The sequence below is a fragment of the Marinimicrobium sp. ARAG 43.8 genome, assembly GCF_050113635.1.
GTDB lineage: Bacteria > Pseudomonadota > Gammaproteobacteria > Pseudomonadales > Cellvibrionaceae > Marinimicrobium.
In genome coordinates, this window is sequence record NZ_JBNJLT010000003.1 from 57,672 (window position 1) to 115,342 (window position 57,671).

Genomic DNA, 57,671 nt, shown 5'->3' on the forward strand with positions numbered 1-57,671 from the left:
GGATCTGCTCTGCGTCAGCGGGAATGCACAGTAAATGCTCCGCGTTCTCCCGCGAAAGTCTTTCTCCTTTCTCTGTGGTCGCCAACACCACGAGCTGAGTGCGCTCAGATTTACCCTCATTGAAGGAGGCTCGAATCTCGAGGGCGGTCAGATAGCCAGACCGCCCAATATAGGGCTTGAGAGCGGCGTACTGGCCATCCAGAGCGTCGTAATGAAACGCCAGGTGAGCGGGTTCTAGCCGGTAGGCTTTCGCCCGGCGCACGAGATCCCAGGCCAAATAGTGTTCGGTCGCCTGCAGGCGGAAGAACTCGGAATCGTGCTCCTGCGCCAACGGCCAGGTTAGGTCGTAACGATGGCCCTGATGGTAGAAGTGATTCTGATTGAACTCAGCATTAGGGAGTTCTGCCCGCGCCAGGCTCAGCAGGACTCGCTCGTACTCTCTGAGAAAGTCGTTGCTCTGATCTCTGCAGTTCTTCAGGTTGGCAACGACATCGATATCAAAATGCTCCATTAAGGTTTGGCGGGCAGCCGCCTCTCGAACTTCTAACTTCTCCTTGAGCTCTTCCTGTAACCGATCGAACTCATATTCGATAGCACTGTCCGATCGGCATTTTTGATAAATTTCGTAAATTCGCCTTTCAATATCGATATTACCTTCAATGGCGCCCAACACCTGGTCCGATGCGCCAAATACACCTTCAAACAATTTGAGTTTTTCACTCAGCAACTGAAATACACGCTTGTCAGCCAGATTCTTACGATTGACAAAATTGACCACGACCACATCGTTTTTTTGGCCATAGCGGTGAACGCGACCAATGCGCTGCTCAACTTTCTGCGGGTTCCAAGGCAGATCGTAGTTGATCAGCAGGGAGCAGAATTGAAGGTTGATGCCCTCGCCACCAGCTTCTGTGGATATTAAAATATCGGCCTTATCACTGCGAAAGTAATCTACAAGAGCCGCTTTCATGTCGGCGGTTTTGGAGTTGCTAACACGAGAGGAGCCTTCGTGCTCTTCCAGCCAAGCTTGATAGATGGCTCTGGACGATGTATCACTGTTGGAGCCATTGAGCAATACAGTACGACCACTATAGCCGTTGTCTTGTAACAAGTTATTCAAATATTCCTGAGTTCTGCGAGATTCGGTAAACACCACTGCTTTCCGTTGGCCGCCGAGGCGTTCGGTAAAATCCATGGCTTTGCCAAGCACCGTCAACAACGCTTTTCCCTTAGCGTTGAACGTAATACTTTGAGCCAGATGTTGGTACTCGCTGAGAAGCTCTATTTCCTCCTGCAGCTTGCTAGTTCCTGCCTTTTTGGTGCATTCGGTCCCTTCGCCGTCATCACTCCAGTCGTGATCAAGCCAATCGTCGGCGGACTCGATGTCATTCAACTCGTCTTCATCCACCAACTGTTGCTTCTTCAGGCGCTCGACCATGCCTTTTAGAGTGTCTGCAACAGCGAACGATGAGGAGGCCAAAGTCTTGCGCAACCCAATACTCACCAGATGAAGCGCCTGAGGGCTGATGGCTTGTATATCCTCAGATTTAAGATAGTGAGACAGTTTTTTGTATAGCTCCCACTCCTCTGGCTCAGGGGTGAAGTCCTGAGTCAAGGAGTAACGGTTGGTGAAGTTGATTCCACCTTCCTGCTGAACCTGACGACGCAAAGTGCGATGGCACAGGGGCTGGATTCGCTGCTTCAGATCCTCCAGGGCTTCTTTATCTTTCTGGCGATTGACGTAAAGCGTACGAAACGATTTGGCGTCCCCAAAGAAATGAGGATCAATCACCTGGCTCAGGCCATAAAGCTCCATCAGGCTGTTCTGAATGGGCGTGGCGGACAGCAATACTCGGCTGTCCGCATGACCGGTCGCTTTTTCAATGGCCTTGGCTCGCTTACTGCCATTTTTCTGGTAAATATTTCTAAGCTTGTGGGCCTCATCAAAGACCACCAGATTCCAGGAAACCAGCATGACCTTATCTTTCTGACTGGCGAGGTATTCGTAGGAACAAATCACAACCTTCTCGTCCTGTAAGAACGGGTTGGCATGTCCGCCTCTCGCCAGCTGGCTCGCAATCTTGCTGTCAATAATGACAGAAGGCAGCTCAAACTTGTCAATAAGCTCTTGGCTCCACTGTTTGCGCAGGGAGGCCGGAACGACCAGCAGGATATTCCGCTTGTGCTCCGCCCATTTCTGGGCCATCACCAAGCTAGCCTCAATGGTTTTACCCAGACCCACTTCATCCGCCAGCAATACCCCTTTTTCAAGCGGGGACTTCAGCGCAAACCGGGCTGCGTAAATCTGGTGAGGATTCATATCCACACGGGCCGAGGCCATGGCTTTGGAGACTTGGTTTTCAACCTTCCCGGACTGAGTGAGCCAGTGGGCGAAATAATGGCTTTGGTGGGGTGTAAACATGCTTAGAGCTTCCCCTCCGGCGGTGTTTGGCGGTTTAGCCACTCATCCACGGCGCTTTTACTGAAACGCCACTGCTTGCCCAACTTCTGCCCAGGAATACGCCCCTCTTGGACGAGCTTGTAGAGGGTCGACTTCGAGACCTTGAGGTATAGGGCCAGCTCATCTAAGGTCATAACGGCGTTTTGGGAGTCGTTGGTCATAGAAATTAACAGTTTTTAGCGAATATTTGGGAATTTACAGAGAAAAGGGCATGAATTCAAGATCGCCCACACGGGGGAGCGATTATAAGAAGCGAGAGTTTTTGAGTTATAGGCCAGTTTGAGGGCAACGGCCATTTAGAGGTCGCCCCCAAGCCAATAAATATTTCAAAGAGCTGAGTTGGATACCTGTTTAATTATCTATAAAAGTTCAGATCTTTCATTTTCGTAACAACAAGGCCCCGAGCCCGAGAGTGAACAACACCCAACTGGTGGTCGGGACCTGTTCCCAGTCCAGTTGATTGATCCATTCCGCCATCGGGCTGCCCAGATGTGGCCAGGCGGTGAGCGCTGCCCCGGCGATGGCGAGCACACCGATCACGGTGCGTCGGCGGCTGCGGCGGTTGAGCATTTGCTGCCGCTCCATTTCCGTGCGCTGGGCGGCCAGTTGTTCCGCCACCTGGCCCAGGTTTTGTGCCTGCTGTAATCCTCCGAACACCAGCTCCGGTATCTGCGGGAATTTCTCCAGCCATTCGGGGGCATGGCGCTGCATTTTCTTCCACAGGGTTTTCGGGTGGAAGCGCTCTTTGAGCCAGCGCTCCAGAAAGGGGTGCGCGGTAATCCACAGGTCGAGGTCCGGGTACAGCTGGCGGCCCAGCCCTTCGATATTGAGCAGGGTTTTTTGCAGGAGCACCAGTTGCGGTTGCACTTCCATATCAAAACGGCGTGCGGTCCGGAACAGGCTCATCAGCAAATGTCCGAAGGAAATATCCTTTAGCGGTTTTTCGAAGATGGGTTCGCATACGGTGCGTACCGCCGCTTCCAGCTCTTCCACCCGGGTGCCCTCCGGAACCCAGCCGCTTTGTACGTGCAGCTCTGCCACCTGCCGGTAGTCGCGGCGGAACATGGCCAGCAGATTGCGCGCGAGGTAGTACTGATCTTCCTGGGTGAGCGAGCCGACAATGGCCATGTCCACCGCAATGTACTTGGGATATTGGGGGTTCTCCCTCGCGACAAAAATATTGCCAGGGTGCATATCGGCATGGAAAAAATTGTGTTCGAACACCTGTTTGAAAAAGATCTCCACGCCGCGCTCGGCCAGCGCTTTCATATCGGTGCCCTGGGCGTTCAGTTCATCGATATGGGTGACGGGAATGCCTTCGATGCGCTCCATGACCAGCACGTTGTTGCGGGTGTAGTCCCAGTACACTTCAGGGATGTAGAGCAACGGTGAATGATCGAAGTTGCGCCGCAGCTGTGACGCGTTGGCGGCTTCGCGCTGCAGGTCCAGCTCGTCGAAAATGGTATTGCGATAATCGCGCACCACATCCACTGGATGCAGCCGCCGCCCGTCGCTGCTGTAGCGTTCCACCAGGCGAGCGATTTGCATCAAAAGGCGCACGTCCTGTTCAATCACTTTCCCAATGCCCGGCCGCACGACTTTGATGACCACCTTTTGGCCGTCGTGCAACGTGGCGCCGTGTACCTGTGCCACGGAGGCGGAGGCCAGGGGTTCCTGTTCGTAGCTGGCGAAAATATTGTCCACCCGTTCGCCCAGACCGCGCTCAACCAGCGCCCGGAAATTGTCTTTGTCGAAGGGCGGCACTTTGTCTTGCAGACGGTTGAGATCGTCCATCATATCCGCCGGCACCAGATCCGGACGGGTGGACAATAACTGGCCGAATTTTATAAAGATAGGACCGAGGTCTTCCAGGGCACGCCGCAGGCGCTCTCCGCGGCTCATTCGTCCGGCGGGCCGCAGTTTGCAGGGCAGCAGCAGTAGGCGCACATACCAGGGCAGTTCGCCGGGTGGAAACAACAGATCCAGCCGATAGCGCCAGATAACAAACGTAATGGTGATCAGACGACGCAGAACAATCAGCACGGCTATTCCTGAGTAGGGCTTGAAGGGGACGGGGCGGTTGAGCGAGCGCGCAGTCGTTCAAGCCGGGCCGCGGCCCGCTCGACGGCCAGCGTCACATCGTCCACGGCGTGGTAAAAGTCTTCCAGCTCCGGTCGGCTGGCGACCAGAGCGGCTTCGTGAGTAATAAATTCGCCCAGCAGCCGACGGGCCTCCGTTTCGCGAGCCTGTAGCCATTGCCCACCCGTGCGCAGCCATTCGGCGCTTTGATGGGCCACGACATCGCCGACCTGTTCGCTCAGGGCTTCTTCCCAGTCGATGTCCAACTGCCGGGCGATGCGCTGGAATTCCTGCAGTAAGTGGGTGCTGCCCTCAAGCTGTATGCCCGACCCTGCCAGCGAGGTCTGGTGGCCTTGCGCCAGACGGATGAAATCCTTCAGCGGACCCGTGAGGCGACCGTGTACGTCGCCTTCCCAGTGTTCCTTTAACGCGAGCCCATCGGTCTGCGGCAACACGAAAACGGTCCAGGATGGCTGGGTAAAGTGCAGGGCCAGCACCTGACCTTCGAGTGTCGCGAGCGCCTGACGGCTGGCCGGGTCGTAGCGCAGGGCACGCCGGATGAGTGCTTCGAAAGACGACAGGGCGGCGGTGCTCAGGGTGTTGGCCATATCAGGGCTTAATACCTTTGTGCAGGGCGACCACACCACCGGTCATATTGTGGTATTCGGTATTCACAAAGCCGGCGTTGTCCATCATGCCTTTCAGGGTTTCCTGGTCGGGGTGCATGCGGATGGATTCGGCCAGGTAGCGATAGCTGTCGGCGTCGTCGGCCACGAGCTTGCCCATCAAGGGCAGCAATTTGAACGAATAGGCGTCGTAGGCTTGTTCCAATAACGGATTGAGCGGCTTGGAAAATTCCAACACGAGCAGTCGTCCGCCCGGTTTGAGTACCCGCAGCATGGAGGCCAGCGCGAGGTCTTTGTCGGTGACATTGCGCAGCCCGAACGCGATGGTGATGCAATCGAAGGTGTTGTCCGGGAATGGCAGATACTGGGCATCGGCCTGGGTGTATTGAAGGTTGCCCGCCATGCCGCGATCAATCAGGCGGTCGCGGCCCACGTTAAGCATGGAGGCGTTGATATCCGCCAGCACTACCAGCCCCTCGGGGCCAACCCGCTTGGCAAACGCGTAGCTGAGATCCCCGGTGCCACCGGCAATATCCAGTACGGTGTGCCCGGGGCGGACGGCGGCCCGCTCGATCGTGAAGCGCTTCCACAGGCGGTGGACCCCGCCCGACATCAGGTCGTTCATCAGGTCGTAACGGCTGGCTACCGAGTGGAATACATCCGCCACTCGGCTGGCTTTTTCCTCGACGGCCACTTTTTCATAGCCAAAGTCAGTGGTTCGTTTCTCGGTCATGGGAGCGGGTCCGTTGCGGAGAATGTCTGGCGGCTATTGTACACGCTCCCCGCCCGGGCGGGCACCGATGGTTCCTGTGCAAAGTCAGTCGGCAGGTGCCGTTGGCGATACTATCGGGGCTGCAACAGCAAACGGTGGGCGTCCTGATCCACTTCAAACCGGAATTGGCTCAGCACGTTCATGCCCAGAAGGCCGTCAATATTGTCAGGCGCGTCAAAATCCAGCACGGCTACGGGCACATTGTTCAACTGGTGCTCCCCGAGGCGTAATTGCGCCACCCGATACACCATCCCCCGGGAGGGGCCGTTGGCGGTGTTGAATAACTGAGGGCCGACTTCGGTAAAGCGAATATCCTGGGCCAGCGCCTCAAAGCTGCGTTGCGTCAGTGTGGTGAGGCTGGCTCCGGTGTCGATGACCAGACGAATAGCCGACTGATCATCCAGTGTGACCGGCAGCGAATAATGATGGCCGAGCGATTCGAGCGGCACACTGCCTTCCATGGCGGGTGCAGGCAGCCGGGAGGGACGTGCGACGTGCTCGCGGTTATCCAGCAGCGCTGTGGCCCGTTGGCCGAGCGCGGGATGACGGGTGAGCGCCTGTAGCAGTTGCCGACCGTAATCGGCAGAGCCGTAATGCAGATGCAGCTCCGCCAGCCTCAGGCGCTCTTCGGCGCGATCAAGATCCAGCTGTTCGAGCATGTTGTAGAACCCGAGCAGTGCGGTCCACTGGTCCTGTTCGGCCAGTTGTCGGTCGACCTGATGGACAAAACTCTCAAACGCCCGATCCACCCGCGAGCGCTGCCCGGGCTGCGTGGCGCTGTACGCATAAATCAGCTGGAACGTTCGGGCGGCCTCGGCCCGGTAATCGGATTGTTGCTGGTGGCGGGCGAGTATCAGCAGTACATCAATATCATCGTAATGCACTGAGAGAAAACGGTCGGCAAGCGCGGTGAGTGCGCCGTCATCGCCACTTCGCAAGTAACCCTTCAGGTAGTCCAGAATAACGTCCCGCAAGGGCATGGCACGGCGCGAGGAACGCCGCTCCACCTCCTGATAAATCCCCATGGCGGCGCTGAATTGTTGTTGATCAAGCTGTTGCCGTAGCCGTTGTACTGGATCGATGGTGGACGTCGGCGCCTCGACCGGGGCCTCGCGCACGTATTGTGGGGCGGGGCGGGGTGAGGGCGGCGTAAACGTCTGCGCCTCGCTCTGGGACGTCGCCGCTCTCAGCGGAGTTGCCTGTTGGGCGTGAGGCAAGGCGCGAACGGGTGTTTCGGCGACAGGCTCGGACCGATCTTCGGGACCGGGAGCGAGCCAGCCCCGCAACCCCCAGCCAGCGGCGACACCGAGGCAAAGCAGGAGCAGGGCGGATAGAAAAGACCGGGCCGCGGCGCGGGGCATAACCGTTCCTCTTGGTGGAAAAGCAAGCGTACCGCAAAACGGTGAGCGAGAGCTATTGTGCTTTTATCAATAATGAGTATGATTATCATTAATGGTTAGGATGAATGCTCAGGAGGCTTTATGGAACCCCGTGTGTGCACTCCCCCGTCGGTCCGAGTCTTGTGGGTGGGCGCTGACGACGCCCTGTTCTCGGGGGTTCGGGCGGCGTTGCGCCCGCAAGGCTGGTCGATGGTGGCCTGCCGTCCCGGTGTGGAGGTCATGGACTGTGTGTTGCGGGTGGAGGTGGATCTAATGTTACTGGACGCTGACACGAACGGTCTGCCGGTGTGGGAACTGCTGGCCGAGTTGCGTCACTGGCGGGACACGCCGCTGATTTTGCTCTCTCGCGATACGCGATTGTGCATTGAGGCCTTTCGGCAGGGTGCCGATGACTTTGTACCGAAACCTGTCGATCCGCTGGAGTTACTGGTGCGTGGGCAGGCGCTGCTGCGTCGAACGGGGCGTGTGGTGTCGACGGATGTCGAACGGGATCGGCTCTCTGTGGGTCCCCTGAGCCTGCAGCGTCGTGAGCGACGCGTCCTGTTTGACGAACACCCTCTGAACCTGACCGCCCTTCAGTTCAGTTTGCTCTGGTGTTTGTTGTCGCACCACAATGCGTTGCTGAAAAAAGCTGAACTGCACCGCTGGGTGCTGAATAAATCCTACAGCCGGGATGACCGCAGTATCGATATGCACATGAGTCGAATCCGCAAGAAACTGGCTTCAGCGGGCATGAACCCGGATGCCATTCAGACGGTGCGAGGTCAGGGGTACCGCCTCTCCCTGAGCCATTCTCCCCTGAGCTATCCTTCCGGGCCGCCTCGAAACGCCCATCCGTGGGGCTACCGCGTCCATTCGTCTTAAAAGCGCAGAGCCAGGCTCAAGCGAACATCCCGACCCGGTGCGGGGTAACCGACGACACCCTCATAGCCAGCAAGGTGAGTGAAGTTTTCGATACTGCCGTGATCAAGGTACTGTTTGTCAAAGGCATTTTTCACGGTCAGGGTAGCGGTCAGCTTGGGTACCGCACTGGGTTCCCAATGCAGATAAAAGTCGTGCACGCCGTAGCCCGGCTTGTCGATGGTGGCGCCGGCGGAGACCACAAAAATATCATCCACGCCTTCCACCAGTGTGGCGATCCATCCCGCGTCCAGGCCATTCATGATTTGATAGGAGGTGTCGATGGACAGCGTATCGCCTGTGGTGGTGCCCAGATAACCGTAGGCATAACGAGTGACTTCCTCGCCATTGATTTTGGCACTGGTATCGAGGAAGGTCCACTTGGAGTAGAGTCGCTGTCCATTGTATGTGAGACCGAGGGTGTAGCCCTCGGATTCAAGGTCACCAAGATTTTCGTAGTGGCGCGACCAGGGTAAGGCATTGCCAATCGCATTTTCGATGGTGACGTCGTGTATACCCGCGTCGAACAGGAAGCGCCCTATTTCGTAATCCACGCCAAACTCAATGTTCTTGGCGCGCTCGGCTTCCAGATCCGGGTCGTTGGTAGTGCCGAACAGTTTGAAGCCGTCGTTAGTTTCCACTCCGCGCAACGCCTCCGCATAACCGCCACTAAAAGTCAGGCGACGGGTGGCGGAGTAGGCGAAGCCGACGTTGGGGCTGAAACCTTCGTCAGTGAAGCGTTCGTTTTCCTTGTCTTCTGCGGAAAATCGGTCATAGCGGGTGCCGAGGCTCAGCAGCAGCTTATCGGTGGCCTGGTAGTGGTCCTGAACGAATACGCCCACGACATCGCTGGTTTCGCGGAAGGGGGCGGCATCGTCGGCTTCATCAGCGGTGACTTCATCGTCCCGGTAATCCACGCCGTACTCAAGTTTGTGCTGGCCGACTTCACTGAGGTTGCTCAGCGTCAGGCCCTGGGTTTCTACCGCACTGGTGTAGTTGTCGAATGCGCGGTAGATGTCGAAATCGGTTTGGTAGAGGTTGGCTTCCAGTAAAACCGCTTTATTACCGGGGGCGTCCCACTGGTAATTCAAGGTGCTGGTTTTGCGTTCGAACTCCAACTCCCGCAACGGGTTGTTCGGCCCTTCTCCCCATTCCGGGCGCATCAATTTTTCACCTTCCTCGTTCAGCCGTTCGTGGCTCAGGCTGACGCGATGGCCAGCGCCCAAATCGCCTACCACTTTGGCAAAGCCGAGCGTCTGCTCCGAGTTGGTGCCGGTCAGGTCATTGCCTTCGGCGTCTTCCATATTGTCCTGGTCGGAAATGACATAGCTGGCCATGGCACTGAAGGTGTTATTCAAGCGGCCATAGGCCGTTACGCTGTTCTTGGTGCCGCCCGTGTTGGAAAAATAGCCGGTTTTCAGCATGGCTCCGAAATCTCGGGAGCCCAGGAGGTCTTCCGGGTCCTTGGTTTCGAATCGAATAGCGCCTCCCAGTGCGCCGGGTCCGTTAGTGGCATCGCCTGCGCCGACCTGAACCCGGACTTGCTTGAGCAACTCCGGCTCAATGGTGACTCGCCCTGTATGGTGATAGGTCACCCCGGATTGGGTGGCGCCGTCGACCATAATATTCAGCGTGTCTTCCCCCAGGTTGCGGACATAGATTTTCTGGGCCGCACCGACAGAACCGCCCACCAGCACGGAGGACAGCCCGGAGAAGATGTCGTCGAGGTCGTTGGCCTGCTTGCGCTCTAGGTCGTCGCTGTTGAGTAAACTGTCCAAAGACTGGCCGACGACCAGCAGCTCCTCTGTAGCGGTGGCGCGTTCGCGCTTGGACGGCTGGGAGGTTTCTTCCTGAGCGTTCGCCAAGGCTGGGAGTATAGCCACTGTCAAGGCTAGAAGACTGACGACCGAGTCGGGTTTGTTCGGACCTTTCATGAGAGCTTCTCTTTTAATCTAAAAAAGAAGCATTATCATCTTCGGAGGGTGCCGCTGTAAACGATCGTTACACTTGTTACGCGGGTGGGGCATAGTTATAGCCCAAGTTTTCGGGAGCAGATAGTGATTAATGCTGGCGGCGTAGTGAACTCCGGGAGTGGGATAGACGTCTGGGATTATAGCGGGGCGTTCGGCTAAACTGACTGTTCCAAACTTTTAAACACGTGGTAAAACAACAGGGATTTCCTCCATGCAAACGCGCACTCAATTGATCCGGCGAGCGCTGTGGCTGCTCGTGCCCTGCCTTTTGTGGCTTGCCGGTTGTGAGCGGGACAGTGGCTCCGCCGAGACAGCGGCGGGTGAGACTGTCGCTGAGGCCCCTCTGGCGGCGGACGCACCGCAGACGCTCGGTACTTTTGACCTGGCATTGGGCGCACTGACGCCGGTGCAGGACGATCCCGAGCGCATGAGGTTGGCCGGGGAACTCACGCTTCCCGATGGGGCCGAGCTGGATCAGGTGCGCTCACTGATTGACGTGGAAATGGATGGCACGCTGCTGCCGGTTGAGTGGAACGTGGTGAGCAAGCCGGTTCATTTCCGTTTTGAAGTGAATGACATTGAACGGACCGACGCCGCCCGGACACTTCAGGTCCGTTGGAATGGTGAGGCCGTCGGTTCCGCTCAGAAAGGTGCGCGGGATATCGCGGTACCGGCGCTGGGGACGCTGACCGTCACGGGTGTCCAGGTCGTGCCCCAGCCCCGGCTGATGGTGGAGGTCAGTTTTTCCCAGCCGCTTAACCGGGAACAAAACCTCAGTGGGCTGGTGCAGCTCGATGGTGAGGAAATACGCCCCCAGGTGGACGGCCACCGCTTGCGTATCTATCCGGAGAGTGAGGCCGAAGAGCCGGTGCGCTTGCAGATCAGTGATCTGGTGCGCGATGCAACGGGGCGTACGCTGGGCAAACCCTACGAGGAATCCGTGGTGCTCAGCCTGGTGACACCCGGTGTTCGCTTTAACGGCAGCAGCAGTATCTTACCGCCCGCCGAGCAGCTATCGGTTCCCTTTGAGGCCGCTCGGGTCGATTCGGTTCAGGTGACGGCTTTCAAGACTTTCGAAGGCAATATGGGTCAGTACCTGCAATACCGCAGCCTCAACGACGCCACGATGGACAATGCCACCGGCCGTTATTTGTGGCGTAAAACCTATCGGCTGCCCGAGCCCGCCACGGGTGGCTGGCAGCAGTACCATCTGGACCTGACCGAGTTGATGGCGCAGCACCCCGATGGCCTGGTGCAATTAAAACTGAGCGTGGATCGCAGCAATTCATTGTACAGCTGTGGCGAAACACGCCCGGATGAGCCGATGGATGTGCCCCCGGAAAGCTCCGATGGAGACTGGTCCTACAACCAGTCGCCGAAGCCCTCCTGGTATCAGCAGTACTATGAATCCCGTGGCTACTGGGATTACAGCGAGCGCAATAACCCCTGTCATGAGAGCTACTACCGCTACAGCAATAACACGGAAGCCAGCCGGGCGTTTCAGGTGTCCAGCATCGGGTTGCTGGCCAAACAGGGGGGAGACGACGAACTTCTGGTCATTGCCACCAGCCTGCTTGACGCCGCCCCTTTGCCCGGCACCACAGTGCGGGCCTACAACTTTCAGCAGCAACCCATTGGCGACGGGGAGACCGATGAATATGGCATGGCGCGTATTGCCGTGGAAGGCCGCCCTTTCTTTCTGACGGCCGAGCGCAACGGAAAAACTGGTTATCTGCGGCTGGCTCGCGCCGAAGCGCTGCCCACCAACCAGTTTGATGTGGGCGGGGAGTCAGTGCGCGACGGACTGAAAGGGTTTCTCTATGGTGAGCGGGATGTCTGGCGGCCGGGAGACGATATCCACCTCACCTTCATGCTCAATGACCCGGATGGTGTCTGGCCGGATGATCACCCGGTCACGCTTGACCTGTTCGATCCGCGCGGCAACAAAGTGCTCAGCCAGGTGGCTCGCGAACCGCTCAATGGCTTCTATACCTACACCCTGCGCACTGACGAGAGCGCCCCTACCGGCAACTGGCGGGCGGTAGTGCATCTTGGGAATCGTTACTTCGACAAGGTCGTCAAGGTCGAGAGCATCATGCCCAACCGCCTGAAGCTGGATCTGGCGTTTGCGGAGACTCCCTTGCGCCAGTCGGCGATGCCCGCTGCTGCGACACTGTCCGCGCGCTGGTTGCACGGGGCGAATGCCGGAGGCCTTAAAGCCGATAGCGAGGTGCGTCTGACGCCAGCACCGACCCGGTTTGAGGGCTATAGCCAATTTGTGTTCGACGACCCGGCGCGGTCGTTCGCCAGTGCCACGCAAACCGTATTTGAAGGCAACCTGAACACCGAAGGCGAAGCTCGGTTCGAAATGAACCTGCCCGTGGAATCGCCGCCCCCCGGCCGCTTGTCGGCCACCTTTATCAACCGCGTCTTCGAGCCCGGTGGCGCCTTCAGCACCGCGCTGCGCCGCTTTGATTATCTGCCCTTTGAGCACTGGGTTGGCGTGAATATTCCCGAAGGCGAGGGGTACAACGGCGCCATCGCCCGGGATCAGGATCAAACCGTGACCCTGCAAAGCCTCACGGCGGAAGGCAAGCCGGAAGCCGGCCGCGAATTGCGCCTGACACTCTACCGGGTGGATTGGCGGTGGTGGTGGGATCGCAGTGGCGAGGATTTGGCCAGTTTTGTGGCCAGTAACAACCACACCCCTTTGGTCGAGGAGGTATTAACCGCGAACGGCGAAGGCCGTGCCCAGTGGACGCTGGCGGCCAACACCTACGACTGGGGCCGCTATTTATTGCGTGTGTGTGACACTCAGGGCAATCACTGCAGCGGCGACCTGGTGTATTTGGGGTGGAGCGCCGGTAATGCGGTCAGCCCCGCGTCGGCCACGCAACTGATGCTGTCCACTGACAAGGACGCGTACACCGTGGGCGAGACCGCCCAAATCCGCCTGCCGGATATTGATCAGGGGCGGGCCCTGCTCAGTGTGGAAAATGGTCGACGCGTGCTGGAGAGCCGCTGGCTTGATCTCGATTCGGGACAAACCACCATTGAGCTGCCGGTGACAGAATCGATGGCGCCGAACATTTATGCGCATATTACCTTGCTGTTGCCGCATCAGGAGCGTTCCAGCGATTCTCCCATGCGGTTGTACGGTGTCGTTCCCATTCGCGTGAACGACCCCGATACGCGATTGACGCCCGATCTGACCGCGCCCGAGCAGGTGCGGCCGGAATCCCGTTTTGACGTCACCGTGTCCGAGTCGGACGGCAAACCCATGACCTACACCCTGGCGCTGGTGGACGAAGGGCTGTTGGGGATTACCGGCTACCGCACCCCGAACCCGCACGACCACTTCTATCAGCGCGAGGCGTTGGGGGTGTACACCTGGGACTTGTTCGATCAAGTGGTGGGCGCCTACGGCGCTTCGCTGCAACGAGTGTTGGCCATTGGCGGGAGTGACGCCGAGGACGAAGACACGGCAAACCCCCGTGAGCGTCGTTTCCCACCCGTAGTGCAATTTCTGGGGCCGTTTGAGCTGGAGGCCGGCACGGAGCGTCAGCACAGTATCGAGTTGCCACCCTATCTGGGCGAGGTGCGCCTAATGGTGGTGGCCGGTGAAAACGGTGCCTATGGCAGCGCGGAGAACAGTGTCACAGTGAGTCAGCCCCTGAGCCTGCTGGCCACATTGCCCCGTGTGGTTGGGCCGGGAGAAACCATTTCGCTGCCGGTACAACTGTTCGCCAGTGACGAGAGTATTGAGGAAGTGACGCTGAGTGCCGAGGCCGAAGCCCCCTTCACGCTGTCCCGCGCAGAAACCAAGGTAGACCTGGCTGGTGAGGCGGAGGCTTTGGTGGAGCTGGGGCTGACGGTGGATGACCGGATCGGCACCGGCACCGTGACCGTAACGGCCCGCAGTGGCGACGAAGTCGCGACCCAGAGCATCACGTTGACCTCGCGTGCGCCCAACCCCCCGAGTGTGCGCCGCGAGCAATACCTGTTACCGCCGGGCGAAACCTGGACGCCGAGTCTGATGCCACACGGGATGGCGGGCACGAACCAGGCCAGCCTGGAAGTGGGGCGGTTGCCAACGCTCAACCTCGAACAGCGCCTTGGCTACCTGATTCGCTATCCCCACGGTTGCCTGGAGCAAGTGGTGTCGGCAGCGTTCCCGCAACTGTATCTGGATAAGCTCGTGACGCTGAACGATGAACAAGCGGCCGAACGGGAAGATAACATCCGCGCCACCATTGATCGTCTGGCCGGTTTTCAGTCCGGTAGTGGTGGCTTCCAGTACTGGCCGGGGGGAGGCTACGTGAATGAATGGGCCTCAGTGTACGCCGGTCACTTCCTCACCGAAGCGCGCCGACTTGGGTACGGTGTGCCCGACGGTCTGTTTACCCAGTGGTTGAACCAGGAGCGTACTCTGGCGCGCCGCACTCGGGACGACGCTGATCGATGGGTGGTGCAAGCCTATCGTCTGTACGTACTGACGCTGGCGGATGCGGCTGAGACTCCGGCCATGAATCGACTGCGTGAACGGCTGCGCAATAACGACGAGAGCGCCACCGCCCGACGTCTGTTGGCAAGTGCCTACTATCACCTTGGGCTGGATGACGCCGGCCGTGAACTGGTCAGTGGCGTCACGACAGTACCTGATTACAATGCACCGGGTTACACCTACGGCTCGTCGCTGCGCGACCGGGCCGTTTGGTTGCAGTTACTGGTGCGTGCGGACGATACCGAGGCGGCCTGGGATCAGGCTGAGCGGGTGGCCGAACGGTTGTCCTCATCCGATTGGTACAGCACCCAGTCCGTGGCCTGGGCGCTGTTGGCCATGGCCGATTTTGCCGGTGAGCAAACCCCGGACGCTGCCATGGATTTCGCGCTCGAAACCCCGGGTGTCTCCGACTGGCAACCCCTGCAAAGTCGGCAGCACTGGTATCGGCAGGAATTGGGCAGTACCGATGTTCGGGTTCGCAACGACAGCGACTATCCGCTGCGGGTGACGCTCAGCAATCGCGGTACACCGGTGGCCGAAGACGAGCAGGCCGAACGCGAAGGGCTGAATCTATCGATGGAATTTACCACGGTGGATGGCGAGTCGTTGACGATTGACCAGTTGCCACAGGGCACAGATTTTAAAGCGCGCATTACGGTAGCGGCGGACTTTGCTGACCTGGGGCGCGACTATCTGGAGAACCTGGCCATGACGCTGGGTATGCCCAGCGGCTGGGAGATTCGCAACGAGCGCCTGGAAGGCGGCGACATGCCCGACGGATTTGATTACATCGACATTCGCGATGATCGGGTGACGAGTTATTTCAGCCTGTGGAAAAATCATCGCTGGAGCTGGCGCTATAGTGATACCCGGCAGGAGCGGGTAACGCTGGAACTGTTGCTCAACGCCGCCTATACCGGTGAGTTCTACCTGCCGGGCTGGCGTGCCGAGGCGATGTACGATGGCCGCGTCCATGCCAGTACGGCAGGCCGTTGGGTGCGGGTGGTCAAGCCGGAGTAAGCGTTGCGACGACGTTCTAAAAAAACCGGAGAGCGGCGCGCACGAAGCGCATGGCGGGCGGTCGCGCTGGGGGTGCCGCTGCTGTTCATTCTTTTGTGTCTGGCGGCACTGTCGTGGTGGCCGCTGCCCCCGGCGCTGCAACAGCGTGATTACGCCCGAGTACTCTTCGCCGACGATGGCGAGTTACTTGGGGCGCGCATCGCCACAGACCAGCAATGGCGTTTCGAGCCGGTGGCCACCGTTCCGGAGAAGTATCGTCGCGCGTTGCTGACGTTTGAAGACCGCCGTTTCCACTGGCATCCGGGCGTTGACCCCGTTGCCATACTGCGTGCGGCCTGGGGTAACCTCAGAGCCGGGCGGGTCACCAGCGGGGGCAGCACGCTGACCATGCAGCTGGCTCGCCTGTTGCGCGATGACCCGCCGCGCACGCTCGGGAACAAGGCGCTTGAAGCGTTAAGTGCCCTGCATCTGGAATGGCATTTTACGAAAGACGAACTGCTGGGTTTGTACGCCAGTTATGCACCCTACGGTGGTAACGTGGTGGGGTTGCGCGCCGCCGCCTGGCGTTATTTTGGGCGCGAACCCCAGGCTCTCTCCTGGGCCGAGGCGGCAACGCTGGCCGTGCTGCCCAACAGCCCGGCGTTGATTCACCCCGGTCGACATCGCGAGCAATTGCAGTCGCGGCGCAACGCGCTGTTGCGTCAATTGGCCGCCCAGAACGCCATGAGTCCTCTGGATCTGGAGCTGGCGTTGCGCGAACCGCTGCCCGATCAACCGCGTGCCTTGCCCCGGCTGGCTCCGCATATGCTGACCTCACTGGAAAGTGAATTCCCCGAACAGGCCGTTTTTTACAGCACCCTGGATGCGGATTTGCAAAGAGCGACTCAGCGTATTGCCGAGCAGCACGGCGAGCGGCTGGCGCGCGATGGCGTACACAATCTGTCGCTGATCGTGATCGACCACCGTACCATGACCACTCGCGCTTACCTGGGTAATCGAGCGGCCAGCCGTGATGTACAGTATGCCCCGGCGCTGGATATCGCGCAGCGCCCCCGCTCCACCGGCAGTATTCTCAAGCCGCTGCTGTATGCGTCTATGCTCGACAGCGGAGCGCTTTTACCGACCACCCTGGTGCCGGATATTCCCGCGTATTTTGGCGGCTATCGACCGGAAAATTACGACCGTCAGTATCGGGGCGCTGTGCCAGCCCACTATGCGCTGGCGCGCTCGTTAAATGTTCCCGCTGTGCACATGCTCAAGGCGCACGGCATCGAGCGCTTCCACCACCAGCTGCAAGATCTGGGATTAACCAAGCTGTTTCGGCCGGCGAACGATTACGGGTTGAGCCTGATTCTCGGCGGCGCTGAAGGCACCTTGTGGGAACTGACCAACCTCTATGCGCGGTTGACCGCCAATGCCCGGGATGGGGAATGGCGGGACAATGCCCGTCGTTTCGAAGGCGAGCGACCGCCGGTACTGCCCACACCCAATCTCGGCCAGGGGGCGTCGTGGCTGACGCTGCAGGCACTGATCAATGTAGTTCGGCCCGGCGCTGACAGTCTGTGGCGGGATTTCAGTGGCAGCCAGGCCATTGCCTGGAAAACCGGTACCAGTTACGGATTGCGAGATGCATGGGCCATCGGCAGTAATGGTCGCTACACCGTGGGCGTGTGGGCGGGCAATGCGGGCGGTGAAGCGGCGCCCACGCTCAGTGGTCAACACAGTGCCGCACCCGTATTGTTCGATGTCTTTGAGCAGTTGGGGCGCCACCGCTGGTTTCCCAAACCGCAACAAGCTCTGAAAACCGTTTCGGTGTGCAAGACCGATGGTTACCTGGCCGGTGGTCAGTGTGAAGCGCACAGGATTGATATACCGCGGACCAGTCACTTTCAAACAGTAACGCCGCACTATCAACGCCTGCACCTCGATGCGTCCGGTCGGTTTCGGGTGCATGCCGGGTGCGAGCGTGTGTCCGCCATGCGCTCCGAAGACCGCTTCGTGCTGCCGCCGTTACAGGCACACTTCTGGCGGCAATACCACAGTGACTACGCGGCCATACCACCGTGGCGATCCGACTGCATTGGCGACGTTGCGCGTTATGCGGATGATCAGCCCATGGACTTGTTGTACCCGAGGGAGGGCAGTCAGGTATTTATTCCGATCGAGCTGAGTGGCCGCCGGGGGCGGGTGGTGTTACAGGCGGTACATCGGCAGAGAGATACCTCGTTGTTCTGGCACCTGGACGACCGTTTCCTCGGGCGTACGCGAACCTTTCATGAGCAGTCTGTTTTTCTTCAACCGGGTTGGCACAAACTCCGGCTGGTCGACGGCGAGGGTTATGTATTGGAACGCTGGTTCAAGGTGCTGGGGGAGTGAGGGCGTTCATCGTCACTCATCATCACTCCCCCGGTTTCTGATCGCAGTCGGGCTTCTTATCATTCTCGTCACAGGGAGTTCAAAAAAGCCAGTAGCGATTGCCGCTCTTCACCGCTTAAGTCGATAAAACGATTTTTAATAACTTCGGCTTCGCCGCCGTGCCAGAGAATCGCTTCGGTGAGCGTGCGGGCGCGACCATCGTGCAAATAGCCGACGGGAATGTCACCGGCCACGTAGCGGGTGTAGCCGATACCCCATAGCGCTGGGGTACGCCACATGCGACCATTGGCCAGGCCTTCGGTAAAGTTATCCGCCAGGCCTTCGCCCATATCGTGCAACAGCATGTCGGTGTAGGGCCGGATGGCCTGGTTGCGGGCTTCGGCAAAGCGGGAGCGCGCACTGGTTTGCACGTTGCTAACGTGGCACGCGGTGCAGCGAATGTCTTTAAACACTTGTTCGCCTTGCGCGATCTGATCTGGATTCACCGCTAAGTAGGCGAGTGGCGCCACGCCCTCCGGAAAACCGCTACTGACGCTGCGCTGTGCCGGCACCGCCAGCAAGTGCAAGTAGTCTGTCATGAGCTCCAGGGCATCATCGGGCAGGCCCGCTTCTGTGCCGCTGCTCGGGTCGCAGTACTGAGGCCCGGCCAGACATTGGCGATTGGGGTAAATCGAAGACGTCACCGACATATCCAGCAATGCCGCATTGGCCACTTGATGACGCAGACTCGCTTTGCCGGCTTTCCAGCCATATCGGCCTAAACGCACCTCACCCGTTTCAGGGTCGTACACATAGTTGGCCGTTCCCAGCACTCCGTCCGCATCGGGTGTGCTGCGAACGCGCGCCAGGATAGTTTCATCGGCGATAGCTTCCAGTAATCCCATTCCAATTAATGGCTGGGCCGAACGCAAAGAATACGCGTCGGGCTCGGGACCTTCAAAAGCGATGTCGGGCTGGCGCAATTCCACTTGTGTGCCATCGCCAAGAGTGGCCCGGCGGCTCTCAAAGCCGGAGACATAAGCGGCATTGCCCCAGTTTTCGGTGGCACCGGTCTGGCCGGCTTGGTTGGTATGGATGGAACGTGCGTTCATTTGCAGGCTTTGCCCGTAAAGCGGGTGCGGTAAATAGTCGCCATTAGCCGGTTCACGCTCGGCACCAACGCGCACCACCATCGTGTCCAGCCGCTGATTCACCGCGACTGGTGCGACGCTGCGACCATTATTGATGTGGCAGCCGACACAGGTGGACTGGTTAAAGTGCTGCCCCTGCAGGCCTCGACCGGCGTCATTGCGGTCGTTGCCAGCCTCGTTGTGCACGCCGTTCCACAAATTCGTGTGCAGCCAGCGACGGCCCTCCATAAAACGCTGAATATTCTGCATGCCGATGTTGTTGTGAGGCTGCTGGAAAATAAAGTGGGCATTGTCGGCGTAATCGTAAGACACCGAGCCCAGCCCACCCTGCAAGGTGCGTTTGGGCAGCGGTTCGTTCATCAAGCGCGGTTGCACCCCGTACCAGGGGCGTAAGCCTTCACCCATCACGTATGTCAGTTCGTTGGTGTAGTAGCGAACGGCGCCGTCATCTCCGATGGCATCCATCGCTTCCCGCGTGGAAAAGAACGAGCTGGTAAACTCGATAATGTCGCCTTTTTTAAGCGGGCGCGCCGCGACAGATTCGTCAGTTGGCACTAAAACATTATGGGCATTCGCCGCCATGGCCCGGTGGCCGGGATAGGTATCGAACACCACGCTGCAGCCGTCGTTGGCACCGATAATGCCGTCATAGCCGCTGTCGGGATGCAACAGCCGGTTGTTCGCTGGCTTAGGCACGACCGGGCACGGGGCGCCGTCACTCAGGTACGTAGAGTCATCGAGCAAATCGCCGGGGCTCATCCAGCCAAAGCCGGTGACATTCGGGTCATCGAAGCGGCGAACGAAGGCATGTCCACCGCCCTTCGCGCTCGGTAGTGGCCTGATGTCGGTACCCGACGGCGGCTCAAATTCCGGTTCCGGCCGATCAATGGGGGGTAAATCGGTTGGAGGTGTATCGTTAGTCGGTGGTGTGGTGTCGTTGTCCGTCTCGGTACCGCCACTGCCACCGCCACCACACGCCGGGATCGTCAACGCCAGGAGCGGGATCAGTAGCCATTGCCTAGCCCTGCATTTTTCCACTGCTGTTTTAGAAAAAAAGCAAAGCGTCATCATTACGTACTCCAAAATAAACGTTATAGCCACCGGGGAGCGGCGGTCAACGGATCGGCGTGCTTCGGGTTTTCATTATCCGGTAAGCAGATGTTCTTCAAAAATAATTATTGTTGACAGTGAATCAGAATGTGACCGAATTCACCATGAAATCGTGATCCAGCAGTTACCGTTTTGACCTCCTCGACGAAAAGCGCCGCATGTTGCACCAAGGCCGCATCGGTTTCACCCGCAGCTGTTTTGCAGAACAAACGCTACGCTGAGATTCACCGGCCGGACGGCAAGCCCGATCATTAACCCAGCAACCCCTTTCTTTTATCCGGCTTTGGATGATCTGGAACACTCACTGATGGGTACACAGGGCCTGTCGGGAGAAGAAATTCTCTGGATTTGTCCGCAACCTGCTTTGAGACACGAGGTCAAACCGTTAAAGTAGCCCCCTCACTGGATGATCCCTCGACTGATCGGATTGAGATTTTGCTGATATTGTGTTCCTTAATTCGCCCCTCCAAAGATCGGCTTCGGTGCTTAAGTTGCTCCTTAAGTCGGCGTTTTGGTGGGCTTCTGAGCCTGGGCGTACTGGCAGGGATTGCTTCCACCGCGCAGGCAGCCACACCGAGCATCGACATAGAAGGCGGTTCGGATCGGTTGCGGGATAACGTTCGCAGCTTTATTTCTCTGGCAGATGAGCCGTGCGACACGCCGCTTTGGCGTCTCAGGGCACGAATGCGGGAGTTGGATCGTCAGGTTCAGTCTGCGGCCGAAGCGCTGGGATACTATCAGCTCACCTCAGAGCGCGAGCTGAACCAGGGCGATGATTGCTGGTCGCTGACATTGACGCTCAACCCGGGCGAGCCTGTGCGGCTCACCAAGGCCGATATTGTGATTAACGGCGAGGGCGGTGAGGATGGCGCGTTTAATTCGATCAAGAGCAACCCCGGCCTGGACGTGGGCGACCCGCTGGATCATGGTCGCTATGAGTCGCTGAAGAGCCGATTCGGCATGCTGGCTTCAGCGCGAGGTTATTTTGAGGGGCAGTTTGAACGCTCTCGCGTCGTCGTAGACCGGGAGGCCAATACGGCCGAAATGGAGCTGATTTACAACACGGGGCCTCGTTATCATTTTGGCGAGATTCGGTTGCAGCACGATATTCTGGATGAAGATTTCCTGCGCCGGTACCTCACCTTTGAGTCGGGCGAACCTTACGATACCGATCCTCTGCTTGAATTAAAAAGCCGCCTGAATGCCAGCGATTATTTTCGTTCGGTACGTGTCAGCCCGCGGCTGCAAGAGCTGGAGGAAGAAGCCGTGCCGGTTCTGGTCGAGCTGGAAGGCCGCAAACGACACGGTTACTCCATTGGTGCCGGTTATGCGACGGACACCGGCCCCAGGGTGCTGCTGGGCTATGAGAATCGCTACGTTAACAATCGCGGACACTCCTTCCGGGCTGATGCCAAGGTCTCAGAGATTGGTGCGGATCTGGAGGCGGCCTACAGCATTCCAATGAGCCGACCGGCGCATGAGACGGTGCGCTTGTACACTGGGTATCGCAATGAGGAAACAGAAGACACCAACAGTGCGGTTACCACGCTCGGTACCAGTTATACCCGGTCCGAAGAGGGCAGTGAATGGTTACAAACCTACTCGCTGAACTTCGAGCGTGAATACTTCGAAGTGGGGGATCAGCCCGAGCAGCGCTCAGACCTGCTGGTGCCAGCGTTCAGTCTTTCCCGTACCCGCAGCGATGGAAGCACCTACCCCATGTCTGGATGGAACGTCCTCGGGCGTCTTTCCGGGTCACCCTCCAGTCTCGGTTCCGACACCAGTTTTGTGCAACTTTATGTGCGGGCCAAAGGTATTTACGGCCTGGGGGAGCGGAGTCGAATCATCGTACGCGGTGAAGTAGGGCGCACAGAGGTGGATGAGTTCAACGAATTGCCGGTTTCCCAGCGCTTCTTTGCCGGTGGTGATTCCAGCGTACGCGGTTATGACTATAAATCGATCGGTCCGACCGAGATCAGTCCGGAAACCGGAGAGCCCGTGGTGGTGGGTGGCAATAATCTGTTAACCACCAGTGTGGAGTTGGATTACCGGTTTCTGGACAACTGGGCCGTGGCCGCGTTTATGGACCAGGGGAATGCCTTTAACAATGGTGATGTGGATATGATGCGGGGCGTGGGTCTGGGCATCCGCTGGATTTCCCCCATTGGTCCGGTCCGTGTGGACGTGGCCAAAGCGCTTGACGGCAATGAGGGGTGGCGTCTGCACCTGAGCATGGGGCCGGATTTATGAGCCGGTCTTACACCGTCTGGATCTGGAGACTGCTGAAAGCATTGAAAATCGCCGTGCTGAGTCTGCTGGCGTTGGTGATTCTGATCCTGGCTCTGGTCAGTGCCATCGTAGCGACTGAGCCGGGCAGCCGCTGGGCCTTGAATCAGGCCGCGCAACGGCTGCCGCTCACGTTTGAGGGTATGAGTGGCAACCTGATTACCGGTATGGACCTGGATTGGGTGGAATACCACTTGGAGGATCAGCACTACCGGGTGGAGGGCCTATCCTTTCGCTGGCAGCCGCTGGCACTGCTGTACAGCGCCGTGTCCGTTCAGTCGTTACGGGCGACCGCCGTTGAGTTGCACCTTCCGCCGCCCTCGGATGAGCCAGAGCCGGACACCAACGAGCCGAGGGTATGGCCCAGTCTGGCCTTGCCGATACGCATAGAATTGGGGGGCGTAGACCTGCGCGGCATCCGCGTTATCAGGGAGGGTACGGAAACGGCATTGAACCGCGTCAGCGGCACCCTTAGCCTGGGAACTTTCAATCTGCGTGTCTGGGATCTGACGGTGGTGGCGCCGGCGTTTGAAGTGGAGGTCGACGGTAGAACAGGTTTGCGGTACCCCTACGACTCCAACCTGGCCGTGCGCTGGCACTACACACTGGAGGATCTCGGCGGCCAGCCCATGACCTTCCGCGGCGACGCTGATATCAACGGCGATCTGACCAGCATCACCGCCAACCACCGACTGACGGCGCCAGCCACTCTGACCAGTGACATTCGTTTCTGGCCGAATCTGGATGATGATCAGAATGAGCCACAAGTGTTGTTTGACACCAGTTGGCCTTCCCAGATTCTGCCACCGGCGCTGTTCCCACAGGACTGGCCGACGGTCGAGACCGGTGGTCGACTGGTGCTCGACGGCTGGATGAGTGACTACCATCTGGATGTGTCGATTACCGGTCAGGCCCAGGGTTTTCCCCGCCTTGATGTGACCGGCAAAGGGCGTGGCAGCATGGAAGCGCTGCAACTGGAATCGCTGGCCGTGCAACTGCCGCGTGGTGCGGTGACGGCCAGTGGCGACGTCGCCTGGGCGCCCGAGCCCCGCTGGGATCTGGCCGTGAATCTGGAAGCGATCAACCCGGCAGAATTGCCAGTGCCGGCGTTGGCGGGCTGGCCGGGTGACATCGGCGGTGGATTGAAAACCCAGGGTGCCATGGCGGCGCAGGGCCTTCAGGCCAGCGTCAGTGAGCTGAATATCGCCGGTCACCTGCGTGCCATGGCTTTACTGCTGCGCGGCAACGCGGCCTACGATGCCGATGGGGTCGAGGCCTCTGAGCTTCACCTGGCGCTCGGAGCGAACCAGTTGCGTCTGGACGGCAACCTGAGCGACCAGCAAATGGCAATCACTGGTGATCTCAAAGCGCCCATATTGTCCCAGCTTGATCCGCGTCTGGCGGGCTCGCTGGAGGCGGACTTTGCCTTGTCCGGCTCGCCCTCTGAGCCCGAAGGTAGGGTTCGACTGACGGCCAGTGACGCGGCGTTCGAAGCGTATCAACTGAAACATCTTGCCCTGATGCTGGAACGAACCGGATCGGCGTATCAGGTCAGCCTGGCCTCCCAGGGGCTGGAATTGCCAGGTGTGAAAATCAACGAAGCCGGGCTGAGCGGTCAGGGAGACGTTGAAGCCCACCAACTCTCATTCAGTGCCAGCACCGCGACCTGGGGAGAGCTCAGTCTATCGCTGGCCGGCGGGTATCGAGAGGCCAGCTGGGAGGGCGAGATGACGGCCTTGCGTCTGTCACCGCCGGATCCGTTGGTCTGGGAACTCGAATCCCCCGCCCCCCTGGTGTTGTCCGCGGAAGAGCTGGTGTTGCGATCATTGTGTCTGAGCCCCTGGGCGCGCTGGCAGCTGCGGGACGGGCAGCGTCCGGACCGGCCCGCTGATGGACGTATTTGCCTGGACGGTCAATGGCAACCGCAAGGCGGTGGCAGCGCCGTGGCTCAGATTCAAGGCTTACCGCTGCGCCTGGCGCAGCGTTGGTTGCAGGATACCGTGACTCTGGAAGGCACATTGGAAGGGCGGCTCGAAGCGCTGTTGCCCGCCCAAGGTGATGCCAATGCTTCACTCCACCTGAGCACCCGCGATGGCGCCTTGCGTTACCAGTTTGGCGAAGAGGACGCCGAAGTATTTCAGTGGGAGGCCACCGAGCTGACGGCGAGCTGGCAGGGACAGAACGTCCAGGCCGATTTGCTCAGCGACTGGGGCGACGTTGGCCGTGTTCAGGCCAACGTGGGCATGGTATTGGACACCCAGTCGTTGAGCGGCGAAATACACGCAGAACTGGATTCGCTGCAGCCGGTGGAGGCCCTGGTGCCGCAGGTGCGCGAAGTTGGCGGGGTCCTGAATGCAGACCTGACGCTGGCGGGAACGGTGCCTCAGCCGGAAGTCAGCGGGCAGGTGACACTGCGTGAGGGCACGGCCAAGCTGCCGGAATTCGGGCTGCACCTGGAGGCGTTGACCTTTGAAGCGCAGGCGCGGCCCGAGCATGTGGATCTCAGCGCTGCTGTCACCTCAGGGGATGGCACCTTGCAGCTTGAAGGGGCCATCGATAAACCCTGGCAGTTGGACCGGGAGATTCAGGCGAGCGTGAGCGGTGAAAACTTTCAGGCGCTCAATACCCGCGAGTTGCTGGTGTTGCTCAGTCCGGACTTAAACCTGACGATGACGCCCCAGCGTATTGACCTGACGGGCAATGCCGTTATCCCCAAAGCCCTGGCCCGCTTCAAAACGTTGCCCGAGTCCGCCACACGAACGTCGGATGACGTCGTGTTGAAAGAATCGGATGAGGACGGCACCCTTCGAGGCGCCTCACTCTATATGGATTTAAACCTGTCCCTGGGGGACGATGTTCGTTTCGAGGGTTTCGGCTTGCAGAGCCGCCTGTCGGGTGAACTACAGGTGATTCAGAATCCCGAGCGAGGTTTGCTCACCATTGGCGAAGTGGGCGTGGCCGAGGGCCGCTATAAAGCCTATGGGCAGGACCTGACTATCGAGCGGGGCCGGCTGATTTTTCAGGGGCCCTATGACAATCCCGGCCTCGATATTCGCGCGACCCGAACCGCTGATGAGATAACCGCCGGACTGGAAATCACGGGCACCCTGCAGCGCCCTCGCAGTCGGGTGTTTTCTACGCCCTCGTTGCCGGACAGTGAGGCGATGGCGATTTTGCTGACGGGCAAACCGTTATCCCGCTCTTCGTCGGCGGATGCCTCCATGCTGGTCAATGCCATCGGCAGCCTGGGGTTAGAGCGTAGCGGTTTTATCACGGCGGAAATCGCCGATACGTTCAGCTTGGATGAGTTCCGCATTCAGGCTGAGGACAATGTGACGGAAAGCTCGCTGTACATCGGGAAATACCTGACGCCAAAGCTCTTTGTACGTTATGTCGTTGGGCTGTTCGATCAGACCAACAGCGTCGGGTTGCGTTATGAGCTGACCGAGGAGTTACGGCTGGAGGCTGAATCCGGTTTGCAGCAGAGCGTGGATATGATTTATAAATTTGAACGTTGAACGTACCCCGTTTTGTTGACCGGTATAACGGAGGTTCAGCCGGGTGTTTCTGACGCTCGTCGTAAAAAAGCTTCCGTTGCCACAGCATCCATCGGCTTACTGATATAAAACCCTTGGATGTCGTGGCAGCCCAGGCGGGCGAGAAATTCCAGTTGTTCTTGCGTCTCCACCCCTTCGGCAACACAACGCAAGCCCAGGCTGTGTGCCAGCGTAATGATAGTGCTGACAATCACTCGGTCATCATTGTTTCGGGAAATGTCGCGTACAAACGATTGATCGATTTTCAGTTTGCTGATGCGAAAACGTTTAAGGTAAGCCAGCGACGAGTAGCCCGTCCCAAAGTCGTCAATCGACAGGGTGACGCCCTCGGCGTACAAACGGTTAATCATAAGCACAGCGCGTTCCGGGTCATCCATGGTAATGCTCTCCGTCAGTTCCAGTTCCAGATATTCCGGCGGCAGCCCGGACTCGTGCAAAATCCTTAAGATGACTTCAACCAGGTTGGGTCGCTGGAACTGTGCCGCAGACAGGTTGACGGCTAGTTTCGGAGGCGCGATCCCGCTGTTGATCCAATGTCGCAATTGCTTGGTCGCCTCGCGGAGTACCCATTCGCCCAGGTTGATAATGAGGCCGCTGCTTTCCGCAATGGGTATAAACTCACAGGGGGAAACCGGGCCGAGCTCCGGATGATTCCAGCGCAGTAGCACTTCCAGTCCCACGACGTTGCCGTTGAGTAATTCCTTCTGGGGCTGGTAGTGCAATACCAGTTCGTTTTGTTCAATGGCACGGCGTAAAGCGTTCTCCACCTGCATGATGCGCATGTAGTGGCCTTGCAGTTCGGGCGTAAAAAAGCTGTAGGTGTTACGGCCCTTTTTCTTGGCGCGATACATGGCGATATCGGCATTGGTGTAAAGCTCACTCAATGTCTCGCCGTCCGAGGGATGCAAGGCAATTCCCACGGAACTGGTAATCGCCAGCTCGTAATTGTTGATATTGAACGGTTGATTTAACAGCGATAAAAGCTTTTGTGCAGTGTGCGCCGCGCCGTTGGCATCGGTGGCTGGCAACAGAATAACGAACTCATCGCCGCCGGGGCGTGCAAAGGTGTCCTCTTCGCGTATGAGTGGTTGAATGCGTTGCGCAAACGCCTGTAACAGTTGGTCCCCGATCTTGTGGCCCAGTGAGTCATTGATGTTCTTGAAGTTATCCAAATCAAGAAACAGGAGTGCGAGATTGTCGTGACTGCGATTGGCCAGCTTGAGTGCGAGAGCGGCGCGCTCTTCCAGCAGCGAACGATTGGGAAGGCCCGTTAACGGGTCGTAATAAGCCAGTCGGTGAATTTCGGCCTGATCTTCTTTGAGCTGGCTGATATCGCTGACAGTACCAATATAATGCGTCAGCGTTCCCTCAGCATCCCGAACCTCACAGATAGCTAACCATTGGGGATAAATTTCACCGTCTTTGCGGCGATTCCAGACCTCGCCCTGCCAGGCGCCTTGTTCCCGCAGATCCAGCCACATCTGATGGTAAAAGTGGCTGTCGTGGCGACCGGATGCCAGCCAATGAGGGGTTTTACCCAGTACCTCTTCCTCGCTGTACCCGGTAATACGAGTAAAGGCATTGTTAACCATGACAATGTTTTGTGAGGCGTCGGTGACCAATATGCCCTCGCTGCTTTGTTCAAATACCTGAGCGGCCAGCGCGAGCTGCTCCCGGTCTTCAACCTGCTGGGTGATATCGATATGGGTGCCTACCATGACGCCTTTGGGGGTGCCTTCCGCATCGTGCAGTAACTGACCCCGAGAGAGTATCCATACCCAATATCCGTCGCTGTGCCACATTCGATAGCGGTTCTCGTACATACCCTCGCCACCCCCGCTGAGATAGCGGTGTAAGCACCCAATCGCATCCTCTTGATCACCGGGATGAATCAGATCCAGCCAAACGTGGTCCAGGTTGGGGGTGCCGTCCATCGGGTAATCACTGAGGTGACGGCCGAGCATGGAAAAATACTCGGGACTGCACTGCACGAATTTTTTCTGGTGGAAAAGCTCCCAGGCGCCGGTATTAGACGCGGCGATCAAGGAGCGATAACGTTCCAGGCTGGTCGTGACTTCCTGGGTGCGCTCGGCCACCTCGCGCTCCAGATTCTCTTTGTGCCAGCGGAGGACGACCAACAGGCGAGCCAGATAGGCGAGCAATAAGGCGACGGCCAGTGCCAGAGCAATACTGGATACTTGTCGAGCGGGGGAAACCCAGCCACTCTTCGGCGCTGCGATCAGTGCCCAGGTGTTTCCCGGCAGATTAATCGGTTGGACGACGGGTTGTCCAAGCGTCGCTTTTGTATTGCCGGCGATCCACACCGGCTCACTGACACTGGGGGGCGTGCGCCACAATTGATAATGAAAACCTCGATCGTCCAGTTCGTACAGCCGACTGGTTTCCAGAATGTTGTCCAGAAGAATAGTAACGTTGGTGAAACCCCAAAACGTCTCTTCATTGAACACGGGGTAGCGTCCCACAATACCCTCCTGACCCTGGACCAGGCGATAGGGTCCGGCCACCGTCAGTGCGCGGTTGAGAAGAGCCTGTCGAGCCTCCGGCCCTTGTGTCTGATCCTCAAACTGGTTGAATCCCAGCACCGACGCATTTTTCTCAAGCGGATAAACATGGCGAACCACGCCATTCGGAGAGAGTGAAAGCGAGTACAGCTCGGGATAAAAGTGCGACAACTGGCTCGCCACTCGCTCGAAGTTGGCGCTCACATTGTCGGAAAGGTAAACGAAGCTGGCCAACGCGTAAGTGGGTGATAACGAATGCCCCAGCTGTGCTTCCAGCAGGTGAACGTGACTGATAGTCTGGGAGGCCAGTTCCAGTTGGTGCGTGCGGACGTAACTTGAACGCTCGGCCAGAACCATCAACAGGGCCAGGCTAAAGCTGACAGCGAAAGTCAGCAACGTCGCTTTGCGCGCTAGCGTACGATGCTTAGGTACAAGTGGACGGGCGGATATTGTCATCACACAATTGGTCGAGTGCAACCCCTACTGGACTATTGAATCGCGCAGGAATGTAGACAGTATAGGGACCCTGCCGCGCATAAGGTAATGTGTTATTCGTCATTCAGATTGACTTGGAGTTTATACCATGACGCTTTCCCAGAGCCACACTGGCTTGGTCGATATTGGTGTGAATCTGACCAGCGGTCGTTTTCGCCCGGATTTGTCATCGGTCTTGCAGCGCGCCGACCGGGCGGGTGTCTCAGAGATGATTATCACCGGGACGTCTGTTCAGGCGTCTCGCGAAGCTCAGGTCATGGCCGCTTCCCGGCAAGGACTGTATGCCACGGCGGGTGTTCATCCGCATGAGGCTCGCCACTGGGATACAACGGCTGAAACGGTGCTTCGTGCGCTGGCGAACGAGGCCGAAGTAGTCGCGCTCGGTGAGTGTGGGCTGGATTTCAATCGCAACTTTTCGTCGCCCGACGATCAAAAGACGTGTTTTGAAGCGCAGCTTGCGCTGGCGGCCGAGCTGAGCCTGCCGGTGTTTTTGCATCAGCGGGATGCCCATGAGTCATTTATGCCGTTGTTGCGGGCCTATCGGGCGCATTTACCGGGCGCTGTCGTGCACTGCTTTACCGGCACGGCGGAAGAACTGGAGGATTATTTGTCGCTGGACTGTCATATTGGTGTGACGGGCTGGATCTGTGATGCACGGCGGGGGGAGGTACTTCGTGAGTCGGTGAAGCACATTCCCGCTGAGCGCCTCATGGTGGAAACGGATGCGCCCTACCTGACGCCCCAGACGTTGCCAGAAAAACCGACTGGCAATCGCAACGAACCGGCGTTTTTGCCCTATGTAGTGGAGCAAATTGCCCGGTGTCGCAATGAAGCGCCAGAGGCCGTGGCGGCGTACACCACTCGCACGGCACGGGCATTTTTCAATCTTCCTCTCATTGAGTGCCTTAGCACCCGCCAGTAAAAACGCCGCTGGCCAGAAGCTCAGCGGCGTTGCAATGGGCCCATTGCCTGGCGGTGTTGCTACCAGGCTTGTGGTGCCAACTCCGGGTTGATGACGCCGGAGGAAACGCCAGTGCCCAGTTGAACATCCTCACGAGTGACGCCACCATTCAGGAAAATGGCACCGGTGTAGCGGCCTTCCAGTCGCAGTGGGCCACCGCTGACATTGTCCGTCAGGGTGACATTGTTCAGATGAACCTCATAGCCATCGTCGATGGTCATGGCCAGCGAGTCGGACTCAATCGACACGTCGTTCATCACCAGATTCTTCACGCGCACCAGCCGTGCGCCCATTTCGGCATTCTTGATGGTGATATTGCTCAGGGTAATATCCTCCACCCATTTCTCGGGCAGACCGATCAACGATATGGCGGTGGGTACCCCATCGATATTGACGTTGCTGATCTGGATGTTGCGCGCGGTGGGGGCGACGCCCATGGCCTGCGGGCCAGTGTAGAAGCTGTTGAAGTTGATCGCCTCGTAAGTGATGTTTTTCATTTCGACATCGCGCACATAGATATTTTCGATCACATTGCCGCGGCCGCGCTCGGTTTTGAAACGAATGCCCCGGTCACTGCCATCAAAGTACGCATCGTGTACATAAATGTTGCGAAGGCCACCAGAGGTTTCACTCCCGAATACCACACCGCCGCTGCCAGTGCGCACATTTTTTGCCTCGAAGTGGCGGACAATCACATTCTCGGTGGGAATGTCGATTTCCAGTGCTTCTTCATTGAGGCCGGATTTGAGCACTACCGCATCGTCACCGGTTTGGAAATGATTGTATTCAATCAATACATTTTGGGAGGAGTCCACGACGACACCATCGCCATTCGGTGCCCGCAGGCTGTTAATGTCGACATCGCGCACGATGATGTTCTGGCTGTAGATCAAATGCACGTTCCACATGGGAGAGTCCAGCAGGTGAATGCCTTCCACCAGAATATCTTCGGATTTCCAGAACACAATAAAGCTCGGGCGCATCCCTTCCTGTTCAGCCCCTTTGCCGAAGTGACGGCGGGACAGCGGCACCTGCGTGGCGATGGCGCGCGGCGGGGGGCCGTACTCCTCGAACCACTCCCACCAGTGATCGCCCTGGGCGTTGAGCAGGCCTTTGCCGGTAATGGCGACGTTCTTTACATGAGAGGCGTAAATCATGGGCGCGTAGTTGTAAGCTTCCACGCCCTCATGGCGTTGTGGGACGACCGGCAGAAAATCGTCCTTGTCCGTGCTAAACAGCACCTCGGCGCCTTCGGCGATGTGCAGGTTGATATTGCTTTGCAAATGAATGGAGCCGCTGAGCCACTTGCCGCTGGGAATCAAGACCCGTCCGCCGCCGGCAGAGTGGGCGGCGTCGATAGCACGGTGGACGGCGTCAGTAATCAGGATCGCACCCTCCTGATCCTCGCCCTGCATTTCAATGGCGCCGTAGTCACGGATATTGAACGTGCGGTCCGGAAAGCTCGGGCGCTGTAACTGTGGCATCTCGAAAGGCGCATCCTGTGGGGCGATCTCCTGAGGGACCTCCCCCATTTGCGCCGCAGCTGGCAGGGTGGTGGCCAGCAAACTGGCCATCAGCAATACCTGAACGCGCCCCATCGCGCGTCGCACCCGCTGAGGTGTTGACGAAATCATAATAAGCTCCCAGTGAAACCGTGAGGTTTTCAGTATTTTATCAGTATAAAGTAAAGATCACCCGTGGGCTCTCACCACCCAGCGGGGCTTCCGATAGTAGCATTTTCCTTCACGGATCGGTTCAAGGGTGCCTCTTCCCGTGGTTAAGTTTTGTCAAAATCGCCAAAGTCTGGTGATCAGCAGCACACTCGCACAAGTCAGTCCCACAATCAGCGCCAACCAGAAACCGCCCGCGCCCAGCGCCGGTACGATCCAGTCGGTGAAGGTCAGTGCGTAACCCAGCGGCAGGCAGACCCCCCAGAACGACACAATCATAATAAACAGTGGAATTCGCGTGTCCTTGTACCCGCGAAGTGCGCCGATAGCGGTCACTTGAAGGACATCGGCGAGCTGGAAAATGGCCGCAAACATCAGCAGTCGCGTGGCCACCGCAATGACTTCGGCATCGCTGGTATACAGCCCTACCAGATAATCCCGCGCGAGCATTAAAACCGGCATGTTGATCATGGCAATTGCCAAACCCAGCAGCAATGTTGTGCGTGCCAGGCGTCGTGCCATTTCGGGGCTTTGGGCACCGATGAGAAAGCTGACTCTTAATGTCAGTGCAAAGCCGAGGCTGAGAGGCACCATAAACACCACGGCCGTGATGTTGAGCACAATCTGGTGCCCGGCCACCACAATTGCGCCCAGGGGTGCCAGGAACAGGGCAATCACGCCAAACATGCTGACCTCCACGAACATGCTCGCCCCGATGGGTAAGCCAAGGCGCAGCAGCTCCCGGATGCGCGACCAGTCAGGCGCTACGCGATCCCGCCACAAATGGTATCGCCGGTAATGTCGACTGATGTGCAGGTAGGCCAGCATAATGACCGCCGCCACGGTATTGGACAGCGCCGTGGCCCAGCCACAGCCCACACCGCCCATTTCCGGCAATCCGAACTTGCCGTAGATCAGCATATAGTTGAGCGGCAGATTCAGCAGGGCGGAGATCAACGAAATCACCATAATGACCCGCGTGTGGCCCAGACCGTCGGTCAAACCCCGCAAGGACGTCGTCAACAAAAGCGCGGGAACACCCCAGACAAACGCCTGTAAATAGCCCTCGGCGATGCTCGCCGTCTCGCGGCCCAGCCCCAATAAGGGCAACAGGGGGCCGGCACTGAGTAACAGGGCAATCATCAACAACATGGAGACACCGGCAATATACAGTCCCTGCCAGGTGACCGGCATGATCTGCGCGGTTTCTCCCGATCCGCGATGCCCGGAAATGGTGGGTTGCTGGGCACTGAGCGTGCCGAAAAAGAACAGCAAAAGCGGTGCCCAGAGGCTACTGCCGATGCCAACGGCGGCGAGATCTTCGGCCCGGTAATGCCCCGCCATGACGGTGTCGATCACGCCATTGGCCATCTGTGCCAGCTGTGCGATCAGAATGGGACCGCCCAGCAGGGCCAGCGTTTTCCACTCGCTCAGGGTCTGAGCGAGAAAGCTGGCCTGGGGAGGGGTGGGCAATGGCTGATGGGTTTCATCCATTCTGAGGTTCATCCATCCTAAAAAGGTCCGGGGTATGCAATCGTAGAAGGCTGCCCACTATACCGGAGTTATGGACGTCTTTGGCAAAAGCCCTTGACCTTGAAGTGCCGGTTGTCACAATAGACGCATTCCCTTGTGCTTTCCCCAATCGGAGCCTGACCTTGGCCGCTAAATCCAAAACCAAAACCGCTTATGTCTGCAACGAGTGCGGGGCGGATTTCACGAAATGGCAGGGCCAGTGCAGTGAGTGCGGTGCCTGGAACAGTTTGTCAGAGGTGCGGCTTGGCCCCACGCCCGCCAATCGCGCTGCACGGTTTGAAGGTTATGCCGGTGCGCCCAGCGGACAGGTGCAAACGCTGGCGGAAATCAGTCTCGAAGACCTTCCGCGTTTGAGCTCCGGTGCGGGGGAATTTGATCGCGTACTCGGCGGCGGGTTCGTGGCTGGCTCAGTGGTGTTGATCGGCGGCCATCCCGGCGCGGGTAAAAGTACATTGCTCTTGCAAACACTGTGTCATCTGGCGGCGGATATGGCCGCCCTGTATGTGACCGGGGAAGAATCCCTGCAACAAGTGGCGATGCGGGCACAGCGCCTTGGGCTGCCAACCGATAAGTTGCAGATGCTGAGTGAGACCAGTGTCGAAACCATTTGTGCCACGGCTCAAACGTTGACACCGAAAGTAATGGTGGTGGATTCCATCCAGGTAGTGCACATGGCTGACATTCAGTCTGCGCCCGGTTCCGTTTCCCAGGTGCGCGAAAGCGCCGCTTACCTGACCCGCTTTGCCAAGCAGACCGGCACCGTAGTGATTCTGGTGGGGCATGTGACGAAAGATGGCTCTCTGGCCGGGCCAAAAGTGTTGGAGCACATGATTGATTGCTCCATTCTGCTGGAAGGTGACAACGACTCGCGGTTTCGTACCCTGCGCGGTAACAAGAATCGGTTTGGCGCCGTGAACGAGCTGGGCGTGTTTGCCATGACGGAGCAGGGCATGAAAGCGGTTAACAACCCGTCCGCCATTTTTCTGCAGCGCGCGGAGGATGTCGCGTCCGGATCGGTGGTCATGGTGATGTGGGAAGGCACACGCCCGCTGCTGGTGGAAATTCAGGCGCTGGTGGACGACAGTCATACCGGCAACCCCCGGCGCGTGGCCGTGGGGCTGGACCAGAATCGTTTGGCGATGCTGTTGGCGGTACTGCACCGGCACGGCGGCATCATGATGGCGGATCAGGATGTCTTTGTGAACGTGGTAGGCGGTGTGCGGGTCATGGAAACCAGCGCCGACCTGGCGCTTCTGCTGGCAATCGTGTCCAGTTTTCGCGACCGCCCCTTACCGCAGGACTTGATGGTCTTTGGCGAGGTGGGGTTGTCCGGCGAAATTCGTCCTGTGCCCAGTGGTCAGGAGCGGTTACGCGAAGCGGCCAAACACGGGTTTAAAAAAGCCATCGTGCCCAAGAGCAATGCGCCGCGGGAACATCGCGGTGATCTGGAAGTGATTGCGGTGCGAACATTGTCCGAAGCATTAGCGGCAATAGAATGATAATGCCAGAGAAAACGAGGCGATTCGGCAGTCACCAAAAACATACACTATAGTTTAACCAGGGCTCGGGTACGCGAGCATCCATAACAAGACATTGATCACTACACGTTGATAAAGGGGGAGCACGTGGTACAGCGACATCCGCTTGGCTTGGGGGCCACGATATTCGCAAAACCCCGTTCATACACCACACTGCCTGCCGTTGCGGCCGTGTCGATTTTGAGTTTTCCCTTCAGCGCGGTGGCGGCGGAGCATAATTTTTCGGCCGGAGTCTGGGGCACCTACGCCTATTTGCCGGATGACGATACCAGCCGTGACACCTGGGGCTCGTTCGAAGGGGAAGCCCTGATTCTCTACGCCAACGGCGAGGCGGAAGAAGGCGAGGGCCGGTGGCTGTATTCGGCGGAAACGCGCTTTGGGCCGGGCAGCTTCACGGACCCTGAAAACAACTCCACGGGTGATAATTTTACCCTGCATCAGGCCTGGGTCGGATGGCGACTCGGCGAGCAGGATATTGTGCGGGTCGGCAAAAGCCAGGTGCCTTTCGGCTGGAAAACCTATAACTTCTGGCCGGGTGATATTTTACTGGCGGGTTTTGGTGACCAGATGGATGTTGGCGTAAAACTCTCCGGGAGTCGGGACCGCTGGCACTACGATGCGGCGCTTTACCTGGCGGATGACTGGGGTTCCACCAGTACCGACACGGTGGATGATAATGGCCACTGGGGCAGCTCCGACACCTTCCGCAAAACCCAGACTTGGGTGGGCAATCTGGAATATGAATTTGTTCAGGATCACCGGATCGGCCTGTCGCTGCAAAGTGGTCAGTTGCAAGACCTGACCGGACTGGGCGATAACAAAACCGATGGTGAGCATCGGGCGGCGGTTCTGCATTATCAGGGAAGTTTTGGTGATTTCTACACCAAAGCGTCGCTGATTACCAATGAGCGGGAGTTGCCCCCGCTGTATCAGCAAAGCGCTGGGTTGGCGAACAAGATCGAGAACACCCGTTACGCGCTGGAACTGGGTTACGATCATGGTCCCTGGTCCTATTACATTGATCTCAGCGCGGCTGAACCCGATACCGAAAGCTCGATGGCGGGAGGTGTTCACGCCATCGCTCCGGGGTTTCGCTATAACTACGGCCCTGGTTGGGTGTATGTGGAATACCTGAGCCAGAATGGCGGCATTGACCGTAACGGGCAGGTCGTGGAAGGCGATTTTGACGCGTTGTATATCACTCTCGATTTCTATCTATGAAGGCAGGAGTGCGTCTGCACTCGTGCCTCGCACCGCTATCACACTCAATACCTCAAGTAAGGTGGCACTATGTCTGATGAAAATAGCAACAGCGCCTCCCCAAGTTGGATAAAAATCAATCCTCCGGTTTTTTATGGCGCGGCTCTGCTCTGTCTGGTGTTTGTTCTCGGAACGGTCATCGTCCCTGAGCGGGCCGAAGAAGTTTTCCTCGTTGTGCAGGGCTGGGTGGTTCACTCTGCCGGCTGGTTCTACATCCTTTCCGTAGCGATTTTCATAATCTTCGTCTTAGGGCTGGCCGTCTCGGACTTTGGGCGCATCAAATTGGGCCCCGACCATAGCGAGCCGGATTACACGTACCTGTCGTGGTTCGCCATGCTTTTCTCGGCTGGCATGGGGATCGGCCTGATGTTCTTTGGTGTGGCGGAGCCGGTCATGCATATGATGGACCCGCCAGTGGGCGATGCCGCCACAGCGGCCGCCGCGCGCGAGGCCATGCGCATCACCTTTTTCCATTGGGGTATGCACGCCTGGGCCATTTATGCGGTCGTGGCGCTCTCTTTGGCGTACTTTGCGTTTCGTCAAAACCTGCCGCTCACCATTCGTTCAGCGTTGTATCCTTTAATTGGCGAAAAAATTTACGGTCCCATTGGACACGCGGTTGATATTTTCGCCGTACTGGGAACACTGTTTGGTGTTGCCACATCGCTCGGGCTGGGTGTCACACAGATCAATGCCGGCTTGAATCATCTGTTTGATGTGCCAGTGGGCACCGTGATGCAGATTGTGTTGATCGCCTGCATTACTTTACTGGCCACTATTTCCGTAGTGCTCGGGCTGGACGGCGGCATTCGCCGTATATCAGAACTTAATATGATACTGGCGGTGGTGCTGGTGGTGTTTGTTCTGGTGGCAGGGCCTACCATCTATCTGCTACAAACGTTCGTACAGAATACGGGTTACTACCTGTCCCGTCTCGTGGATACTACCTTCAATCTCAACGCCTATGAGCCGCGCGACTGGATCGGTGGCTGGACCCTGTTTTATTGGGGCTGGTGGATTGCCTGGTCCCCCTTTGTCGGGATGTTTATCGCCCGGGTCTCTCGTGGCCGCACCATTCGGGAGTTTGTGGCCGGGGTGTTGTTGGTGCCTGTCGGCTTTACGTTCATGTGGATGACGTTTTTCGGTAATACGGCCATCCATTTGATTCTGACAGAGGGCTTTACCCAGCTGGCAACAGAAGTCAGCAATGACGAAGCCGTTGCGTTATTCCAGTTCTTTGAGCTTCTGCCGCTGTCCACTATTGCTTCATTTATCGCCACCATCCTGGTGGTCACCTTCTTCGTCACATCGTCGGATTCCGGCTCGCTCGTCGTGGACATGTTGACCTCCGGCGGCACCGAAGATGAATCACCGGTATGGCAGCGCATTTTCTGGTCCGTCACCGAGGGTATTATTGCCGCCGTGCTGTTGATCGCCGGAGGGCTGGACGCGTTGCAAACGGCAACCATAGCCAGTGCGCTGCCGTTTACCTTTATCATGCTGTTAATGTGTTGGGGGTTGTTGAGAGCCCTGCGCCTGGAAATCGTGAAACGAACCAGCCTGAAAGAAGCGATGCTCGCCCCCCGGCTCGCCCTGCAGCCCGACTCGTGGAAAAAGCGGCTGACCCGAGTGATTCGCCATCCCCGGCGCCAGGAAGTCCTGAGTTTTATAGAGGAAACCGTCAAACCGGCGTTGAGCCAAGTGGCCGCCGAGTTTGAAAAACAGTCCCTCTCCGCGCGGGTCACCAGTGATGAGCGGGACCGGACCTGGATCGAGGTGTACCACGGAGAGGAAATTGATTTCTTCTACTCCGTACACGCCAAGCCCTATACCCCGCCCACGTTCGTGATGAGTGATGTGCGGCGTAAGCGCGGCGAAGAGCTGCGTTATTACCGCGCAGAAGTATACTTGCGCGAGGGCGGGCAAGATTACGACATCATGGGGTGGACGCCGGAGCAGGTGATCGCCGATGTCATTGATCAGTACGAGAAGCACATGCACTTTCTGCATTCTGTTCGATAATGTTTTAGCGTCTTTTTGCCCATTCCCTATCGCAAACCCGACCGCAAACCCGACGAGTGCTTCCGGTCGGGTTTGCGCCGGTGGGTGCCGGTTCCTATAATCCTCTGCTTTATCAGTCTTATGGCGGAATATCTATGACGCAACGGCGTATCGGCATCGATTTGGGTGGCACCAAAACCGAAGTGATTTTGCTCAATGGCGACAGCGAAGAGCTGTTCCGCACTCGGATACCGACCGTTCGGAATGATTACGCCGCAACCCTGAACGACATTGCCGGTTTGGTGGCTCAGGCTGAAGCTCATGTCGGCGCAGGGCCGCTTCCGGTGGGGGTGGGCATTCCCGGCTCGGTATCGCGCAAGACCGGACTGGTCAAAAATGCCAATTCCACCTGGCTCAATGGCAAGCCACTCCAAGCGGATCTGTCCCGTCATCTGGGGCGTGATGTGAAAGTCACCAACGACGCCAATTGCCTGGCTGTTTCAGAAGCAACGGATGGTGCCGCCAACGGGTATGAGTTCACGTTTGCGGCGATACTGGGCACTGGCTGCGGTGCGGGCCTGGCCTGGCGCGGTCGCGCTGTGGTGGGCCCCAACGGGGTGGCTGGTGAGTGGGGCCACAATCCTTTGCCGTGGACCTCGGACACCGAACTCCAATCCCGGCGCTGCTTTTGCGGTCGTTATGGCTGTCAGGAAACCTTTCTGTCGGGCACAGGCTTGTGCCTGACGTATGAGCGGATGACAGGTCAGTCACTCGGCGGAGCGGAGATCGCCGAGCGCGCCAGCCGTGGAGAGCGGCCCGCCGTAACGGTGATTAACCAGTATCTGGATCAGGTGGCCCGGGGTCTGGCGGCGGTGATCAACGTGCTGGACCCCGACGTCATTGTACTCGGCGGCGGCGCGTCGAATATGGATATTCTCTACGAGCAATTGCCGCAGCGGTTGCCGCAGTATGTGTTCGGAGGGGAATGTGATACGCCAGTGGTAAAGGCGCAACACGGTGATTCCAGCGGTGTGCGCGGTGCCGCCTGGCTTAATCCGGTTGAGTGAGGCTGTGATGCGGGGCGGTATTACCGCCCCCTGCGGGATCCGGTCACTCAATTGATCAAGGCACGGCTACCTGAAAGGTACCGGCATTCAACCAGAAATGCACAGCGAGGCCGGCCGCGTACCCAAGGGCGATAACGGGAGTCCATTTCAAGTGCCCCAAAAAGGTATAGTAACCCCGAGCCTGTCCCATCACCGCCACGCCAGCCGCCGAGCCCATGGACAGCAAGCTCCCACCGGTGACCGCCGCCAGAATAATGAGCAGCCAGTGGCCCTCGGACATGGTCGGGTCCATGGTCAGTACCGCGAACATCACGGGAATATTATCAATGAGTGCGGACATCACGCCCAGCGTAATATTGGCCATGGCGGTGCCGTAATCGTTGTAGAGCACTTCTGAGAGCAGCGACAAATAGCCGAGAAAGCCCAGGCCGCCAATACACATCATAACGCCATAGAAAAACAGCAGGGTATCCCACTCCGCCCGGGCCACACGATTAAAGACATCGAATGGTACTACACTGCCAAGACGGCGCAGGGCGGCTTCGTCTCCGGCCCGTTCGGCCAGCGCGCGCTTGCGAGCCAGCGAGCCGGGCAAGGTGCGGCGCAGGAAATAGCCGAAAAACTGCAGATAGCCGAGCCCCATCATCATGCCTGCTACCGGGGGCAGGTTCAGCGCAAGATGGAAAAAGACCGCCGTGATAATGGTTAACAGAAAGAGACAGGCGATCCGCATGGCGCCGCGCTTGAGTTCTACTTCCTCGTTTAAAGCCTCAGGGTTTCGGCTCTCCACGAAAAAGCTCATGATCAGCGACGGAATGACAAAGCTTACCAGGGCCGGTACAAATAACTGGAAGAACTGGAAGAACTGCAACTTGCCGGCCTGCCAGACCATCAAGCTGGTGATGTCCCCAAACGGGCTGAAGGCCCCTCCGGCGTTGGCCGCAACGACGATATTAATACAGCACAGGCTGACAAAGCGGGTGTCATTGGGTGCGATCTTGGTGATAACGGCGGCCATCAACAGTGCCGTGGTCAGGTTGTCGGCAATCGGTGAAATACAAAAGGCCAGAACGCCGGTAATCAGAAACAGAGTGCGGTAGTTGAACCCCTTTTGTACGAGCCAGGCTCGCAGGAGATCGAACAGCCGGCGCTCTTCCAGAGCGTTGATATACGTCATGGCCACCAGCAGAAACAGCATCAGCTCGGCGAACTCCAGCAGTGTATGCCGGAAGGCTTCCTCTGACTCCACCGGTGCGCCCTGTTGCACATACACCCAGCCGATCATGGCCCAGATGATACCGGCGGCGACCAATACCGGTTTGGACTTGCGCAGGTGCAGTTTTTCCTCTCCCATTACCACGAGGTAAGCCACTATAAAAACGGCGATGGCGATATAGCCGACCGTGCTGTGAGTCAGATCCAGGCTGCCGGCGGCGGCCAGCGTCAGCGGAGAAAGGAACGTGAGCAGAACGCCCACCAAAACAGAAGGGAGTGGGAATTTATGAAACATTGCGTATTCCGTTTTTGAACGTCGCGAGAGGGCGAACAGGGGCTGGTAAAGCGGCGCGAATAATACCACAGGCACGTTGAAAATGCGCATTTTCAGTGCATCCACAACCGTCGACCGTACGCTCTCGGCTGCTATACTATGGGCTCTATCTCTCGAGTGAGTCACATGTGGCATCACGTTGAAGCGTTCAGTTGGTCCTTTCCTTGCCGGTCCTTTCCTTGTCGGTCCGTTGCCAGCCAGTTCCTGTCGGCCACGGGGGGTGTGTTACTCAGTGGTGTGGTTTGGGGGGCTGAGAGCAGCGTTTCACTGGGCACCAATGTTTCCGATTTCGAGCACTTTTACAACCGCGGTGGCGGCTCTATAGAGCACGTTCGCTGTATTTTCCAGCATGTTGGCCACTCCCCCTCTATTCAGAAGATGCCCTGGCGACGCGCGCGTCAGGAGGTATCCACCGGCAAAATCGACGGTTTCTTCACCGCCATAGAAACGGATGAGGTGGAGCGGTACGCGACCCTGTCCGCTCCGCTACTGTTGGAAAACTGGTATTGGTATTGGTCCAAAGACGGCGAGACCCCGACGCTGCACGGCGACGATACGCGCCTGGGAGTGATTTTGGGCAGTCACCAGTCGGTGTGGGTGGAATCTCAGGGGGCTTCCCCACATATGCAGGTGAATTCGCTGGATCAACTCGTTAAGCTCATGCTAAGCGGGCGGATCGATGCCTTTATTGCGGACCGGGAGCACCTGGAAGCGACGGCTGAAAACCTGGGCGTAGAGGCATCTCAATACAACACGCAGTTTCTGCGCTACGTGCCGTTAGGCGTGTATTTTGGCAACCGCTTTTTGAAGAAACACCCCGAGTTCCTGAGTCGCTTCAACCGACAGATTGTAACCTGTGCTGACAGTGGCTTTATTATGTCGGCGAAAGAGCAGGAAAGTCTTCACGAATCTCTGGCACCGATGTTGGCCCGATGGCTGTCAGAACCTCGGCTGGTTGAAGCACTCCGGTCTCGCCATGCCGATGAACGCAAGCCGGATGAGACCGAAAGGCGCCGTCTGGATAGCCGCTGGCGCGAGGCTTTCTCGGAAAAAACGCCCGAAGCTATTGCGGATCTGCACGATGAAGATGTCTCGTCCCGCCTGCGTGCGTTGGCGATCGACGCGGAATGGCCGATTACAGAGGTGATTCTGACCGATGCCCTGGGTTTCAATGTGGCGGTGAGTGACCTGACGTCGGACTACTGGCAAGGCGATGAAACCAAATTTACGGAAGCCTGGCCGCTGAACGAGGACCAACTGCATTTCGATCCGGTGACCTACGATGAGTCTTCGCGACGCTTTTTGGTCCACATCAGTCGGCCGGTGATCGATCCTGAGAGCGGTGTTCGCCTGGGTGTGTTAACGGTTGGGGTGGATGTGGAAAAAGCCTTGTCCCATTTCCACCCGACGGCTTCCCACCCCGCGCCTTAGCGTTAGTCGGAGCCCAGAGGGTTTGACGCCGGTCCGTGGGCGTTGTTTGATCGCACAGAACCCGGTGCACCGGCCTGCATTTTTGCGGCGTGTTTTTGCTGAGCGGCGGAGACCAGGCGGTTTCCCCACAACCGCAATAGCTCGAATACCCACAGGCAAAGGAGCAGGGCACCCATCGCCAGGGCGATACCCAACAGACCCAATGCTTCCTGCTCCGCAAAGCAGGTCCAGATAAATTGCCCCACACACAGCGCCGCCACTACCAGCAAGATAGGTTTGCGCCCGATCCGCTCGACGATAAACACACCCAGAGGGGCACCCAGGGCGACAATAGGGGCTGCGGCCAACCAGTTTTCATACACGCCGGGTTGCCAGCTGTGTGTCACGCTTTTAATGATGACGCCATAAAACGAGGTCAGCCCCATGATAACGACAGACGTGGGGATAGCGATTTTCAGATCCGCCCGGCACAGCAACACCAGCGCTGCGTAGAGCACCATATCAATACCCACTCCGGTAACAGATACCGCCAGCACACTCGCGGCCAGCCCGAGGATAAACCCCACCCGATGGTCCCAGTGTTCATCGAATTCGGTCATACCGATATGACCGGAAATCTCGCCAATGCGGTAGAGATGGAGAACCCCGAAGCTACCCCAGAGCACCGCAAACGTCACCTTGATCCAAAGCTCGGGAATCAATGGCGCGAAGAACAGGATACCGATGGGCGTGCCAATTAACGCTCCGACAACAGAGCCTTTCAGCATCGACCACGCCAGCGGTTGGCGGCGGCAAAGAATAAAGATTGCCGCACTGACCATGCCGATGGATTGCACCGCGAAGCTGAAGTCCCGGCCCAGCGTGGCCGGCATGTCGAACAACAAAACCAGCACCGGGAACCCGACCGTACCGCCTCCCATCGGCGTGGAGCCCGCCGCGTAGCTGCCCAGCGCCATGGCCAGCGCCATGGGCCAGTGTTCTTTGGCGGCCTGCCAGTTGCCATCGATTTGCATCAGCAGAAGCCAAGCGGCATAAAAAAGGCCCAACCAAAGGAACCATACCCAGAGGTATTTGCGTGGCGCTGTTTTGAGAGACATCGTAAAGCTACCTGTTATTGTCGTTTGATCGAGACCATGAGTCAGGCGCTTTGTAACCTGTGGCTCGCTGGTTGGGCAAGTCTGACCCGATCAATTTTGACTATCGCTTTTGGAGGCACCTTTCGGCAGAGCACTGTACGAGAGTATCATTAGCGATCTAAGTGTGGGAGCCAGCGTGTGTGATCCATCGTGTCTGAGCCATCGTCTCTGAACTATCGTTTCTGAATAAGGGTTTGTAAGCATTGTCATGTGTGAGTGGTCTCTGATTCTTTCAGCGGTGTTACTGATCGGTGGCGGGACCGCGATATGACCCTGGCCGAGTTGCGCTATATCGTCAGCCTGGCCAAAGAACGGCATTTTGGACGTGCGGCGGCGGCCTGCTGTGTCAGTCAGCCGACACTCAGCATGGCGATCAAGCGGCTTGAACAAGAGCTGGGGGTTTCGTTGTTCGAGCGCGCCCCCGCCGGCACCTGGCCGACGCCCACGGGCCAGGGCATTGTGGCGCGCGCCCGTCTGGCGCTGAATCATATCGAAGCGATGAGGGTCCTGACCGGTCCCGATGGAGAACACACCTTACGGCTGGGCGCGCTGCCGTCTCTCGCCAGCGCTGTGTTGCCCAGAGCCGTGGCACACCTGCACCGGCAGTGGCCCGGACGACTGGCCCTTCAGGTAGAACAGAACGACGTTGATCGCCTGGCCGCCAAACTGCAAAACGGTGAACTGGATGCCTTGCTGCTGGTGACCCCTTTTGCCGTGCCGGACATTGTTACCCGGACGCTGTACGAAGAGCCGCTGGTGGTGGTGATGCCCGAGACCCACCCATTGGCGGCTTGCGAAACCGTTCCTGCGGAGCGCTTGCAGGATTGGACGCTGCTACTGCCCGAGGCCTATGAGGGCGCCCGGGAAGCCTTGTTGGCACAGTGCCCGTTCCTGGCCACACCACCGTCTCTTGCCGTCGGCCATACAGTACTGACCCACGCCGGACCTGAGATGGTGCGGCACATGGTGGCGCTGGGTGAGGGCATCAGCGTGCTTCCTCAATCCATGGCCAGCGGCTTGCACCCCGGCTCACCAGGACTGACCGTGCGTCCGTTCGCGGGTGCTGCCCCGGTGCGCACCCTCGCGTTGGCCTGGCGCACCAGTTTTCCGGCCCCGCAACTGGTGGACTCACTGGTGGAGGTGCTGGAGGCGACGGCTCCCTGTCACTGGCTGGATAACGCGTGCTGGCCTTCCGGCCTGCTGGTTGAAAACGGACACTGGTAACACGATGACCGATTACGCTCATACTCATCTGCGACGCATTGTCATCGTGGGAGGCGGTACCGCCGGGTGGCTGACGGCGGCGATGCTGGGTGCGCATTTGCCTCACTGCGAGCTGGAAGTTGTGGAGGCCGAGGATATTGGCATTGTCGGGGTGGGTGAATCCACGATTCCGCCTTTTGTGCGCTTGTTACAAAAACTGGGTATTGATGAACAGGAATTCGTTGCTCGCACCGGTGGGTGTTACAAGCTGGGTATTCTCTTTGACGGGTGGCGCACAGGCCACGACCGCTATTTTCACCCGTTCGGCGTTATTGGGCGACGTATCGCCAACCGTGACTTTTATCAGTGTTGGCTCAAGGCCAGTCAATCCGGTTCAGTGCCGCCGCTGATGGCATTTTCTCCCTGTGCCGAGCTGGCGCGGGCGCAGCGATTCTATCCGCCCTCCGCCGATGGAGGCGCCCCGACGGGGGCCAGCTACGCCCTGCACATGGACGCCGGTCTGGCGGTGGACTACCTGAAAGCGTACGCCCAAAAACGCGGCGTTCGTCACCGTCAGGGAACGGTGCTGGGTGCGACCCGACGCGATAACGGCCATATCGAGGCCTTGCAGCTGGAGAGTGGCGCGCGCGTTGAAGGAGACTTCTATATTGACTGTACCGGTTTCCGGGCGAGTCTGGCCAAAGGCATCATGGGCACAGCCTTTGAAGACTGGGGCCAGTGGCTGCCTTGTGACCGGGCGATTTCGGTAAAAACGGAAACCGCTGATGCATTGGTTCCGTTTACGCGGGCCACGGCACGCAAAGCGGGTTGGAGTTGGCGCATACCCCTGCGGACCAGCACAGGACATGGTTATGTTTACTCCAGTCGCCATTGCTCTGATGCCCAGGCCAAATCCACCCTGATGGCGAATCTTGATGCGCGGCGCACCTCTGAACCGAAATTGATGGCGTTTCGTCCGGGCCACCGGACAGAATTCTGGACACATAATTGTCTGGCAGTGGGGTTGTCCTCGGGTTTTCTGGAGCCGCTGGAATCGACCTCCATCCATCTCATTGCCCGAGGCGTAGAATTTTTTCTGCGCTACCTGCCTTCTGTTCACTGCGAAGAGGCGCTGGCGCGGGAATATAACCGTCGTATGACCCGCGACTTTGAAGAAATACGGGATTTCCTGATGCTTCACTACACGCTCAGTGAGCGGCGGGACACGCCGTTCTGGCGGGACTGTTCGGTTCAGCCCCTGCCCGAATCGCTGCGCGAGAGAGTGGCGCTGTTCCGGGCCGGCGGCGGATTGCGCGAAGGCGTGGATGACTTGTTCAGAGCGACCAGTTGGCAGGCAGTGTTCGAAGGAATGGGAGTGCGTCCGGCGCGTTGCCATCCTCAGATCGACGCACTGGATTCGCAGACGCTGGCGCACGAACTTCAATTGACCCGGCGCGCGGTGCAATCTCTGGTCAACGGGCTGCCGGCGCACGACGCGGTGCTGCCGGACGTGATGGGCTGAATGGGCGAGTCAGCGGTTTCGACGAGGGCAGGCCGCGTCGAAACCGCTTCAGTGGTGTTTATTTCAATGGCTTGTACTTAACTCGTCGTGGCTGGGCGTCTTCACCTTTGCGTTTCACAAAGTCTTCGTGGTATTCCGTGTAATTACCTTCGAAAAACACCACTTCGGAATCGCCTTCATACGCCAGAATGTGCGTGGCAATCCGGTCGAGGAACCAGCGGTCGTGCGAGATCACCATGACGCAACCGGGGAACGCCAGGATGGCTTCCTCCAGGGCCCGCAACGTTTCAATGTCCAGATCGTTGGAGGGCTCATCGAGCAACAAGACGTTGGCGCCCTGCTTCAGGGTATTGGCCAGGTGCAGTCGGCCCCGTTCACCACCGGACAGCTCGCCCACACGCTTTTGTTGATCGGAGCCTTTGAAGTTGAAACGGCCCACATAAGAACGGGAGTTCACTTCATAGTTGCCGATGCGCAAAATGTCCTGTCCGCCGGAAATCGCCTCCCAGACGGTTTTGCTGTCATCGAGGTTTTCCCGGCTCTGTTCCACATAGGCGACCTGCACGGTATCGCCCAGCGTCACCGTACCGCTGTCCGGCTGCTCGGTGCCTGAGATCATGCGGAACAAGGTGGACTTACCCGCGCCGTTGCCGCCCACAATGCCGACCACGGCGCCCTTGGGCACACTCATAGTCAGGTTATCGATCAGCAACCGGTCGCCGTAGCCCTTGGAGACATGATCCAATTCAATAACCTTGTCCCCCAGACGTTCGCCGGGTGGGATATAAATTTCATTGGTTTCGTTGCGCGCCTGGAATTCCTGGGACTGCAACTCATCAAAGCGGGCCAGACGAGCCTTGTTCTTGGCCTGACGACCTTTCGGATTCTGCCGTACCCACTCGAGTTCGGCCTTGATCGCTTTTTGATGGGCTGCCTCGGAGCGGGCCTCCTGCTCCAGTCGTTGTTCCTTGGCCTCCAGCCAGTCGCTGTAGTTGCCTTCGTAAGGGATGCCGTGGCCACGGTCCAGCTCCAGAATCCAGCCAGCGGCGTTGTCCAGAAAGTAGCGGTCGTGTGTAATGGCCACCACGGTGCCGGGGAACTGTTGCAGGAACTGCTCCAGCCAGTACACACTTTCGGCGTCCAGGTGGTTGGTGGGCTCGTCCAGCAACAGCATATCGGGACGGGACAGCAGCAAGCGGCACAGGGCCACCCGGCGGCGCTCACCCCCCGACAGCTTGGTGACATCGGCGTCCCACGGCGGCAGGCGCAAGGAGTCGGCGGCCACTTCGAGTTTATGGTCCAGGTTATGGGCATCCCACGCGGAAATAATGTCCTCCAGTTCCCCCTGGCGTTTTGCCAGGGCGTCGAAGTCGGCGTCGGGTTCCGCGTAGGCTGCGTAGAGGCTGTCCAGCTCGGCGAGCGCATCCACCGCTTCGCGGACACCGTCTTCCACGTTGCCGCGCACATCCTTTGCCGGGTCCAGCTCCGGTTCTTGTGGCAGGTAGCCTACGGAAATGCCCGGCATGGGGCGGGCCTCACCGTGGTAATCCTTATCCACCCCCGCCATGATTCTCAATAGTGTGGACTTCCCGGCACCGTTGAGGCCCAGTACGCCAATTTTGGCGCCAGGAAAGAATGACAGGGAGATATCTTTCAGGATTTCGCGCTTGGGCGGCACCACTTTGCCAACCCGGTTCATACTGTAGACGTACTGCGCCATGGGGGCTTGCACCTCGTTGGAACGGAAAATAGGGTCTGTATCAGGGGGTGTACTATAAAGAAACAAACCCGGCACTGAAAGGTGGCGGGGACTTCTTAAATCGAATGGTAGAACAAGTTATTATATGACCTTTCGTCATTTGTTTGGAGAGTCTTCCCTTATGGCCTATGCATCGACCCTGAAGCGCGGCGTTCTGGCAAGTTTGTTGGTGGGCATCGCCAGTGTGTGGTTACTGGCTTGCCAGGTGTCCGATTCGCACCCACAGGAGGCGGAGGGTGGCAGTCAGGCCCTGGCGTTGTGGTACAACCGACCCGCGACGACCTGGACCGAAGCGCTGCCGGTGGGTAATGGCCGACTCGGAGCCATGGTGTTTGGGGGTGTGGATCAGGAGGTGCTGCAACTCAATGAAGACACCGTATGGGGGGGCGGACCCAATAACAATGTGACGCCATCGCTCAAACCGTATATTGAGGAAGTGGCGGATCTGGTGCTGGCCAACCGTCATGAAGAGGCGCAGCGACTGGCGGATGAGCATATCGCCTCGAGTAACAGCGGTATGCCGTACCAGACCGTGGGTAATCTGGTGATTGATCTGCTGCATGAAGGGTCGGCGGACGGCTATCGGCGTTCGTTGGATATCGGCCAGGCCATTTCCTCGGTGAAATACCGCATGGCGGGCGTCACTTACTATCGGGAAACCTTCTCCGCGCTGTCCGAGCCCGCCGTGGTTACACGGTTATCGGCTGACCGGCCAGGGCAAATGGATCTGGATATCCGTTTTGACAGCCCCATGGCGCACAGTGTCAGCGTCGATGGCGAGCGCTTGCGCGTCGATGGGAAAGGCGCGGATCACGAAGGCGTGAGTGGCAAAGTTCGTTTTACCATGTTCGTACAGCCCGTTCTGGATGGCGGGACACTGGAATCTTCCGGTGATGAATTGCGTATTCGCAACGCCAATACCGTGACACTGTACACCGTGGTGGCCACCAACTTCGTGGCCTACGACGATGTGTCCGCTGATGAGACCGCCAAAGCGGAGGCACAACTGGCCCAGGCATTAACCGCTTCCTATGACGCCGTGCGCGAAACGCATATTGCGCACTACCGGGAACAATTTGATCGCGTGACGCTCGATCTCGGCCCCACCGACAATGATGACCGCCCGACGGATGAGCGCCTCAAGGCGTTTGCCGGGGGAGAGGACCCCGCGCTGGCCGCGCTGTACTTCCAATTTGGTCGATACCTGTTAATCAGCAGTTCCCAGCCCGGCACCCAGCCGGCCAACCTGCAGGGAATCTGGAACCCGCAGATGACCCCACCCTGGGACAGCAAGTACACCCTGAACATTAACGCCGAGATGAACTACTGGCCCGCCGAACCCACCAACTTGTCCGAGCTGCACGACCCGTTTTTTGCCATGATTGATGACCTATCGGTCAGTGGTCGGAAAGCCGCTGAACGCCTTTATGGCGCTGAGGGCTGGATGGTGCACCACAATACCGATATCTGGCGCATTACCGGACAGGTGGACGGTGCCTATATGTGGGGACAGTGGCTCGGTGGGGCGGCCTGGTTGACGCAGCACATTGGCTACCGTTACCACTACACTGGCGATCGTGACTTTCTGGCCCGCTATTACCCCGTGCTCAAAGAGGCTGCGCGCTTTTATGCCTCAATGCTAACAGAAGATCCAGACACTGGCTGGCGGGTACTCGTGCCCAGTAATTCGCCGGAAAATGATTATCTGCATCGGGGCGAGGGGGAGCAGCAAGCCGCGATTGATGCTGGTGTGACCATGGATAATCAGCTGGTATTTGATCTGTTCACGCTGGTGGAAGAAGCCTCCGAGGTACTGGGGCAAGATGAAGCGTTTGCCGACGAACTGGCTGAACTTCGCAAACAACTGCCACCGATGCAAATAGGCCAGTACGGACAGCTGCAGGAATGGTTGCAAGACTGGGACAGCCCCGACGACAAGCACCGCCATATCTCCCATTTGTATGGGCTGCACCCGAGCAATCAGATCTCTCCCTATCGCACCCCCGAACTGTTCAGTGCCGTGCGCACCAGCATGGAAATGCGGGGTGATGAATCCACTGGCTGGTCCATGGGTTGGAAAGTGGGCATTTGGGCTCGTCTGCTGGATGGTAATCGCGCGTACAAACTGCTGACCGACCAAATCAAGCTTGTGGACGAAAACACCGAATCGTTCGAAAGCGGTGGCACCTACGCGAATATGTTTGCGGCCCATCCACCCTACCAGATTGACGGCAATTTCGGCGTGACGGCCGGCATTTCGGAAATGCTGGTGCAAAGCCACGATGGCGCGATTCACCTGCTACCAGCGCTGCCCGATGCCTGGCCTGAGGGACAGGTGTCCGGTCTGGTGACTCGCGGTGGCTTTGTGATCGACATGGCGTGGCAAAACGGTAAAGTCACGGAATTCACCCTGCATTCCCGGTTGGGTGGCCCTGTGCGTATACGCGCGCACAGGGCGCCGACAGCGTCGACGAATGTGGCTGTGAACACCATTGATGACCCGAATTCCGGCAGCCCGAACCCACTGATGCAAACGCCAACCATCAAAACACCATTGATCCATCGCCCCGGGGTGGTAAAAGCGCCATCAGTGGCGCCGGTCACTCTGGTGGAGCTGGAAACGGAGAGAGGGCAGGATTACCGTTTTTACTTTTGAGGAACATGCTTTGAGGGAGGTTCAGGCATCCCCAATCGGTTAAACGGCGTATACTCAGTTCACACTTTTGAAAACCCGGGCCGAACCGGTGCCTCGGGGAAAGGTCGATGTAGTACGAGGTTGATGTAATACGAGATCATGGGTCACATGAAAAGGAGTATCGCTATGCTGAGTAAACGGTCCACCCGCTTTGGGTGTTTAATGGCTCTGTCGGTAGCCGGTTTATCGTTAGCTGGCGTGACCGCCGCGTCGCCGACGCAGGAGGGAGAACCCGTGAAGACGTACGATTGCGATGGGTCAATGGCACTGGCGCAGTTCAGTGGCGATGAGGTTTTTCTGCAGTATCGCGGTACGCAACACCGGCTGCAGGCCGAAGAAGCCGCTTCCGGCGTGAAATATGTGGTTGAAGAGGTCACCGAGACGCCGATTGTGTTCTGGATGAATGGCGATGTGGCCACCGTTCAGGAGGCCGACCAGGAACCGGTAGAGTGCACGGAACAGGCGCAGTAATTCCCTTAACAAAACTTTCCGTGAAGCTCAGGCGTTAGCCTGAGCGGTCGGTTCCGCCCTTGCGACTTTCTGCTTATACTGGCTGCTCCCAATGACAATCGTGAGAGCGACCTATGATCTATGACTCCAAAGAACGCTATGGCGTTATCACCCGTGTGTTTCACTGGGGGATGGCAATCCTTATTTTCTGGCAGATGCTGACGGTGGCGTCCCGGGTGGCGCTGGAGGATACCGCTGTTGAAGCCTTTTTCTGGGCTACCCATAAACCACTCGGCGCCCTGTTGTTGGTGTTGATTGCGCTTCGTATCGTCTGGGCCTTGTTGAACCTTTCCCGTCGACCACCCTCTGTGAGCCTGGGCGCGCGCCTGGGGCATATCGTGTTGTACGCCCTGATGCTGGCGATACCGGTCATCGGCCTGCTGCGCCAATATGGATCAGGCCGTTCGTTTGAGCCGTTTGGTATCGCGTTGTTCAGCGGTTTCGAAACGCCGCAAATCGAATGGATGGTGTCGCTGGGCAATCAGATTCACGGCTCGTTGGGCTGGTTATTGTTTGTGTTGATAGCAGGCCACATTATTATGGCCTACTGGCACAAGCGGCCCGGGCACGTGGATGTGATGCGTCGCATCGTCCGATAGGCCGAGCCGCTTCCCTTACTGAAGAATGTCGGCCAGATAGCGACCGGTGTGTGAGCGTTTGCGTTTTGCTACGGCTTCGGGTTTTCCCTGCGCCACCACTTTACCGCCACCGGTCCCCCCTTCGGGCCCCATATCAATGACCCAGTCGGCCTCGGCAATCACGTCAAGATTATGCTCGATCACCAGGACTGAATTGCCCGCGTCCACCAATCGGTGCAGAACGTGAAGCAACTTGTCTACGTCGGCCATATGCAGCCCGACAGTCGGTTCATCCAGCACATAAAGATTGTGTTGCGAGCGTCGCCCTTTGTTATCTTCCGGTGTCATATTGGCTTTGCTCAGCTCGGCCACCAGCTTGATGCGCTGGGCTTCGCCACCGCTCAACGTCGGGCTTTGCTGGCCCAGTGTGAGATAACCTAAACCGACATCCTGAAGCAGACTCAACGCGTGGTGGACTTTGCTGATTGGAGCGAAGAACTCGGTGGCTTCGTCAATGTTCATCGCCAGGACATCGCCGATGTGTTTGTCCTTGTAAGTGACGCTGAGCGTTTCCTCGTTGAAGCGCCAGCCGTGACACACCTCGCAGGGAACCCGGACATCCGGCAGGAAGTTCATTTCGATTTTCTGCTCACCCTGTCCACCACAAGCGGCGCAGCGGCCATCGCCGGCGTTAAAGGAAAAGCGCGCAGCGGTATAGCCCCGCAGGCGGGCATCCACCGTACCAGCGAACAGTTTTCGAATGGTATCCCAGATGCCGATGTAAGTGGCCGGGCATGAGCGCGGGGTTTTGCCAATGGGCGTTTGATCCACTTCCAAAACCCGGTCGATACTTTCCCAGCCACTGAGCTGTTCGAGACCCTGCCACGGGTGTTGTTTTTTGCGTTTGTGGGCAACGGCCTGTTTGAGATTCGGGTAAAGAACGCCCCTTACCAGTGTACTTTTCCCGCTGCCACTGACGCCGCTGATGGCCACCAGGCGGCGCAGCGGAATGTCGAGGTCGATACGGCGCAGGTTATTCTGAGTAGCCGCTTCAATGTGCAGTTTTTCGTCGTCCCACAGCGCCCGCAACGAGGGGTTACGCAGTGCCGGCATCGGATGACGTAACGGTTGAGACAGCATTTGTCCGGTGAGAGAGCGCGGGTTGCCCATCACTTTTTTCAGGTTGCCGTGAGCGATCACTTCACCGCCGTTAATGCCGGCGCGAGGGCCCATGTCAATCAGGTGATCGGCTTCGCGAATGGTGTCTTCGTCGTGTTCCACCACAACGACGGTGTTGCCTTGTTGCTGCAACTCGCGCAAGGTTTCAATCAAGCGGCGATTGTCCCGGGTGTGCAAACCGATGGTTGGTTCATCCAGTACGTAGCACACGCCCTGTAGGCTCGAACCCAGTTGCGCGGCTAGCCGAATACGCTGTGCCTCGCCGCCACTTAGTGTGGGGGCCGCGCGATCCAGGCTCAGATAATTGAGTCCCACTTTTTGCAGAAATTGCAGGCGACTGGTCATTTCAGACAACAGGTCACGGGCAATGGCCTGTTCGTGCGACTTAAGGTTCAGCTTGCGGAACCACTGTTCGGCATCGTCGACGGGAAGTGACGCCAACGCGGCAATGGAGCGGTCACGGAAACGCACGGCCAATGCGGTGGGGTTGAGCCGTTGTCCGCTGCAGGACGGGCAGGTTTTTTCTGTCTGCTCCTCATCGTCTGGCTGCCAGGTACGCTCTTCGCCGGTTTGTTCTTCATCGAACCCTTTGATCACCAGCCCCGTACCAAAGCAGCGTTTGCACCAGCCGTGTTTGGAATTGTAGGAGAACAGACGCGGGTCCAGCTCATCGAACCCGTTGCCGCAACAGGGGCAGGCGCGATTGGTGGAGAACAACCGCTCGCCACTGGCCTGCTTGCCCGTGCGTTTGTTCACCGGGGCAACAATCACGACGCCGTTGCCGAGGTTGAGTGCTTGCTCCAGAGACTCTGCCAGCGCACGCTCGTTGGTGGCAGAAACGGTGATCTCTGCCAGCGGCAATTCGATATTGTGTTCCCGGTAGCGATCCAGAGTGGGCCATTGAGCGGTCGGCTGGTATTCGCCGTCCACGCGCAACTGCGTAAAACCGCGTGCGGCGGACCACTCGGCGAGTTCGCGATAAATACCTTTGCGCGCGACCACCATCGGCGCCAGTAGCGTGACCTCGCGTTGCCGATAGTCTTTCTGAACACGCGCCAGTATCGCGGCGGGTGTTTGCGGCTCGATGGGAACGTCGCAGTCCGGGCAGTACTGAGTGCCGAGTTTGACGTAAAGCAGCCGCAGGTAGTGATAGATTTCCGTCAGGGTGGCCAGGGTACTTTTACGGCCACCGCGGCTGGTGCGTTGCTCGATAGCCACCGCTGGCGGAATGCCGTAGATCGCATCGACATCCGGGCGGGCCGCCGGCTGCACGAATTGCCGGGCATAGGCGTTTAGCGATTCGAGATAGCGTCGCTGGCCTTCGCCGAAAATCAGATCAAAGGCCAGCGTACTTTTTCCGCTACCGCTCACTCCCGAAATCACTGTGAGCTGATCGTGCGGAACGGCGACGTCAATGTTTTTCAGGTTGTGTTCACGTGCGTGATGCACACGGATTTCCCGCCGGGGTTTCGCCTTTTTCTTCCGTGCGGGCAGCGGCAGGTTGCCGCCTTGTTTCAGGGTTTTTTCATACTCTCTCAGGGCCGTGGCGGTATAACTGTTCTTCGCTTTCGCCAGTTGCGCGGGCGTCCCCTCGGCAATGAGCTGCCCGCCCGCGTCACCGCCCTCCGGTCCGATGTCGATAAGCCAGTCGGCGGCGCGAATTACATCCAGATTATGCTCGATCACCAGCAGGGAATGCCCGGCGGCGATAAGCTGCCGGAACGCCTTCATCAGCGTGGCGATATCGGCAAAATGCAGGCCCGTGGTGGGCTCATCGAACAGGAAGAGAACGTGCTCCTGCTCGCGGCGACCAGACTTGCCCGGTGTGTTGGCCAGGTGTCCGGCCAGCTTGAGTCGTTGCGCTTCACCACCGCTTAAAGTGGGTACGGCCTGGCCGAGCTGCACATAGTCCAGACCGACATCGGACAGAGGTTGCAGGCTGCGTTGCACCTCCGGGTGATCCCGGAAGAAGTCGAGTGCCTCGGCCACTGTCATGGCGAGCACATCGGCAATGGAAACCGCTCGCGGGGCCGGGTCGTCGAGGCTGTCCTGCAACAGTTTGATTTCCAGAACCTCGTCGCGAAAACGCTGGCCATCACAGTCCGGGCAACGCAGGTACACATCGCTCAGAAACTGCATTTCAACATGCTCGAAGCCGTTGCCCTGACAGGTGGGACAGCGCCCTTTGCCCGAGTTAAAGCTGAAGGTGCCGGGCGTATAGCCACGCTCTTTGGCCTGCGGTGTGGCCACAAAGAGCTTGCGAATCGCATCGAAGGCTCCCACGTAGGTGGCCGGCGTGGAACGAGTGGTTTTGCCAATGGGGCTCTGGTCCACCATCACCGCGCGGTCAATATGTTCCAGGCCATCGATACGCTGATACACGCCGGGTGCTTCGGTTTGTTCACCGTGGTGTTTGAGGATGGCCGGGTACAGAATCTGCCTCATCAGCGTGGATTTGCCCGAGCCGCTGACACCGGTCAGACACACCAGCTTTCCTAGCGGGATGCGCACGTCGATCGTTTTCAGGTTGTGCTCGCTCGCCCCCTGGATGCAGAGCGCGGCCTCCTGTTTAGGGTGGCGGTCGCCGTCGGCGGGCGCCAGAGTCACCTGTTCCCGGCCACTGAGATAGCGTGCGGTCAGGTTTTTGGAACGCTTCATCAAGGCGTTGGGGGTGCCGAAAAACTCAATATTGCCACCGCCCCGCCCCGGTCCCGGTCCGATATCAAGGATGCGGTCAGCGGCCAGGATCACCTGCGGGTCGTGCTCGACCACCAGCAGGGAATTGCCCGCATCCCGCAAGCGGTGCAGTACGGCCACCAGCCGCTGAATATCGCGTGGGTGGAGGCCCGTGCTGGGCTCGTCGAGCACAAACAGCGTGTTCACCAGCGAGGTGCCGAGTGCGGTGGTGAGATTGATGCGCTGGACCTCACCGCCGCTGAGTGTTCGGGATTGACGATCCAGCGTCAGGTATTCCAGCCCGACTTCGCACAGGTAGCCGAGCCGCGACCGTATTTCTTCCAGTAGCAACTGGGTGGGTTCATCCGCTTGGGCATTCAGATGCTCGAAAAACGTCGCCGCGCGCGACAGGGGCAATTGCATCACATCGGCAATGTTGAGCCCGGGTAACTGGTTAAACAACGTGTCGCTCAGGGTGTTTCCTTTGGGGATGAAGCGGGCGCGATGGGCGAGTGCCTGCTCCGCCGCCTCCAGCGAGCCGACGCGCCACCACAGCGAGGTCGGCTTGAGCCGGGCGCCACCGCAATCCTGACAGGGCGTGTAAGCGCGGTACTTGGACAGCAGTACCCGAATGTGCATTTTGTAGGATTTGCTTTCCAGCCAGTCGAAGAATTCGCGAATGCCGTACCAGACGCCCTTGTCCCACGAGCCTTCGCCCTGAATCACCCACTGCTGTTGAGTCTTGGTCAGCTCGGCCCACGGCTTGGTGATGGGAATGCCGCGTTTTTTGGCGTAGCGGATCAGGTCGCGCTGCACCTCGTGAAAAGAGGGCGTTTGTATGGGCTTGATGGCCCCGTCTTTCAGGCTTTTGCGCTCATCGGGGATGACCAGCCCGTAGTCCACCCCGATAATGCGGCCAAACCCCCGACAGCTTTCGCAGGCCCCGATGGGAGAGTTGAACGAAAACTGGCTGGGGCCCGGTTCGGGGTAATCAATATCGCAATGCGCGCAGTGGTGATGGCTGGAAAACCGTGCTGCGTCACCGGGTTGGCGTTCCTCGTCCAACGGATAGATCAGCACATGGCCTTTGCCATAATGCAGCGCGGTTTCCACCGCTTCAGTCAGGCGGCTACGGTTTTTCCCGCTGAGTTTGAGCCGATCCTGTACCACCTCGACCCGGTTGCCATCGCGCCGATGCAGGCGGGCATAGCCCTGCTGATTGAGCAGTTGCAACACTTCATCGTCACTCAGGTTTTCCGGCACCGTGATGGGCAAACACACCATCAGCCGCTGGCTCTCAGGCCAGTCCCGATACAGCGCCTCGACGATGCTCTGCGGGGTGTCGCTCAGCACTTCGCGCCCGCAGCTTTGACAGAACAGCCGCGCCAGCCGGGCAAACAGCAGTTTCAGATAATCGTTGAGCTCGGTCATGGTGCCCACCGTGGAACGCGAGGTGCGCACGGTGTTGCTCTGCTCAATGGCAATGGCCGGGGGAATGCCCTCGATCCGGTCCACCGCCGGCTTGTCCATGCGATCCAGAAACTGCCGCGCATAGGCGGAGAAGGTTTCCACGTAGCGCCGCTGGCCCTCGGCGTAAATGGTATCGAACGCCAGAGTGGATTTGCCGGAACCGCTGACGCCCGTGACCACCACCAGCTCGCCCAGCGGGATATCCAGGTCCAGGTGCTTCAGGTTGTTCTGGCGTGCGCCGCGCACGGTGATAACATCATGGCTCATAACACTGGCTCGTCGGCTGTGAAAATCTGTCTGAATATACAGTAATGATGGGTGGGCTTCCAGCACCTTGTCCGTCCTCCCCTCCATAGCCGGAATACGCGCCGCCGTGCCGCCTGGATGCGTGAAGCTTGAGATGTCGGGCCGTGTTCTGCATGATGGTGTACTTCCCCTTGTTTGACGGGCCTATAGCACTTATGACGGACTTGGACTCCCTTTCCCTGAATTTGTTGACCCTCGATGATCGTGATCGGCTGTTTCGGTTAGTGGATTCCAATCGGGAGTTTTTGCGCCAATGGCTGCCCTGGGTGGATAGCAATCGCACGGCCGACGATACGCAGGCTTTTCTGGTTCAGGTAGAGGCCCAGCACCGGGCCGGCAAAGGCCCGCAGTACGCGATTGAACGGCAGGGCGAGCTTTGTGGCGTCTGCGGTTTTCACACACTGGATGCGCGCACC

At 58.3% G+C, this 57,671-nt stretch carries 32 protein-coding genes and 1 pseudogene (2 of these 33 cut by a window edge); 17 read left to right on the forward strand and 16 right to left on the reverse strand.

What is annotated here, in order from left to right:
- From ACQCLF_RS07570 to ACQCLF_RS07595, 6 genes are all read right to left on the reverse strand, one after another.
- Positions 1-2,422, reverse strand: partial view of an SNF2-related protein gene (locus ACQCLF_RS07570; protein WP_426985873.1) — the 5' portion only. 416 nt of this gene lie to the left of the window's left edge; 2,422 of the gene's 2,838 nt are visible here — the first part of the coding sequence; its start codon is at positions 2,420-2,422; its stop codon lies off the left edge, out of view.
- A gap of 2 nt (positions 2,423-2,424) precedes the next feature.
- A complete protein-coding gene (locus ACQCLF_RS07575) occupies positions 2,425-2,622 on the reverse strand; it encodes a helix-turn-helix domain-containing protein (protein ID WP_426985875.1) in 198 nt (65 codons plus the stop codon).
- A gap of 217 nt (positions 2,623-2,839) precedes the next feature.
- Complete coding sequence (gene ubiB, locus ACQCLF_RS07580) at positions 2,840-4,501, reverse strand: ubiquinone biosynthesis regulatory protein kinase UbiB (protein ID WP_426986473.1); 1,662 nt, start codon at positions 4,499-4,501, stop codon at positions 2,840-2,842.
- Positions 4,502-4,506: 5 nt separating this feature from the next.
- The gene (locus ACQCLF_RS07585; RefSeq protein ID WP_426985877.1) at positions 4,507-5,148 is read right to left on the reverse strand and encodes a ubiquinone biosynthesis accessory factor UbiJ; all 642 of its coding nucleotides are present in this window, start codon (positions 5,146-5,148) and stop codon (positions 4,507-4,509) included.
- A gap of 1 nt (position 5,149) precedes the next feature.
- A complete protein-coding gene (ubiE, locus tag ACQCLF_RS07590; protein WP_426985879.1) occupies positions 5,150-5,899 on the reverse strand; it encodes a bifunctional demethylmenaquinone methyltransferase/2-methoxy-6-polyprenyl-1,4-benzoquinol methylase UbiE in 750 nt (249 codons plus the stop codon).
- A gap of 110 nt (positions 5,900-6,009) precedes the next feature.
- Entirely contained in the window at positions 6,010-7,299 is a 1,290-nt protein-coding gene (locus tag ACQCLF_RS07595; RefSeq protein WP_426985881.1) for an aspartyl protease family protein, read from the reverse strand.
- Between the two features lie 120 nt (positions 7,300-7,419).
- Here ACQCLF_RS07595 and ACQCLF_RS07600 point away from each other — a divergent pair, with 120 nt between their 5' ends.
- Positions 7,420-8,202 (forward strand): response regulator transcription factor, encoded by a 783-nt coding sequence (locus tag ACQCLF_RS07600; protein ID WP_426985883.1) that lies wholly within the window; start codon positions 7,420-7,422, stop codon positions 8,200-8,202.
- Here the strand turns inward: ACQCLF_RS07600 and ACQCLF_RS07605 are convergent.
- A complete protein-coding gene (locus ACQCLF_RS07605) occupies positions 8,199-10,172 on the reverse strand; it encodes a TonB-dependent receptor domain-containing protein (RefSeq protein ID WP_426985885.1) in 1,974 nt (657 codons plus the stop codon). The two genes, ACQCLF_RS07600 and ACQCLF_RS07605, sit on opposite strands and share 4 nt — an antisense overlap.
- Before the next feature lie 250 nt (positions 10,173-10,422).
- Between ACQCLF_RS07605 and ACQCLF_RS07610 the strand changes: the two genes are divergently transcribed.
- Together ACQCLF_RS07610 and pbpC are read left to right on the forward strand one after the other, a co-directional pair.
- On the forward strand, positions 10,423-15,735 hold the full coding sequence (locus tag ACQCLF_RS07610) for an alpha-2-macroglobulin family protein (protein ID WP_426985887.1): 5,313 nt from the start codon (positions 10,423-10,425) through the stop codon (positions 15,733-15,735).
- Between the two features lie 3 nt (positions 15,736-15,738).
- Positions 15,739-18,111 carry a penicillin-binding protein 1C gene (gene pbpC, locus ACQCLF_RS07615; RefSeq protein WP_426985889.1) on the forward strand — a complete coding sequence of 791 codons (2,373 nt, stop codon included), beginning with the start codon at positions 15,739-15,741 and terminating at the stop codon, positions 18,109-18,111.
- A gap of 68 nt (positions 18,112-18,179) precedes the next feature.
- Here pbpC and ACQCLF_RS07620 read toward each other — a convergent pair whose 3' ends face one another.
- A complete protein-coding gene (locus ACQCLF_RS07620; protein ID WP_426985891.1) occupies positions 18,180-20,312 on the reverse strand; it encodes a di-heme oxidoredictase family protein in 2,133 nt (710 codons plus the stop codon).
- Between the two features lie 474 nt (positions 20,313-20,786).
- Between ACQCLF_RS07620 and ACQCLF_RS07625 the strand changes: the two genes are divergently transcribed.
- The gene (locus tag ACQCLF_RS07625; protein WP_426985893.1) at positions 20,787-22,601 is read left to right on the forward strand and encodes an autotransporter assembly complex protein TamA; all 1,815 of its coding nucleotides are present in this window, start codon (positions 20,787-20,789) and stop codon (positions 22,599-22,601) included.
- The gene (locus ACQCLF_RS07630; protein WP_426985895.1) at positions 22,598-26,155 is read left to right on the forward strand and encodes a translocation/assembly module TamB domain-containing protein; all 3,558 of its coding nucleotides are present in this window, start codon (positions 22,598-22,600) and stop codon (positions 26,153-26,155) included. Before ACQCLF_RS07625 ends, ACQCLF_RS07630 begins: the two co-directional genes overlap by 4 nt.
- Before the next feature lie 35 nt (positions 26,156-26,190).
- Here the strand turns inward: ACQCLF_RS07630 and ACQCLF_RS07635 are convergent, their stop codons facing one another.
- Positions 26,191-29,112, reverse strand: coding sequence for a bifunctional diguanylate cyclase/phosphodiesterase (locus ACQCLF_RS07635; protein WP_426985897.1), 2,922 nt, complete (start codon positions 29,110-29,112; stop codon positions 26,191-26,193).
- Between the two features lie 187 nt (positions 29,113-29,299).
- Between ACQCLF_RS07635 and ACQCLF_RS07640 the strand changes: the two genes are divergently transcribed.
- On the forward strand, positions 29,300-30,133 hold the full coding sequence (locus ACQCLF_RS07640; protein ID WP_426985899.1) for a TatD family hydrolase: 834 nt from the start codon (positions 29,300-29,302) through the stop codon (positions 30,131-30,133).
- A gap of 59 nt (positions 30,134-30,192) precedes the next feature.
- Here ACQCLF_RS07640 and ACQCLF_RS07645 read toward each other — a convergent pair whose 3' ends face one another.
- Together ACQCLF_RS07645 and ACQCLF_RS07650 are read right to left on the reverse strand one after the other, a co-directional pair.
- Positions 30,193-31,806, reverse strand: coding sequence for a glycoside hydrolase family 28 protein (locus tag ACQCLF_RS07645; protein WP_426985901.1), 1,614 nt, complete (start codon positions 31,804-31,806; stop codon positions 30,193-30,195).
- 153 nt (positions 31,807-31,959) lie between these two features.
- Positions 31,960-33,336, reverse strand: a complete 1,377-nt coding sequence (locus ACQCLF_RS07650) for an MATE family efflux transporter (protein WP_426985903.1) — start codon at positions 33,334-33,336, stop codon at positions 31,960-31,962.
- Between the two features lie 161 nt (positions 33,337-33,497).
- On the opposite strand from ACQCLF_RS07650, the gene radA reads away from it, so the two are divergent.
- From radA to ACQCLF_RS07670, 4 genes are all read left to right on the forward strand, one after another.
- Complete coding sequence (radA, locus tag ACQCLF_RS07655; protein ID WP_426985905.1) at positions 33,498-34,874, forward strand: DNA repair protein RadA; 1,377 nt, start codon at positions 33,498-33,500, stop codon at positions 34,872-34,874.
- A 126-nt stretch (positions 34,875-35,000) separates the two neighbouring features.
- A complete protein-coding gene (locus ACQCLF_RS07660; RefSeq protein ID WP_426985907.1) occupies positions 35,001-36,134 on the forward strand; it encodes a porin in 1,134 nt (377 codons plus the stop codon).
- Positions 36,135-36,203: 69 nt separating this feature from the next.
- Positions 36,204-38,195 (forward strand): BCCT family transporter, encoded by a 1,992-nt coding sequence (locus ACQCLF_RS07665; protein WP_426985909.1) that lies wholly within the window; start codon positions 36,204-36,206, stop codon positions 38,193-38,195.
- Between the two features lie 134 nt (positions 38,196-38,329).
- Complete coding sequence (locus ACQCLF_RS07670) at positions 38,330-39,241, forward strand: ROK family protein (protein WP_426985911.1); 912 nt, start codon at positions 38,330-38,332, stop codon at positions 39,239-39,241.
- Between the two features lie 55 nt (positions 39,242-39,296).
- On the opposite strand, the gene nhaD is transcribed toward ACQCLF_RS07670, so the two are convergent.
- Positions 39,297-40,751, reverse strand: a complete 1,455-nt coding sequence (gene nhaD, locus ACQCLF_RS07675; RefSeq protein ID WP_426985913.1) for a sodium:proton antiporter NhaD — start codon at positions 40,749-40,751, stop codon at positions 39,297-39,299.
- 165 nt (positions 40,752-40,916) lie between these two features.
- Here nhaD and ACQCLF_RS07680 point away from each other — a divergent pair, with 165 nt between their 5' ends.
- On the forward strand, positions 40,917-42,221 hold the full coding sequence (locus ACQCLF_RS07680) for a transporter substrate-binding domain-containing protein (RefSeq protein ID WP_426985915.1): 1,305 nt from the start codon (positions 40,917-40,919) through the stop codon (positions 42,219-42,221).
- Between the two features lie 2 nt (positions 42,222-42,223).
- On the opposite strand, the gene ACQCLF_RS07685 is transcribed toward ACQCLF_RS07680, so the two are convergent.
- Positions 42,224-43,318: a sulfite exporter TauE/SafE family protein gene (locus ACQCLF_RS07685; protein WP_426985917.1), complete on the reverse strand. Its 1,095-nt coding sequence runs from the start codon at positions 43,316-43,318 to the stop codon at positions 42,224-42,226.
- Positions 43,319-43,624: 306 nt separating this feature from the next.
- Between ACQCLF_RS07685 and ACQCLF_RS07690 the strand changes: the two genes are divergently transcribed.
- Both ACQCLF_RS07690 and ACQCLF_RS07695 read left to right on the forward strand, forming a co-directional pair.
- Complete coding sequence (locus tag ACQCLF_RS07690) at positions 43,625-44,581, forward strand: LysR family transcriptional regulator (protein WP_426985919.1); 957 nt, start codon at positions 43,625-43,627, stop codon at positions 44,579-44,581.
- 4 nt (positions 44,582-44,585) lie between these two features.
- Positions 44,586-46,082 carry a tryptophan halogenase family protein gene (locus ACQCLF_RS07695; protein ID WP_426985921.1) on the forward strand — a complete coding sequence of 499 codons (1,497 nt, stop codon included), beginning with the start codon at positions 44,586-44,588 and terminating at the stop codon, positions 46,080-46,082.
- A gap of 58 nt (positions 46,083-46,140) precedes the next feature.
- Here ACQCLF_RS07695 and ettA read toward each other — a convergent pair whose 3' ends face one another.
- Positions 46,141-47,802, reverse strand: coding sequence for an energy-dependent translational throttle protein EttA (gene ettA, locus ACQCLF_RS07700; RefSeq protein WP_426985923.1), 1,662 nt, complete (start codon positions 47,800-47,802; stop codon positions 46,141-46,143).
- Positions 47,803-47,962: 160 nt separating this feature from the next.
- Between ettA and ACQCLF_RS07705 the strand changes: the two genes are divergently transcribed.
- The 3 genes from ACQCLF_RS07705 (at position 47,963) to ACQCLF_RS07715 (ending at position 51,645) form a co-directional block, all read left to right on the forward strand.
- On the forward strand, positions 47,963-50,497 hold the full coding sequence (locus ACQCLF_RS07705) for a glycosyl hydrolase family 95 catalytic domain-containing protein (protein WP_426985925.1): 2,535 nt from the start codon (positions 47,963-47,965) through the stop codon (positions 50,495-50,497).
- 165 nt (positions 50,498-50,662) lie between these two features.
- Entirely contained in the window at positions 50,663-51,007 is a 345-nt protein-coding gene (locus ACQCLF_RS07710) for an MliC family protein (RefSeq protein ID WP_426985927.1), read from the forward strand.
- A 113-nt stretch (positions 51,008-51,120) separates the two neighbouring features.
- A complete protein-coding gene (locus ACQCLF_RS07715; protein WP_426985929.1) occupies positions 51,121-51,645 on the forward strand; it encodes a cytochrome b in 525 nt (174 codons plus the stop codon).
- A gap of 15 nt (positions 51,646-51,660) precedes the next feature.
- On the opposite strand, the gene uvrA (ACQCLF_RS07720) is transcribed toward ACQCLF_RS07715, so the two are convergent.
- Together uvrA (ACQCLF_RS07720) and uvrA (ACQCLF_RS07725) are read right to left on the reverse strand one after the other, a co-directional pair.
- On the reverse strand, positions 51,661-54,252 hold the full coding sequence (uvrA, locus tag ACQCLF_RS07720; protein ID WP_426986475.1) for an excinuclease ABC subunit UvrA: 2,592 nt from the start codon (positions 54,250-54,252) through the stop codon (positions 51,661-51,663).
- 180 nt (positions 54,253-54,432) lie between these two features.
- A pseudogene (gene uvrA / locus ACQCLF_RS07725) lies at positions 54,433-57,216 on the reverse strand (excinuclease ABC subunit UvrA); the annotation flags it as partial.
- A gap of 194 nt (positions 57,217-57,410) precedes the next feature.
- Between uvrA (ACQCLF_RS07725) and ACQCLF_RS07730 the strand changes: the two are divergent.
- On the forward strand, positions 57,411-57,671 hold the beginning of the coding sequence (locus ACQCLF_RS07730) for a GNAT family N-acetyltransferase (protein ID WP_426985931.1). 300 nt of this gene lie beyond the right edge of the window; the window shows 261 of its 561 coding nt (coding positions 1-261); its start codon is at positions 57,411-57,413; its stop codon lies beyond the right edge, outside the window.

What these genes read in the sequence shown, in the direction of transcription:
- ACQCLF_RS07575 (WP_426985875.1), bottom strand. Translation starts at nt 2,622, where the DNA reads ATGACCAACGACTCCCAAAACGCCGTTATGACCTTAGATGAGCTGGCC.
- ACQCLF_RS07585 (WP_426985877.1), bottom strand. Translation starts at nt 5,148, where the DNA reads ATGGCCAACACCCTGAGCACCGCCGCCCTGTCGTCTTTCGAAGCACTC.
- ubiE (WP_426985879.1), bottom strand. Translation starts at nt 5,899, where the DNA reads ATGACCGAGAAACGAACCACTGACTTTGGCTATGAAAAAGTGGCCGTC.
- ACQCLF_RS07595 (WP_426985881.1), bottom strand. Translation starts at nt 7,299, where the DNA reads ATGCCCCGCGCCGCGGCCCGGTCTTTTCTATCCGCCCTGCTCCTGCTT.
- ACQCLF_RS07600 (WP_426985883.1), top strand. Translation starts at nt 7,420, where the DNA reads ATGGAACCCCGTGTGTGCACTCCCCCGTCGGTCCGAGTCTTGTGGGTG.
- ACQCLF_RS07605 (WP_426985885.1), bottom strand. Translation starts at nt 10,172, where the DNA reads ATGAAAGGTCCGAACAAACCCGACTCGGTCGTCAGTCTTCTAGCCTTG.
- ACQCLF_RS07610 (WP_426985887.1), top strand. Translation starts at nt 10,423, where the DNA reads ATGCAAACGCGCACTCAATTGATCCGGCGAGCGCTGTGGCTGCTCGTG.
- ACQCLF_RS07620 (WP_426985891.1), bottom strand. Translation starts at nt 20,312, where the DNA reads ATGATGACGCTTTGCTTTTTTTCTAAAACAGCAGTGGAAAAATGCAGG.
- ACQCLF_RS07630 (WP_426985895.1), top strand. Translation starts at nt 22,598, where the DNA reads ATGAGCCGGTCTTACACCGTCTGGATCTGGAGACTGCTGAAAGCATTG.
- ACQCLF_RS07640 (WP_426985899.1), top strand. Translation starts at nt 29,300, where the DNA reads ATGACGCTTTCCCAGAGCCACACTGGCTTGGTCGATATTGGTGTGAAT.
- ACQCLF_RS07645 (WP_426985901.1), bottom strand. Translation starts at nt 31,806, where the DNA reads ATGATTTCGTCAACACCTCAGCGGGTGCGACGCGCGATGGGGCGCGTT.
- ACQCLF_RS07650 (WP_426985903.1), bottom strand. Translation starts at nt 33,336, where the DNA reads ATGGATGAAACCCATCAGCCATTGCCCACCCCTCCCCAGGCCAGCTTT.
- ACQCLF_RS07665 (WP_426985909.1), top strand. Translation starts at nt 36,204, where the DNA reads ATGTCTGATGAAAATAGCAACAGCGCCTCCCCAAGTTGGATAAAAATC.
- ACQCLF_RS07670 (WP_426985911.1), top strand. Translation starts at nt 38,330, where the DNA reads ATGACGCAACGGCGTATCGGCATCGATTTGGGTGGCACCAAAACCGAA.
- nhaD (WP_426985913.1), bottom strand. Translation starts at nt 40,751, where the DNA reads ATGTTTCATAAATTCCCACTCCCTTCTGTTTTGGTGGGCGTTCTGCTC.
- ACQCLF_RS07680 (WP_426985915.1), top strand. Translation starts at nt 40,917, where the DNA reads ATGTGGCATCACGTTGAAGCGTTCAGTTGGTCCTTTCCTTGCCGGTCC.
- ACQCLF_RS07685 (WP_426985917.1), bottom strand. Translation starts at nt 43,318, where the DNA reads ATGTCTCTCAAAACAGCGCCACGCAAATACCTCTGGGTATGGTTCCTT.
- ACQCLF_RS07690 (WP_426985919.1), top strand. Translation starts at nt 43,625, where the DNA reads ATGACCCTGGCCGAGTTGCGCTATATCGTCAGCCTGGCCAAAGAACGG.
- ACQCLF_RS07695 (WP_426985921.1), top strand. Translation starts at nt 44,586, where the DNA reads ATGACCGATTACGCTCATACTCATCTGCGACGCATTGTCATCGTGGGA.
- ettA (WP_426985923.1), bottom strand. Translation starts at nt 47,802, where the DNA reads ATGGCGCAGTACGTCTACAGTATGAACCGGGTTGGCAAAGTGGTGCCG.
- ACQCLF_RS07705 (WP_426985925.1), top strand. Translation starts at nt 47,963, where the DNA reads ATGGCCTATGCATCGACCCTGAAGCGCGGCGTTCTGGCAAGTTTGTTG.
- ACQCLF_RS07710 (WP_426985927.1), top strand. Translation starts at nt 50,663, where the DNA reads ATGCTGAGTAAACGGTCCACCCGCTTTGGGTGTTTAATGGCTCTGTCG.
- ACQCLF_RS07715 (WP_426985929.1), top strand. Translation starts at nt 51,121, where the DNA reads ATGATCTATGACTCCAAAGAACGCTATGGCGTTATCACCCGTGTGTTT.